The organism is Devosia sp. XK-2, from assembly GCF_037113415.1.
GTDB lineage: Bacteria > Pseudomonadota > Alphaproteobacteria > Rhizobiales > Devosiaceae > Devosia.
The window spans coordinates 1,188,394-1,246,064 of sequence record NZ_CP146608.1 but is presented as its reverse complement, the minus strand read 5'-3'; the positions used below and the strand labels follow the sequence as shown (position 1 = coordinate 1,246,064).

At 61.1% G+C, this 57,671-nt stretch carries 52 protein-coding genes, 1 tRNA gene and 1 pseudogene (2 of these 54 only partly in view); 26 read left to right on the top strand and 28 right to left on the bottom strand.

The window, feature by feature from the left end:
• The 4 genes from der to guaA form a co-directional block, all read right to left on the bottom strand.
• Positions 1–762: the 5' portion of a ribosome biogenesis GTPase Der gene (gene der / locus V8Z65_RS05950; RefSeq protein WP_338723166.1), read on the bottom strand. Its footprint begins 690 nt before the window's first position; 762 of the gene's 1,452 nt are visible here — the first part of the coding sequence; it begins with the start codon at positions 760–762; its stop codon lies off the left edge, out of view.
• A gap of 27 nt (positions 763–789) precedes the next feature.
• Positions 790–1,554 (bottom strand): tetratricopeptide repeat protein, encoded by a 765-nt coding sequence (locus V8Z65_RS05945; RefSeq protein WP_338723165.1) that lies wholly within the window; start codon positions 1,552–1,554, stop codon positions 790–792.
• Between the two features lie 88 nt (positions 1,555–1,642).
• On the bottom strand, positions 1,643–2,233 hold the full coding sequence (locus tag V8Z65_RS05940; protein WP_338723164.1) for a 2'-5' RNA ligase family protein: 591 nt from the start codon (positions 2,231–2,233) through the stop codon (positions 1,643–1,645).
• Positions 2,234–2,467: 234 nt separating this feature from the next.
• Positions 2,468–4,039 (bottom strand): glutamine-hydrolyzing GMP synthase, encoded by a 1,572-nt coding sequence (guaA, locus tag V8Z65_RS05935; protein ID WP_338723163.1) that lies wholly within the window; start codon positions 4,037–4,039, stop codon positions 2,468–2,470.
• Between the two features lie 76 nt (positions 4,040–4,115).
• Between guaA and V8Z65_RS05930 the strand changes: the two genes are divergently transcribed.
• Complete coding sequence (locus tag V8Z65_RS05930; RefSeq protein WP_338723162.1) at positions 4,116–5,336, top strand: acyltransferase; 1,221 nt, start codon at positions 4,116–4,118, stop codon at positions 5,334–5,336.
• Here the strand turns inward: V8Z65_RS05930 and V8Z65_RS05925 are convergent.
• The 4 genes from V8Z65_RS05925 to guaB form a co-directional block, all read right to left on the bottom strand.
• The gene (locus V8Z65_RS05925) at positions 5,333–5,815 is read right to left on the bottom strand and encodes a TspO/MBR family protein (RefSeq protein ID WP_338723161.1); all 483 of its coding nucleotides are present in this window, start codon (positions 5,813–5,815) and stop codon (positions 5,333–5,335) included. The genes V8Z65_RS05930 and V8Z65_RS05925 overlap by 4 nt on opposite strands.
• A gap of 55 nt (positions 5,816–5,870) precedes the next feature.
• Positions 5,871–7,166, bottom strand: coding sequence for an RsmB/NOP family class I SAM-dependent RNA methyltransferase (locus V8Z65_RS05920; protein WP_338723160.1), 1,296 nt, complete (start codon positions 7,164–7,166; stop codon positions 5,871–5,873).
• Between the two features lie 3 nt (positions 7,167–7,169).
• A complete protein-coding gene (locus V8Z65_RS05915; RefSeq protein WP_338723159.1) occupies positions 7,170–7,604 on the bottom strand; it encodes an MAPEG family protein in 435 nt (144 codons plus the stop codon).
• Positions 7,605–7,813: 209 nt separating this feature from the next.
• The gene (gene guaB / locus V8Z65_RS05910; protein WP_338723157.1) at positions 7,814–9,316 is read right to left on the bottom strand and encodes an IMP dehydrogenase; all 1,503 of its coding nucleotides are present in this window, start codon (positions 9,314–9,316) and stop codon (positions 7,814–7,816) included.
• A gap of 230 nt (positions 9,317–9,546) precedes the next feature.
• Between guaB and V8Z65_RS05905 the strand changes: the two genes are divergently transcribed.
• The 3 genes from V8Z65_RS05905 to V8Z65_RS05895 all read left to right on the top strand — a co-directional run bounded on the left by V8Z65_RS05905 (position 9,547) and on the right by V8Z65_RS05895 (position 12,824).
• Entirely contained in the window at positions 9,547–9,912 is a 366-nt protein-coding gene (locus V8Z65_RS05905) for a hypothetical protein (RefSeq protein ID WP_338723156.1), read from the top strand.
• Between the two features lie 109 nt (positions 9,913–10,021).
• Positions 10,022–11,407 (top strand): MFS transporter, encoded by a 1,386-nt coding sequence (locus V8Z65_RS05900; protein WP_338723155.1) that lies wholly within the window; start codon positions 10,022–10,024, stop codon positions 11,405–11,407.
• Positions 11,408–11,438: 31 nt separating this feature from the next.
• The gene (locus V8Z65_RS05895) at positions 11,439–12,824 is read left to right on the top strand and encodes an MFS transporter (RefSeq protein WP_338723153.1); all 1,386 of its coding nucleotides are present in this window, start codon (positions 11,439–11,441) and stop codon (positions 12,822–12,824) included.
• A 6-nt stretch (positions 12,825–12,830) separates the two neighbouring features.
• On the opposite strand, the gene V8Z65_RS05890 is transcribed toward V8Z65_RS05895, so the two are convergent.
• Positions 12,831–13,175 carry a helix-turn-helix domain-containing protein gene (locus tag V8Z65_RS05890; RefSeq protein ID WP_338723152.1) on the bottom strand — a complete coding sequence of 115 codons (345 nt, stop codon included), beginning with the start codon at positions 13,173–13,175 and terminating at the stop codon, positions 12,831–12,833.
• Between the two features lie 110 nt (positions 13,176–13,285).
• On the opposite strand from V8Z65_RS05890, the gene V8Z65_RS05885 reads away from it, so the two are divergent.
• Positions 13,286–13,999, top strand: a complete 714-nt coding sequence (locus V8Z65_RS05885; RefSeq protein ID WP_338723151.1) for a glutathione S-transferase family protein — start codon at positions 13,286–13,288, stop codon at positions 13,997–13,999.
• Positions 14,000–14,081: 82 nt separating this feature from the next.
• Here V8Z65_RS05885 and V8Z65_RS05880 read toward each other — a convergent pair whose 3' ends face one another.
• The gene (locus V8Z65_RS05880; RefSeq protein WP_338723150.1) at positions 14,082–14,822 is read right to left on the bottom strand and encodes an RlmE family RNA methyltransferase; all 741 of its coding nucleotides are present in this window, start codon (positions 14,820–14,822) and stop codon (positions 14,082–14,084) included.
• On the bottom strand, positions 14,812–15,993 hold the full coding sequence (locus V8Z65_RS05875) for a Ppx/GppA phosphatase family protein (RefSeq protein WP_338723149.1): 1,182 nt from the start codon (positions 15,991–15,993) through the stop codon (positions 14,812–14,814). Before V8Z65_RS05875 ends, V8Z65_RS05880 begins: the two co-directional genes overlap by 11 nt.
• Before the next feature lie 429 nt (positions 15,994–16,422).
• On the opposite strand from V8Z65_RS05875, the gene V8Z65_RS05870 reads away from it, so the two are divergent.
• A tRNA-Gln gene (locus V8Z65_RS05870) sits at positions 16,423–16,496 on the top strand.
• 762 nt (positions 16,497–17,258) lie between these two features.
• On the opposite strand, the gene V8Z65_RS05865 is transcribed toward V8Z65_RS05870, so the two are convergent.
• Entirely contained in the window at positions 17,259–17,972 is a 714-nt protein-coding gene (locus V8Z65_RS05865) for a YafY family protein (protein WP_338723148.1), read from the bottom strand.
• A 104-nt stretch (positions 17,973–18,076) separates the two neighbouring features.
• Here V8Z65_RS05865 and V8Z65_RS05860 point away from each other — a divergent pair, with 104 nt between their 5' ends.
• Positions 18,077–18,475: a VOC family protein gene (locus V8Z65_RS05860; protein WP_338723147.1), complete on the top strand. Its 399-nt coding sequence runs from the start codon at positions 18,077–18,079 to the stop codon at positions 18,473–18,475.
• Between the two features lie 399 nt (positions 18,476–18,874).
• Here the strand turns inward: V8Z65_RS05860 and V8Z65_RS05855 are convergent, their stop codons facing one another.
• On the bottom strand, positions 18,875–19,699 hold the full coding sequence (locus V8Z65_RS05855) for an SDR family oxidoreductase (protein ID WP_338723146.1): 825 nt from the start codon (positions 19,697–19,699) through the stop codon (positions 18,875–18,877).
• 94 nt (positions 19,700–19,793) lie between these two features.
• Here V8Z65_RS05855 and V8Z65_RS05850 point away from each other — a divergent pair, with 94 nt between their 5' ends.
• Positions 19,794–20,717: a LysR family transcriptional regulator gene (locus tag V8Z65_RS05850; RefSeq protein ID WP_338723145.1), complete on the top strand. Its 924-nt coding sequence runs from the start codon at positions 19,794–19,796 to the stop codon at positions 20,715–20,717.
• Positions 20,718–20,875: 158 nt separating this feature from the next.
• On the opposite strand, the gene V8Z65_RS05845 is transcribed toward V8Z65_RS05850, so the two are convergent.
• Complete coding sequence (locus V8Z65_RS05845; protein WP_338723144.1) at positions 20,876–21,439, bottom strand: helix-turn-helix domain-containing protein; 564 nt, start codon at positions 21,437–21,439, stop codon at positions 20,876–20,878.
• A 220-nt stretch (positions 21,440–21,659) separates the two neighbouring features.
• Between V8Z65_RS05845 and V8Z65_RS05840 the strand changes: the two genes are divergently transcribed.
• Together V8Z65_RS05840 and V8Z65_RS05835 are read left to right on the top strand one after the other, a co-directional pair.
• Positions 21,660–22,448, top strand: coding sequence for an SDR family oxidoreductase (locus V8Z65_RS05840; RefSeq protein ID WP_338723143.1), 789 nt, complete (start codon positions 21,660–21,662; stop codon positions 22,446–22,448).
• 59 nt (positions 22,449–22,507) lie between these two features.
• Positions 22,508–23,506 carry an NADP-dependent oxidoreductase gene (locus tag V8Z65_RS05835; protein WP_338723141.1) on the top strand — a complete coding sequence of 333 codons (999 nt, stop codon included), beginning with the start codon at positions 22,508–22,510 and terminating at the stop codon, positions 23,504–23,506.
• Positions 23,507–23,622: 116 nt separating this feature from the next.
• Here V8Z65_RS05835 and V8Z65_RS05830 read toward each other — a convergent pair whose 3' ends face one another.
• The 7 genes from V8Z65_RS05830 to V8Z65_RS05800 form a co-directional block, all read right to left on the bottom strand.
• Positions 23,623–24,075, bottom strand: coding sequence for a hypothetical protein (locus tag V8Z65_RS05830; RefSeq protein WP_338723140.1), 453 nt, complete (start codon positions 24,073–24,075; stop codon positions 23,623–23,625).
• 3 nt (positions 24,076–24,078) lie between these two features.
• Entirely contained in the window at positions 24,079–24,861 is a 783-nt protein-coding gene (locus V8Z65_RS05825) for a TIM barrel protein (RefSeq protein ID WP_338723139.1), read from the bottom strand.
• A gap of 37 nt (positions 24,862–24,898) precedes the next feature.
• Positions 24,899–25,819: a myo-inosose-2 dehydratase gene (iolE, locus tag V8Z65_RS05820; RefSeq protein WP_338723138.1), complete on the bottom strand. Its 921-nt coding sequence runs from the start codon at positions 25,817–25,819 to the stop codon at positions 24,899–24,901.
• 30 nt (positions 25,820–25,849) lie between these two features.
• Complete coding sequence (locus V8Z65_RS05815) at positions 25,850–26,866, bottom strand: Gfo/Idh/MocA family oxidoreductase (protein WP_338723137.1); 1,017 nt, start codon at positions 26,864–26,866, stop codon at positions 25,850–25,852.
• Between the two features lie 65 nt (positions 26,867–26,931).
• The gene (locus tag V8Z65_RS05810; protein ID WP_338723135.1) at positions 26,932–27,720 is read right to left on the bottom strand and encodes an ATP-binding cassette domain-containing protein; all 789 of its coding nucleotides are present in this window, start codon (positions 27,718–27,720) and stop codon (positions 26,932–26,934) included.
• Entirely contained in the window at positions 27,720–28,844 is a 1,125-nt protein-coding gene (locus V8Z65_RS05805) for an ABC transporter permease (protein ID WP_338723133.1), read from the bottom strand. The genes V8Z65_RS05810 and V8Z65_RS05805 overlap by 1 nt, the downstream gene beginning before the upstream one ends.
• A gap of 110 nt (positions 28,845–28,954) precedes the next feature.
• Positions 28,955–29,908: a sugar ABC transporter substrate-binding protein gene (locus V8Z65_RS05800; RefSeq protein ID WP_338723132.1), complete on the bottom strand. Its 954-nt coding sequence runs from the start codon at positions 29,906–29,908 to the stop codon at positions 28,955–28,957.
• 176 nt (positions 29,909–30,084) lie between these two features.
• Between V8Z65_RS05800 and V8Z65_RS05795 the strand changes: the two genes are divergently transcribed.
• Positions 30,085–31,083, top strand: a complete 999-nt coding sequence (locus tag V8Z65_RS05795; protein WP_338723131.1) for a LacI family DNA-binding transcriptional regulator — start codon at positions 30,085–30,087, stop codon at positions 31,081–31,083.
• A 142-nt stretch (positions 31,084–31,225) separates the two neighbouring features.
• Here V8Z65_RS05795 and V8Z65_RS05790 read toward each other — a convergent pair whose 3' ends face one another.
• Positions 31,226–32,308 (bottom strand): LacI family DNA-binding transcriptional regulator, encoded by a 1,083-nt coding sequence (locus V8Z65_RS05790; RefSeq protein WP_338723130.1) that lies wholly within the window; start codon positions 32,306–32,308, stop codon positions 31,226–31,228.
• 151 nt (positions 32,309–32,459) lie between these two features.
• Here V8Z65_RS05790 and V8Z65_RS05785 point away from each other — a divergent pair, with 151 nt between their 5' ends.
• The 13 genes and pseudogenes from V8Z65_RS05785 to V8Z65_RS05725 all read left to right on the top strand — a co-directional run bounded on the left by V8Z65_RS05785 (position 32,460) and on the right by V8Z65_RS05725 (position 50,350).
• Entirely contained in the window at positions 32,460–33,485 is a 1,026-nt protein-coding gene (locus V8Z65_RS05785; RefSeq protein WP_338723129.1) for a sugar ABC transporter substrate-binding protein, read from the top strand.
• Between the two features lie 154 nt (positions 33,486–33,639).
• Positions 33,640–34,605, top strand: a complete 966-nt coding sequence (locus V8Z65_RS05780) for an ABC transporter permease (protein WP_338723128.1) — start codon at positions 33,640–33,642, stop codon at positions 34,603–34,605.
• Between the two features lie 45 nt (positions 34,606–34,650).
• Entirely contained in the window at positions 34,651–35,397 is a 747-nt protein-coding gene (locus tag V8Z65_RS05775; protein WP_338723127.1) for an ATP-binding cassette domain-containing protein, read from the top strand.
• Entirely contained in the window at positions 35,394–36,392 is a 999-nt protein-coding gene (locus V8Z65_RS05770; protein WP_338723126.1) for an ABC transporter permease, read from the top strand. Before V8Z65_RS05775 ends, V8Z65_RS05770 begins: the two co-directional genes overlap by 4 nt.
• Positions 36,393–36,404: 12 nt before the next feature.
• Entirely contained in the window at positions 36,405–37,430 is a 1,026-nt protein-coding gene (locus tag V8Z65_RS05765) for a Gfo/Idh/MocA family oxidoreductase (protein ID WP_338723124.1), read from the top strand.
• The gene (locus V8Z65_RS05760) at positions 37,427–38,386 is read left to right on the top strand and encodes a sugar phosphate isomerase/epimerase (RefSeq protein ID WP_338723123.1); all 960 of its coding nucleotides are present in this window, start codon (positions 37,427–37,429) and stop codon (positions 38,384–38,386) included. Before V8Z65_RS05765 ends, V8Z65_RS05760 begins: the two co-directional genes overlap by 4 nt.
• Before the next feature lie 306 nt (positions 38,387–38,692).
• Positions 38,693–39,325 (top strand): annotated as a pseudogene (locus V8Z65_RS05755) (tyrosine-type recombinase/integrase).
• 562 nt (positions 39,326–39,887) lie between these two features.
• Positions 39,888–40,094, top strand: a complete 207-nt coding sequence (locus tag V8Z65_RS05750) for a cold-shock protein (RefSeq protein ID WP_338723122.1) — start codon at positions 39,888–39,890, stop codon at positions 40,092–40,094.
• A 103-nt stretch (positions 40,095–40,197) separates the two neighbouring features.
• The gene (locus tag V8Z65_RS05745; protein ID WP_338723121.1) at positions 40,198–40,446 is read left to right on the top strand and encodes a hypothetical protein; all 249 of its coding nucleotides are present in this window, start codon (positions 40,198–40,200) and stop codon (positions 40,444–40,446) included.
• On the top strand, positions 40,443–40,691 hold the full coding sequence (locus V8Z65_RS05740) for a hypothetical protein (RefSeq protein WP_338723120.1): 249 nt from the start codon (positions 40,443–40,445) through the stop codon (positions 40,689–40,691). Before V8Z65_RS05745 ends, V8Z65_RS05740 begins: the two co-directional genes overlap by 4 nt.
• A 133-nt stretch (positions 40,692–40,824) precedes the next feature.
• Positions 40,825–40,959 (top strand): hypothetical protein, encoded by a 135-nt coding sequence (locus tag V8Z65_RS05735; protein ID WP_338723119.1) that lies wholly within the window; start codon positions 40,825–40,827, stop codon positions 40,957–40,959.
• Positions 40,960–41,067: 108 nt separating this feature from the next.
• Positions 41,068–49,551: a glucoamylase family protein gene (locus tag V8Z65_RS05730; RefSeq protein WP_338723118.1), complete on the top strand. Its 8,484-nt coding sequence runs from the start codon at positions 41,068–41,070 to the stop codon at positions 49,549–49,551.
• A gap of 364 nt (positions 49,552–49,915) precedes the next feature.
• Positions 49,916–50,350 carry a phage integrase N-terminal SAM-like domain-containing protein gene (locus V8Z65_RS05725; RefSeq protein WP_338723117.1) on the top strand — a complete coding sequence of 145 codons (435 nt, stop codon included), beginning with the start codon at positions 49,916–49,918 and terminating at the stop codon, positions 50,348–50,350.
• 129 nt (positions 50,351–50,479) lie between these two features.
• Here V8Z65_RS05725 and V8Z65_RS05720 read toward each other — a convergent pair whose 3' ends face one another.
• The 6 genes from V8Z65_RS05720 to V8Z65_RS05695 form a co-directional block, all read right to left on the bottom strand.
• Positions 50,480–50,824, bottom strand: a complete 345-nt coding sequence (locus tag V8Z65_RS05720; protein WP_338723116.1) for a hypothetical protein — start codon at positions 50,822–50,824, stop codon at positions 50,480–50,482.
• Between the two features lie 419 nt (positions 50,825–51,243).
• A complete protein-coding gene (locus tag V8Z65_RS05715; RefSeq protein WP_338723114.1) occupies positions 51,244–51,537 on the bottom strand; it encodes a hypothetical protein in 294 nt (97 codons plus the stop codon).
• A gap of 333 nt (positions 51,538–51,870) precedes the next feature.
• Positions 51,871–52,143 (bottom strand): hypothetical protein, encoded by a 273-nt coding sequence (locus V8Z65_RS05710; protein WP_338723112.1) that lies wholly within the window; start codon positions 52,141–52,143, stop codon positions 51,871–51,873.
• Positions 52,144–52,402: 259 nt separating this feature from the next.
• Positions 52,403–53,434, bottom strand: a complete 1,032-nt coding sequence (locus V8Z65_RS05705) for a histidine kinase dimerization/phosphoacceptor domain -containing protein (RefSeq protein ID WP_338723111.1) — start codon at positions 53,432–53,434, stop codon at positions 52,403–52,405.
• Positions 53,435–53,754: 320 nt separating this feature from the next.
• Positions 53,755–54,003 (bottom strand): hypothetical protein, encoded by a 249-nt coding sequence (locus V8Z65_RS05700; protein ID WP_338723110.1) that lies wholly within the window; start codon positions 54,001–54,003, stop codon positions 53,755–53,757.
• A gap of 1,375 nt (positions 54,004–55,378) precedes the next feature.
• Positions 55,379–56,317, bottom strand: a complete 939-nt coding sequence (locus V8Z65_RS05695; protein WP_338723109.1) for a LysR substrate-binding domain-containing protein — start codon at positions 56,315–56,317, stop codon at positions 55,379–55,381.
• 102 nt (positions 56,318–56,419) lie between these two features.
• Here V8Z65_RS05695 and V8Z65_RS05690 point away from each other — a divergent pair, with 102 nt between their 5' ends.
• Together V8Z65_RS05690 and V8Z65_RS05685 are read left to right on the top strand one after the other, a co-directional pair.
• Positions 56,420–57,160 (top strand): isochorismatase family protein, encoded by a 741-nt coding sequence (locus tag V8Z65_RS05690; RefSeq protein ID WP_338723108.1) that lies wholly within the window; start codon positions 56,420–56,422, stop codon positions 57,158–57,160.
• 73 nt (positions 57,161–57,233) lie between these two features.
• On the top strand, positions 57,234–57,671 hold the start of the coding sequence (locus tag V8Z65_RS05685; RefSeq protein WP_338723107.1) for an ABC transporter substrate-binding protein. It continues 1,104 nt past the right edge of the window; 438 of the gene's 1,542 nt are visible here — the first part of the coding sequence; the start codon lies at positions 57,234–57,236; its stop codon lies off the right edge, out of view.

Genomic DNA, 57,671 nt, shown 5'->3' with positions numbered 1-57,671 from the left:
GATGCTGTCGCGGGTAATACCGGCTTCGGGTCCCACCAGCACGCGGTCCTCGCCCACCATGCGGTTGACCAGAGTCGACTTTCCGGCATTGGGACGGCCAACAATGGCCACGTTCAGGTGACGACGGGGATTCCAGCGCAGGGTGGCGTCGTCCCCTTCGCCTTCGAGCATGTCCGGCGTGATATCGACATCAACCTCCGGCATGAGGTCGAGATCGGCCTGATCGCCCTTCCCCTCGAGCGCCTCCGCGGCTCTTTTTTCCTCGGCCTTGTCGATCGCGGCCGAGACGATGGAATAAAGTTCCGACAGCCCCAGGCCATGCTCGGCGGAAAGCGGAATGGGTTCACCGAAGCCGAGCTTGAAGGCCTCGACAAGACCTGCTTCCGCCGAGCTCGATTCCGCCTTGTTGCCGACCAGATGAACCTGTTTGCCGGCCTTGCGCAGAACCTGTGCAAAGCGCTGATCGAGTGGCACGACGCCGGCCCGGGCATCGATCATGAACAGGATGACATCGGCCTCGCGGATGGCCAGCTCGGTCTGCTGGCGCATGCGGTCTTCGAGGCTGCCGTCCTTGACATCCTCATAGCCGGCCGTGTCTAGCACCTTGAAGCTGAGATCAGCAATGCGCCCGTCGGCCTCGCGGCGGTCGCGCGTCACGCCGGGCGTGTCGTCCACCAGGGCGATCTTGCGTCCGACCAGACGGTTGAACAGCGTGGATTTGCCGACATTGGGACGGCCGACAATGGCAACAGTGACCGTCATGACGGTTTCCCCCGCTAGGCGCTGGTCTTATTCGGCTGCCGGTTCTTCGGCCGGCGCGGCCTGACCCTGGACAGCATCTTCCGCATTGTCCGCGCCATCCGGCCCGGCTGCTGCCTCGGCGGGCTCCTCCGCGGCAACGGTGCCCTCGGCCAGCATCTGGGCCAGGTAATAGGCCATGCGATTGCGGGCACCCGACTGGGCGAGCGGATCGTCGATCACCGCCTGAAAGCTTTCCTCCGCCGCGGCATAGTCCCCGGCCTTGTACTGCGCCAGACCCAGCAGTTCGCGCGCCACGCGGCGCATATGGTTGTCGTCCGTGGCCAGCGTGGCAATGCGGGCCTCGACGTCGGCGAGGGTGCCGTGGTCGACCAGGATATTGGCGGCCAGCAGCAATGCCAATTCGCGCAGACGCGGATTGGATCGGTTATTGGCGAGCGTGTCATAGGCCGCCACCGCACCGGCTGCGTCGCCCTCGTCGCTCAGCAGCGCCGCTTTGCGGAATTCGGCCAGCACCGGATATCCGCCGGAGCCATTGGCTGCCAGCGTGTCGAGCTGGGCCAGCGCCTCATCGAGATTGCCGGCCTCGGCCGCATTCAGCGCGCCATAGAATTCCTCCGAGGCCGCCGCCGACTGGCTCTTGGTATACCAGGACCAGCCCTCATTGACGGCCACCAGCGCAACGATGGCGATGGCTCCGCCAATGACGAAAGGCGCAAAGCGCCGCCACAGCGCCCGCATGCGATCGGTGCGCAACTCCTCGTCGATTTCGCGGAAAATGTTCTCGTTGGACATGGCGAGCCTAGGGCAAGAAAGAAAGCGTGGTGCAGCATGTATCACGCGCCCCCACGAATGCAAACCAGATGCGTCCCGGCATAGGCGCTCAGAATTTCAGCGGCCAGGAGGCCAGATGTTCGGCCCGGCCGGCACCGGCAATCGAATGGACGAGGCAGAAGCGGTTCACCCGGATATGCACTGGATACCGGAGCGCAAGCGCGGGCAGCCGGGCGGGCGCATACCATAGCGTGATATGGGGATTGAACTGGTGTCCGCCGACCCTGAGGCCAGCCTGCCGAATTTGCCGCCGCAAGTCCTCATAAAGCGCCAGGGCCTCGCGCGGCGGTGCCGAACAGTTCAGGACGGTCGGCACCGAGCCCCGTCGCCCCGACCGGCCGTTGTCCCAGGTCTGAATGCGATCCAGGATCAGGTCGAATGCCGGTCGGCGGATGGCGTCGCCTGCCAGCAGCGCCTCTTCGAGCTGGTGCGGCTCCAGTTCCGGCCCGCGTTGCAGTCCATTGAGCGACAGATGCAGGCGTCCGGCGGGCACGACGCGCCGCACATTGTGCTGCCGGCCCAGCACCCTTGCCTCATGCTCGATCCGCTGCGCAATGGCCGGTTCGGGATAGATCGCGAAATAGCTTCTATGTTCCACCGGTGATGGCCGGTGGCCGAACATATCCGGTTCAATGTCCATGATCGCCGTCCGTAATGTTCACTATTTGTTCTAGCAAATATCGTCCGTGCCACAGAGTCAAGATGGCCGAAGCAACAGTTGATCGACCGGACATGCAGGTACGGGTACTTTCCACGTGTCCGGCACGACATCGCGCCCATTGCGGAGCTGGGCCCTGCGCGCATGGCCATTCGGGCGTAGCCACCTAAAATCAGTCCACCGGACTGATTTTGCAGCGCTTCGCGCTGCCGGTGGCTACTCCCACTCAATCGTCCCTGGCGGTTTGGACGTCACGTCGTAGACCACCCGGTTGATGCCGCGCACTTCGTTGATGATGCGGGTTGCCGTCTTGCCCAGGAAGTTCATGTCGAACTGATAGAAATCGGCAGTCATGCCATCGACCGAGGTCACCGCCCGGAGGGCGCATACAAATTCATAGGTGCGGCCATCACCCATGACGCCAACAGTCTGTACCGGCAAGAGCACGGCAAAGGCTTGCCAAATCTTGTCATACTGGCCGGACTTGCGGATTTCATCGAGATAGATCGCGTCGGCCTGCCTGAGGATGCCGAGCTTTTCGCGGGTAATGCCGCCAGGGCAGCGAATGGCCAGGCCCGGTCCCGGGAAGGGATGGCGGCCGATGAAGCTTTCGGGAATGCCCAGCTCACGGCCCAGGGCACGCACTTCGTCCTTGAACAATTCGCGCAGTGGCTCGACAAGCTTCATATTCATGCGCTCGGGCAGGCCACCCACATTGTGGTGCGACTTGATGGTGACCGATGGCCCGCCGGTGAAGGAGACGCTTTCGATCACGTCCGGATAAAGCGTGCCCTGGGCCAGGAAATCGGCGCCGCCGAGCTTCTTGGCCTCTTCCTCGAACACTTCGATGAACAGCCGACCGATGATCTTGCGCTTGGTTTCGGGGTCCGACTGGCCTTCCAGTTCGCCGACGAACAGATCTTCGGCATCGACATGAACCAGCGGAATGTTGAACTGGTCGCGGAACATGGTGACGACCTGCTCGCTCTCGTTCAGCCGCATCAGGCCGTGATCGACATAGATGCAGGTGAGCTGGTCGCCGATCGCTTCATGGATGAGCACAGCCGCGACCGAGGAATCGACACCGCCCGAAAGGCCGCAAATAACCTTGCCGCCGCCGACCTGCTCTCGGATTTTCTCGATCATCTTCTGGCGGTAGGCCGCCATGGTCCAATTGCTGGCGATGCCGCAAATGTTGTGCACAAAATTGGCGTAGAGCTTGGCGCCGTCGGGCGTGTGCACCACTTCGGGGTGGAACTGCACCGCCCAGATGCGGCGCTCTTCATTGGCAATCATGGCAAAGGGCGCATTGGGCGAGGTGCCCACCACCTCGAACCCTTCAGGCAATGCCACCACGCGGTCGCCGTGGCTCATCCAGACTTGATGGTGCGAATCGAGGTCCCAGACGCCATCCGAAAGGCTGTTGGCCTTGTGCACGGTCACCTCGGCACGGCCGAATTCGCGATGATGCCCGGCCTCGACCTTGCCTCCCAGCGCCATGCAAAGCGCCTGCTGGCCATAACATATGCCCAGGATCGGCACCCCGGCTTCGAGAATGACCGGATCGATGGTGGGGGCGTTCTCGTCCAGCGTCGAGGCCGGGCTGCCCGACAGCACCACGCCTTTCGGGTTGAGTTCGGCCATGGCCGCGCCTGCGGACTGGAATGGATGGATTTCGCAATAGACCCCGGTCTCGCGAATGCGGCGCGCAATCAACTGCGTGACTTGCGAACCGAAGTCGACAATGAGAATGGTGTCGTTACGGGAGACGGTATCTGGGTGCTGCATGGCGAGCCTTTAGCCAGAGGATGCGGATTCCGCAAGCGGGGCGTTGGAGGAACGCCCATGCAATATTGGGGGAACAATGGGGAATCAAGACGCTCGCCTGCTTGGTGCGGACTTTGTGCGGGCCTCCGCCTGCCTCATTGTGCTGTTTCATCATCTGGCGCAGCGCATCGACTTTCGCACCCCGCTCGGCTCGGAGCCCATGCAGGTTTTGAGCAATGGCGGCGGCCTGGGCGTGGGCCTGTTCTTCGTGCTCAGCGGGTTCCTGCTGTCCATTCCGTTCTGGCGGGCGCTGGATGCCGGCGGCGATCTCCCCTCGCTGCGCGTCTACTGGCTTCGCCGCGCGGCGCGTATTTTGCCCTGTTTCTGGCTGGCGCTCATCGTCACCTTTATTCTCAGCGTGGCCCTGTTCGACGTCAAACTGGATCAATGGCTATGGCTTCGCCTCGTGGCGGGCTTTGCATTGGTCAGCGACTGGCACTGGCTGACCCTGTTTCCCGTCGAGGTGAACAGCCCTCTCTGGTCAATCGGCTTTGAGGCCAGCTCCTACTTTTTCCTGCCCCTGGGTTTTGCCGTTCTGGTGGCCTATGGCCGCGCGCTGCCGCCATGGGGCAAACGCCTGGCCTGGTTCGGCGTCATCGGCGCGGCTCTGCTCGCGCATATGACCTTCTATAATCTGGTCACGGTCGATCCCATAAACCGTGGCTGGGAATACGGCCTGCAGGGCGGCGCCAAGGTCTGGATGCCCTGGTTCAATCCGTTCAGCTTTTTTGCCATGTTTGCGCTGGGCGCGCTGGCAGGCGGACTGCAGACACTTCTTGCCGGCAAACGGAATTGGGCCGCCGATATGGTCTTTCTCGCCGCGATGATCGGGGCGGGCATCTTCATGTATCTCACGGCTCGTTTTGAGGGCGGCGAACTCTATGGCCTGCTCCAGGTCCCCTACCGCTTCCCCATCATGCACGCCATGGTTGCCCTGGCACTGGCTCTTGGCCCATCGACCCTGCTGGCCGGTCGCCTGCTCGACAATCCCTTGGTCGGCTATGTCGCGCGGGTGTCATTCGGCATCTATGTCTGGCACTACCTGCTCATCGAACTGGTGCGCAGGTTCTGGTTGCCCGACATGGCCCTTGGGACGATGACCGATGCCACCGCGTTCTGGAGCGCCTCGGCCGCCGTGGTGCTGGCGTCGCTTGTTGTCGCAACGGCATCCTACCGCTGGCTGGAGGCGCCCGTGGTCGGCTGGGCGCGCATGCTCGAGCCGGAACGCCCGGCGAAAGTGACCATTCGGCCCGCCTAGTTCAGCAGCGCGATGGACAGATTGAGATAGCCGGCAAAGCTCACCCAGGCGATATAGGGGACAAAAAGCCAGGCTGCGATGGGATCGTGCCGGCGTGCGGCGAGGATGAAGCCGGCAATGGCCAACCACATCGCGACGAGAATGATGAAGGCCAACCAGGGCATCTGCGCCAAAAACCACACCGGCGACCAGGCCCAGTTCAGCAGCATTTGCGCGCCCCAGAATTTCATCGCCGCTGATCGTGGCGCCGCCATCCACACGCGCCAGCCGGCAATGGCGATCATGACATAGAGCGTGAACCAGACTGGGCCGAAGACCCAATTGGGCGGATTGAGCGGCGGCTTGACGAGATTTTCGTACCAGACGCCGGGCTGCGACTGCGTACCGATCAAAGCGCCAATGCCCAGAACGGCAACCAGAAAGGCGGCCAGGGCGATCCATGGTTGCGGCGTACGATAGTCTATAGTGGCGGACTGCATCTCGTTCTCCCCTTTGGGTCTTCAGAGAGCAGAACGGCTCATCGGCGCCAGCGGTTCACTTGGCCCACGCCTTGCGCAGCAGATGGCAGTAAAAGCCGTCCGTATTGGTGCGGCGCGGCGTCAGGCAGACACCGCCCCTCGGCGTCACCAGGCCATCGGGAATTTCGGTGATCAGCGCCTGCCGCCAGGCCACCGCCATATCCATGGTGGAAAAGTCGGCATTGGCCGCCAGGAAAGCTGCGACCTGATCGTCATTTTCCTCGGGCAGAATGGAGCATGTAATATAGACCAGCACGCCGCCGGACTTGAGGTAGCGCGCGGCTTCGATCAGAAGCGCGGCCTGTTCGGACTGGCGCTGGGCAAGCAGTTCGGGCGTCAGCTTCCATTTGGTATCGGGACGACGGCGCCAGGTGCCGGTGCCGGTGCAGGGTGCATCGACGACCACGCGGTCCATTTTGCCAATAAGATCGTCCAGCGCGCCGTCCTGCGGGGCACGCACCTGCGCATTGCGGACGGCATTGCGCTTCAGGCGCTCATAGATGGGCGCCAGGCGCGCACGGTCGGCGTCATAGGCAAATATCTGGCCCTTATTGCCCATGAGCGCGGCAAGGGCCAGGGTCTTGCCCCCTGCCCCCGCGCAGAGATCGAGCACCTGCTCGCCCTGCTGGGCTCCCGCCAAGGCCGCCACGATCTGGCTGCCCTGGTCCTGCACTTCGAACCAGCCCTTCTGATAGCCTTCGTCCGTGGTGACATTGGGTGTGCGTGCATCGCGCGGGCCGGCCGGCATGGTGATGCCGAAAGGGGCGATAGTGGTTGGCTGAGGCGAAAATCGCGCCAGCGATTTGATGACCTTTTCCGGCGAGGCCTTGAGTGCGTTGGCACGCAGGTCGAGCGAGGGTCTGCCGGCCATGGCCTGGCCTTCGGCAATCCAGTCATCGCCAAAGGCGCGTTGCAGCGACGGCGCCAGCCATTGCGGAAAATCGGCCCGATCGGCCGCCGCCGCCCCGGACAGGTCGGCATCGGCGCCAGCAGCTTCATCGGCATTCAGAGCCTGGGGGGCATGGGCATCGCCGGCAAAGGCCTCGTTCAGGCTCTCTGGCGTTTCCCCCCAATCGCGCATGGCCACGGCCAGCACAAGGGCACGCGGGCTGTCGCTGCCCATGGCAGCGGCGTGGGAAGCGCGTTTGCGCAAGGCGTCATAGACGAGATTGCCAATAGCGGCGCGGTCGCCTGCCCCGGCAAAGCGATTGTTGATGCCCCAGGCCTTGAGCGCTTCGGAAACGGGCCGATGGCGCGTTTCGACATCGGTCAGAACGTCAATGGCGGCGGCGAGACGGCCGGGGAAGCGCATGGGTCAGGCACTCGGAAGCAGGAGAATACGAAGGACCAGCCATAGCCAGAACAGGGACAGCACGGCAAGTCCGGCAGTGTAGATGACAAAGCGGCGATAGACGCGATTGGTGGTGACGTGGATGGCCGCGTGGACGTAGCGCAAGGCCACGAACAGAAAGGCCAGGATCACGCTGAACCAGTCGGCAAGATCGGCCTGCAGCAACAGAACTGCGCCCACAAAGAACAGGATCGGAAGCTGAAACTGATTGTCGACGCTGTTCGAAAGTAGCCGCGCCTTGAGGGGATAGGCGCTTCTGTCCACGGCAATGTCAGCCACCCGAATTTCCCCACGCATGACCCGCGGCACACGCTCCAAACCGAGCCAAAGGATCAAGCTGATGGCCAGAAAGGCCTGCAAGGCCACGGCGAGGACCAGCAGTTTTTCAACGAGGATCATAGTTCAGGCTCCGCCAGAGAGTCGGGTTTTGTCAGTAACGGCTTGGAACTGAATCGGTTTTCGGCCGGCACGCCGCAACCTGTGGTCCCGATGTCGAAACGCAATTCCGGCCGCCCTCGCGCCTGATGCGAGGACCTGTCACGGGCCCGGCTTCGTGGTCGTGCCGAGTGGCCCTCGGATCAGTCCGAGGGCCACACGTGGAGGGCTGATCAGCGCCCGCTACGATAGTTCGGGGCTTCGCGGGTGATGGTAACGTCGTGCACGTGGCTTTCGCTGAGCGCTGCGCCCGAGATTTTGACGAAAACCGAATTCTCGCGGAAATCCTTGAGCGTGTGGGCGCCGGTATAGCCCATGGAGGCACGCAGGCCGCCGGCGAGCTGATGCAGCACAGCATTGACCGGGCCCTTATAGGGCACCTGGCCCTCGATGCCTTCGGGCACGAGCTTCATCTGGTCGCGCACGTCCTGCTGGAAATAGCGGTCGGCCGAGCCGGCGCCCATGGCGCCCACTGAGCCCATGCCGCGATAGGATTTATAGGAACGGCCCTGATAGAGGAAAACCTCGCCCGGGGCCTCATCCGTGCCCGCCAGCAGCGAGCCGACCATGACGCAGGAGGCGCCACCAGCCAGGGCCTTGGCCATGTCGCCGGAGAATTTGATGCCGCCATCAGCGATGACAGGTACGCCGGACTTGCTGGCTTCCTCCGCGCAGCCCATGACGGCCGCCAATTGCGGCACACCGACACCGGCGACAATGCGGGTGGTGCAGATGGAACCGGGGCCAATGCCGACCTTGATGGCATCGGCGCCGGCATCGATCAGCGCACGCGTCGCCTCGGGTGTGGCGACATTGCCCGCCACGATGCGGGTGGAATTGCTTTCGCGCTTGACCCGCTCGACAGCCTCGGCGACCCGCACCGAATGGCCATGCGCCGTGTCGATGACAAGAAGGTCGACGCCGGCATCGATGAGCTGCAGCGACCGCTCGAAGCCATTGTCGCCTACGGTGGAGGCAGCGGCAACGCGCAGACGCCCCTGTTCGTCCTTGACCGCATTGGGGTGCAGCTGGGCCTTTTCGATGTCCTTGACGGTGATCAGGCCAATGCAGCGATAGTCGGGATCGACCACCAGCAGCTTTTCAATGCGGTTGCGGTGCAGCAGCACCTTGGCCTCTTCCTTGGACACGCCCTCACCCACGGTGATGAGGTTGTCCCGGGTCATCAGCTCGGCAATGGGCTGGTTGGGGTTGGAGGCGAAGCGCACGTCGCGATTGGTGAGAATACCCACCAGCCGGCCGATGGCGCGGCCGCCCTTACCACCATTCTCGACCACCGGAATGCCCGAGATCCGGCTTTGCTGCATCAGCGCCAGCGCGTCGGAAAGCGTGGCTTCGGGGCCGATGGTGATGGGGTTCACCACCATGCCGCTTTCGAAGCTCTTGACCATGCGCACCTGCTCGGCCTGCTGCTCGGCGGTAAGGTTCTTGTGAATGACCCCCATGCCGCCGGCCTGGGCCATGGCAATAGCCATATTGGCCTCGGTCACCGTGTCCATGGCCGAGGACAGGATTGGCAGCTTGAGCGCGATATCCTTGGTGACATAGGTGGAAATGTCGGTTTCGGTAGGCAGGATGTCGGAACGCGCCGGCTGGAGCAGCACGTCATCGAATGTCAGCGCCGCTTCGCCGGTGATGGTGGTAATAATCTTCGCCAAGGCCAGACCCTTCCTGCCTTCTGATGAAATCCAGAACTGTTGGAATGTGAACCGGCGGAGAGGACTCGCGGGTTCAGGTTGGCGAGGGTCAATAGCACCCGGGGCTGGTTTTGCCTAGTGTCCCCATGGCGCTTTGTGGCGGCCGGCCAGCGCCGCGGCTTGATCCATGGCAAAATCGAGCCAGCGAAGGCATGATAGTCTTCGTGCCAGGAACGCTGTCAGGTGCTGCAATGAACGATTGGCGACTTTACCTTCAATACGGGGTCGGCTGGGGACTGCTGCTCTGGTTCTTCGGCTATGCTATGGGCATTGCCCTGTTCCCCTTCGTGCCGACCGAATATCTTGGCTGGTATGTCAGCCCGCTCGGCCTTGCCGCCACGATATTCGTGCTCTTGCGGTGGGCCCATATCAGAACGATCACCCAGGGGCTCGCGGTAGGGTTGATCTGGGCCGCAATTGCCATGGTGATGGATTATGTTTTCATCGTGCTGCTGCTGCAGCCGGCGGACGGCTATTACAAGCTCGATGTCTACGTCTATTATGCCAGCGCCTTTATTCTTCCCGTGCTGGCCGGGTGGCTGCGCAGCCGGCGCTAGCTGGAGCGCCTGAGGCTGCGTTTTTTGACTAGGCGTATGCGACGGATCAGCCCATAGTGCGCGGGTCGCATTCGCGATTGTTCCTGCTTGTCCCTAGACAATTAGTACCTTGATCCGCGTTACCCCGCTCATCCTGGCGGTCGCCCTGTTCATGGAACAGATGGACTCGACCGTCATTGCCACGTCGCTGCCCGCCATCGCGACCGATATCGGCTCCGAGCCGATTGCGCTTAAACTCGCCCTCACGGCCTATTTCGTCGCCCTGGCCATTTTTATCCCGATCAGCGGCTGGATGGCGGACCGGTTCGGCGCCAAGAACATCTTCCGGCTGGCCATTTTCGTGTTCATGCTGGGCTCGCTGGCCTGTTCCTTCGCCTATTCGCTGGAAACCTTTGTAGCGTCACGCTTTTTTCAAGGAATCGGGTCATCTATGATGACGCCGGTGGGGCGCCTTTTGCTGGTACGCTCGACGCCGCGCAATGAACTGGTGTCGGCCATGGCTTGGCTGACCGTACCGGCCCTGGTGGCGCCGGTGACCGGGCCGCTGATCGGCGGGTTTCTCACCACCTATCTCAGTTGGCACTGGATTTTCTGGATCAATATTCCCATCGGAGTTGCGGGCATCATCCTCTCTGGCATCTATCTCAACGTGCCCGATGAACGCACGCCCCGCTCAGTGGATATTGTGGGCTTTTTCATCGCCGCGGTGGCGTTTGCCGGCTCGGTCTTCGGACTTTCGGTCATCAGCCTGCCGGCGCTGCCGATCATCTATGGCTATATGACCCTGGCCGTGGGCGCCACAGCGGCCCTGCTCTATCTGCTGCATGCGCGAAAAACCAAATATCCACTGCTCGATCCCAGGCTGTTCCGCCACAAGCTGTTCCGGTCCTCGATCACTGGCGGCTCGCTGTTCCGCATCGGCGTTGGCGCCATGCCGTTCCTCCTGCCGCTGATGCTGCAATTGGGTTTCGGGCTCAATCCGTTCCAATCGGGTGCGATTACCTTCATCTCGGCCATCGGCGCGATCATCAGCAAGTTCATGGTCGAAAAGATCTTCGCCCGTTTCGGCTTTCCCCGCGTGCTCGGCTTTGCGGCCGTGCTGGGCGGCGTCCTGCTAGCGGCGCAGGGCCTCTTCACCGCCGACACACCGCCGGCCCTGATGATGGCCATCCTGCTCGCAGGTGGTGTCCTGCGCTCGATCTTTTTCACCGGCTCCAACGCCATCGGCTACGCCGATATTTCAGACGAGGAAGCCAGCCAGGCCACCGCCATCGTCGCCGTGGCCCAGCAATTGTCGGTGGCCTTCGGGGTGGCGGTGGCCGGCGCCATACTTGAGGTCACGAGCACGCTGAGCGGCGGGCATCTGACGCTGCTCAATTTCCAGATCGCCTTTTTCACCGTTGGGGGGCTCAGCGCCCTGGCGGGCCTTGTTTATTTCCGCCTGCCGCATGACGCGGGCAACAATGTTTCGGGCCATAAGGCCGCCAGGGAGTGAGCGGACCCGGATCGCCGGGCCGTGAAAACACATGTCGCGCGTAACACCACTGATCCTCGCCACCGCGCTGTTCATGGAAAACATGGACTCGACGGTGATTGCCACTTCACTGGCGGCCATTGCCGCCGATATCGGCACCGATCCGATTTCGCTCAAACTGGCGCTGACGGCCTATCTGGTGGCCCTCGCCATTTTCATCCCCATATCGAGCTGGATGGCCGACCGGTTCGGCGCGCGGCGGGTGTTCCGAACCGCCATGCTGGTGTTCATGATCGGCTCGATTGCCTGCGCCTTTTCCGGCTCCCTGGCCCAGTTCGTAGGTGCGCGTTTCATCCAGGGCATGGGCGGAGCGATGATGGGTCCGGTCGCCCGGCTGGTGCTGGTGCGGATGACACCGCGCCATCAATTGGTCGATGCCATGGCCTGGCTGACCATCCCCGCCTTGATCGGGCCGATTGTCGGCCCGCCCTTTGGCGGGTTCCTCACCACCTATTTCTCCTGGCACTGGATCTTCATCATCAATGTGCCCATTGGCCTATTGGGCATGGCGCTGGTCGGCTTTGCCCTGCCCAATGATCAGCGCAACAAGCCGCGCAATATCGATGGTAAGGGCTTCGTGCTGGCCGGCCTGGCCTTTGCCCTGTTCGCCTTTGGCTGTTCGGTGATCAGCCTGCCCGCCCTGCCCCCGATCTATGGCGTCGTCGCCGCGGTGCTGGGTATTGGCCTTGGCTATTTCTACACGCGCCATGCCCTGGTCGCCGAGTATCCATTGCTCGATCTGCGCCTTTTGCGCCTGCCGATCTTCCGTGTGTCGGTGGTGGCTGGCAGCTTCTTCCGTCTTGGTCAAGGCGCCGTACCCTTTCTCTTTCCACTCATGCTGCAATTGAGCTTCGGGCTGACGCCGTTTGAAAGCGGCATGGTCACCTTTGTCGCCGCTATCGGTGCGCTGGCGGCCAAATTCGTCGCCAATTGGATGTTCAAAACCTGGGGGTTCAAATATCCGCTGGTGGTGTCAACACTGGTGTCGACCCTGGGCATCCTGGTCATGGGCTTTTATGCGCCCGGCACGCCCTTCCCGCTGATTCTGGGCATTCTGGTCTTCACCGGCTTCTGGCAATCCATGTTCTGGACCGGCTCAAATGCCTTCGTTTTCGCCGATGTGGAGGACAAGGATGCCGGCCAGGCCAATGTGATGAGCCAGGTCTGGGGTCAGCTGATGTTCGCCATGGGCGTGGCGCTGGGCGGCGGCACGCTGGAACTGGCGCACCGTCTACGCGGCGGCGACGAGCTGGCGCTGGCCGATTTCCACATGGCCTTTTATGTGGTTTCCGCCGTCAGCGCGATTGCCGTGGTGATGTTCCTGCGCATTCCGCGCAATGCCGGCCACCAGCTCATGGGCGGCCCGCATATGCATTAAGGCCTGTCAGGCCTCGGCGGGAACGGCGTGGCGGGCGCGCAGCCGGGCACTTGTCGACCACCAATCGGCCAGGGAATCGATGAGTGGCATCAATTGGGTGCCGGCGGGCGTCAGGTCATATTCCACCCGCAGCGGATAGCCGGGAAAGGCTGTGCGCGCCACCAGGCCAGCCTGTTCGAGCTTGCGCAATTCGAGCGACAGGATGCGGTGGGAAACGCTGGGATTGTCGCGCTGAAGGTCGCTAAAGCGCTTGGTGCCATCCTTGAGATAATAGAGCAGCAGGCTGGGCCAGCGGCCCGAGAGAACCCGCATCACATCCTCGATGGGGCAGGCGGAAACGAGGGTCTGCATTAGGCTCTCCAGCGCTGGTTACAAAATTGTCCGTAATTTACTTAGGCATCGCATTGGCTAGGTTCCACCAGCTGCGCAGCGCCAGATGAACTTATTCAAGGACAAATATCGTGGAACCAATTCTCGTTTACGGCCATCCGGCCGGCAGCTCGATGGGCCTCGTCGCGGCGCTGGAATGGCTCGGGCAACCCTATCGCCTGTGCCGCGTGGACATGCTGGGCGAAATGCGTGAGCCCACCTATGCCCGCATCAATGGCCGGCATGAAACCCCTGCCCTGATCACGCCAGACGGCAGGCCCGTCAGCGAGACCATGGCCATCGCCCAATGGCTCGCTGCGCAGGATACCGAGCACCGGGTCAGCTTCACTCCCGGTTCGCCCGAAGCGAACCGCATGTGGCAGATGCTCGGCTTCATCAATACCGGCTTTACCGGATCCTTCAGCCCGCTCTGGATAGCGCTGGAGATGGAAGAGCCCGATCCGGGCACAATCTCGGTGCTGCACAAGATCGGCAAGGAGGGGGTGATCGGCCGCCATGACAAGCTCGAAGCCCTTGTCGGCGACGGGCCTTATCTGGTGGGCGAGCGGCCGAGCCTGGCCGATGGCGTATTGATCGGGGTGGCGCGCTGGCTCGATTTCCATGGTGTCGCCGCGCCGGAGCGCTGGCCGCGTCTTGCTGCCATAAGGCGGCGGCTGGAGGCCGACCCCGCCGTCGTCTTCGCCACCGCCATCGAGAACGGCGACACACCCCGCGGCTCGGGCGCCTGTCTCGGTCATGTCGGGCTGGCGGATGTCATCGCGCGCTATGGCCGCGACGCGGCCTGATCGTCAGCAAAGGCGGGCGGCCTGTTCGTCGCCCGCTTCGCCCGCCACTCGACCGCAGGTCTCGTGGCCTCGACACCTGAAATCACTCCACCGGAGTGATTTCGCCGTCGGCCGGTGTCGAGCCCTTAAACCCCTTCGCAACGAGGTACGCCTCCGCCGAGTCCTTGCGGCTCGAGGGCGGCTTGATATGGAAGGTCGAGGAGAAGTGGCGTTTGAGCATGTGCAACAGCTCATGCTCGGTGCCGCCTTGAAACACTTTGGCGACGAAGGATCCGCCCGGCGCCAGTACCTGGATGGCGAAATCGGCGGCGATCTCTACGAGATGCACGATACGCAGGTGATCGGTGGCGCGGTGGCCGGTCGTGGGCCAGGCCATGTCGCTCATGACCACATCGGCCTTGTGGTCGCCCAGGGCCTCGATCAGCAAGGCCGGCGCATCGTCCTCGGTGAAATCCTTCTTGAAGAGGATAACGCCGGGAATAGGGTCCATATCGAGATAGTCGATGCCGACCACCAGCGGATTTTCGACGGTCGAGCCGACGGCCTTGGCCGCTACCTGCGACCAGCCGCCCGGCGCCGCGCCCAGATCGACGACGCGCATGCCCTTTTTGAAAAAGCGCTGCTTTTCGTCCATTTCCTTGATCTTGAAGGCCGCGCGGGAGCGATAGCCTTCGGCGCGCGCGCGCGCCACATAGGGATCGTTGAGCTGGCGCTCGAGCCATTTGGTCGAGGCGACCTTGCGGCCCTTGGCGGTCTTCACCCGGATCTTAAGGTCCTTGTCGGACTTCCGGCCGCCCGTGCCCAGAGCCTTGTTATTGGCCATTGCCCTGCCTCCTGGGGTAACGATTGGGCCGCTTATGCGAGCGGTCGGCATCCATCAACGAGATCAAGATCCCCTCGCGCAACCCCCTGTCGGCCACGCGCACGCGCTCGGTCGGCCATTCGCGGCGGATAGCCTCGAAAATAGCGCAGCCGGGCAGCACCAGATCGGCGCGATCCTTGCCGATACAGGGGTGGGCGACGCGGCGGTCAAAGGGCATGCCGAGCAGCGCGCGCATCGTCTGGTCCACCTGGTCGCGCCGCATCCAGAGCCCATCGACCTTTTGCCGCTCATAGCGTTCCAGGCCCAGATGCAGCCCCGCCAGCGTGGTGACCGTACCCGAGGTGCCGATCAGGTGTACCGGATGGGTGCCGATCATCTGCTTGAGCTTTTCGCGGCCCCGGAACTGCCTCAGATGCGAGCCGACATAGTCGACCATGGCCTCGAAAACCTCAGGGGTCACATCGACGCCACCGAATTTTTCGGCGATCGAGACCACGCCCACCGGCAGCGACTGCCAGGAGCGAATCGAGGCCGACATGCGCCCCTGGGCGCGCGGCCTGCCGCCGCGGAAATCGAGCCATGCCAGTTCGGATGAGCCGCCGCCAATATCGAACATCAAGGCGCCCTGCGCCGCGCTGTCGATCAGGTCGGCGCATCCAGTGACGGCCAGTTCGGCCTCGGTACGGCGGTCGACGATTTCGAGATCAAGCCCGATTTCATTGCGGACGCGATCGAGAAAGGCGGGGCCGTTCTCGGCGGCGCGGCAGGCCTCGGTGGCGATCAGCCGCATGCGGGTGGGCTGGTGGTCGCGCAACTTGTTGCGGCATTGGCGCAAAGCATCGAGCGTGCGCTCCATGGCCGCGTCGGACAGCCGCCCAGTCACCGACACGCCCTCGCCCAGCCGCACGATGCGCGTAAAGCCGTCCAGCACGCGGAAGCCGCGATCATGCGGGCGGGCGATGAGCAGGCGGCAATTATTGGTTCCCAGATCCAGCGCCGCGTAAAGCGGCCCGCGACCGCGCCTGGGATGGGGGGCGTTTGGGGTCCGTTGATCCGGCGTGCGAGGCGGCGAAGCGCGCCCCCTGCCCTCCCGGTCTGTGCCGGAAGAGACGCCGGCTCCGGCCTCGTCCACAAGGGCCGAGACCAGGGCGGACCGAACAGGTTCGGTCACTTTTGGCTCCTTGGTGCGCGGTCGCAGGACCGTTTGAACCGGCCGCGCCCGAACGCACCTTATGTTGCGTTGTCGGAAATGACGGTAGAGCAAGGCAGCCCCAAGCGCAACGCAAAGCGTTACTTCAGCGCCATCGCGTCAGGCATGCCCACCCGGCATGGCTCGCGCCCCCTCGCCCTCCAGGCTTTTCCGCGTCGCGACGCGGCCGCCGGCGCCCCGATGCCGGACAAGGTCGGCCACCCGGCCGACGCTCCTGCCCCATAACCATGGTCCACCGCGCCCCGATAGCGGCAAAACAAGGAATTTTCCCCAGCGCGGCATAATCCCGCCGCGTCCCGCTTGCATTCGGTGCCAGCTTTGTCTAATGAGACCCCCGTCGCGCTTCGCCGCCCCAAGGGCCGCCGCGCCGACCTGCCAGCAGGCATCTGCTGGGGAATAGTTCAATGGTAGAACAGCGGACTCTGACTCCGTCGATCTTGGTTCGAATCCAGGTTCCCCAGCCAAACTTTCAATCAAGCCGCTGTAATTAGAAGCTGAAAGCGAAATTCTCGCTGCGGCTCCGTCGTACACAAGGCCTCACACAAAGGGCCCCAACATGTGCAGAGCAGTCCAGTTTTGCAGCCTCCGTAACCAAGCCTATTATTGACGCCGACGCATCCCAGGCTCTGACGCATATGTGGATTTCAGTCTCGGCACACGAGACTGGCGGGTCGCCCGACAGCTATCTTGTGTCCTAACGCTCGAAAGCGAGCGCTCGCTTGATGGTTTGCGTGAGGGCAGTATGACCGAGGAGCAGGTGAAGGCCTTCACCAAGCTTTGCCTCAAAAAGTACCAAGAAAAGCTCCGCGGCCTTACCATGCTCGCCCTGGATTCGGGTATATCTCTCGCTTGCAACGTGTGCCGGTGCGTCGCGGCAACGAATGAATCCAATTTCGATCCGCAAGTGTCGGGTAGGAATCGATTGAAGGATGGTGTGGCGCAAAAGTGGGTGAGACGGGGTCGAAAAGCCAGGGCCTCCTACTGTTTCGTGGACGCTGCGGATGATATGGATAGGGTACGCGAAATCCAATACGGGGTCGCAGCCTCTGGTGCTGCACCAGACGCCGGACTGATGGCACGTCGAACCTCGCGATAAACCCTCAAGGCACCGCTTGCATCCTGCAGGACGACACATGGATAGCCGTCAGCCTGTTTGTGAGAGGGCCTTCGTCGACGCCGCCGGAGCAAGTAGTTGTCCAATGATCAGGTTCTGTCAGCTCTGTTGATCACCTCGGTGTTGACCCTATGCCCTGTGCAAGTTCCGCAGTCCGCCAAGCCTCCCAACGTCGAGCCAGCGCGCTACGGGTTGCTGGGATGGGTAGGTCGAGTATCTCGGCGGCCACTATCCTGTCGGTGCGGAAATGCCGAAAGGCCTGCCGTAGCTCACACCATGCGATCAGGACGCATTGCGTGTCCGAATAGCCGAGCACAACTGGCCAGACTGTGCGCTCCGTCCGCTTGTCGTCCTCAGCCGCGTAGGCCACGAACATCTTCATCCGCCTGCGAATTGCTTCCCGCATCATCGCTGTATCTGCTTGCTCCGCCAACGCATTCAGAGGCGTTCTCGCCGCAGTGCTCGGCTCGGCAACGAAGGGTCTGAGGTGAGCGGGAACAGCCATAACAATCTTGGCAAGAACATCCAGAGCAGCAGGTGAGAGCTGCGGATCGCCGCGCATCGCGACCCATTGCGCGCCAAGCACCATAGCCTCGAGCTCCGCCGGGGTAAGCATCAAGGGTGGCATGTCGTATTCGTCCGCCAGGAGATAGCCGAACCCTGCCTCGCCCTGAATCGGCACCCGTTGCGCCATAAGCGCGGCGACGTCCCGATAAACCGTGCGCGGGGACACTTCCAACTCGGCCGCCAACGCAGCGCCCGTCACGGGGCGGTTCGAGCGGCGCAATATCTGAATGATCTGAAAAAGGCGGTCTGCGCGCCGCACGGCCTCATGACTCCTGCTGACATAACGGTGGCAGCAGCAATGCGCTACATGCCTGTTCTGCGCAAGCCGTCGTTGGACAACCGCACAGAACCAAAGGAAATGTCATGAAGTTCGCATCCGTCCGCCTCATTGCCGACGATATCAAATCCATGGTGGCGTTCTATGAGATGGTGACAGAAAAAGCCGCCGCCTGGCTGGCGCCGCAATTCGCCGAAATCGTCACCTCAGCCGGCACACTTGCCATCGGAAGTGCGGAAACAGTCGCCTTGTTCAGTGCGGGGAGTTCGAAGCCACGCGCCAACCGCACTGCAATCCTTGAATTTATGGTCGATGACATCGACGCTGCGTTTGAAAGGCTCAAAGACAAAGCAGAAATAGTACATGAGCCCAAGCTGTTGCCTTGGGGCAATCGGACGTTCCAGATTCGAGACCCTGAAGGCTCTGCCGTCAGCTTGTTCATGCCCTTTACCGATGCGGCCAAGGCGCGCTTCGGACAGCGCTAGGACAGCAAGAGCGATCGTATGCGACGGATACTTACTTCGCCCTGCCTATAAACACCCATCGTCGCAAACGGCCTAGGCGTGTCGGTAAGGCGAATGCACTTGCTCAGTTTGCCATTCAGTAGCGTCCAATTGCTTAACCTAGGGGCGCATACCAGTGGACCGCACAGTCGGGCGATCCGGCACTGAACAGGCATGAGCCTGGACGCACGATGTGTCCAATCGCCCTCGCGGCCTTTGCCCTGACAGAAGCTTTTTTGATCGCCTTAACAGGATAGCATTGAAGAGGAGAGCGTCCGGCCTGGCAGTCAACTGTCATCGGCCGGACGTGTGTTGGTCTATTCTTTTGGCAGAATTGTCCGCCCCAGCCGCCGCACCACGCATCCAGGGGCCAGGATCAGATCAATCAGCTGCCACGGAGTAGCTCCTTACGGCGCGCATGTCCTCCAAGCGCTTCTGAAGGGTCTGTTCTATAAAATCGGCGGTCTGTACGCCGAGTGGCAAACGCAGTGCGGGGTCGCCACTATCTATGAACTCGATGATCGTGGAACACATCTTCTCGGGATTTCCGAAGTCGTCGAACGCGCCACTCGCGATCAGTTCGCGCCATTTCCCCGACGGAGTGTCCTTGTAGACGTCCATTGCCGGGGTGGAGTCCAGACTCCGCAGAAAATTGGTCGCGGCGGCGCCCGGCTCGACTATGGTGCACTGAATGCCGAAGGTTGCGACTTCCTGGGCCACAGCTTCCACAAACCCTTCGATGCCCCACTTGGTGGCATGATAGACGCTGTAGTTGGGCAAAGTGACCTGACCGCCTCCCGAGGAAATCTGCACAATGCGGCCACCGCCCTGTTCTCGCAAATGCGGCAATGCGGCCCGGATAACGTCGATTGAACCGATAAGGTTAGTATCAATCTGATGACGGATTTGGGCGCCCGTCACCTCCTCGGCAGCACCATACAACCCGTACCCTGCATTGCTGACGACGACGTCAATCTGTCCGAACCGATCGAAGGCTCGGTCCACGGACAGGCGCGCGGCGCCGTTCTCCGACACGTCGAGGTGATCGACAATCAGCTGTTCGCCAAATTCCTCCTGCAACGTATCAAGCGGGCCTGCCCGCCGGACAGTGGCGAAAACGCGATCGCCGCGCCGCAGCAGCTTTTCGGTCAGGATCAGGCCAAGGCCCGACGAGGTGCCCGTAATGTACCACGTCTGCGTAGTCATAGTGTTCTCCTTGCTGAGAACAATGACGTAGCTCGTGGCTACCATTGCCAAAAGATACTGAATGCGACATGAAGTGTGAACCAGGGGTGCATAATTGACGTTTGACAAGAGCCTTTTTGACCATGTATCGCCGTTTCTTGCGGTTGCCGAAAATGGCAGTTTCACCCAGGCCGCCAAGGCATTGGGCGTTACCACCACGGCAATAAGCAAAGCCGTCCGAGCCTTGGAAGCCCGAGCAGGCACGGCCCTCCTTCAGCGAACGACGCGGCGGGTTGCATTAACGGAAGCTGGACGTGTACTCGCCGATCACCTCCTATCCGCAGCAGCACAGGCAAAAGAAGGCTTCCAGTCCGTCGCGGCTTTAGGGGAAACGCCGACCGGAACACTGCGACTGACTGTGCCGACACTGGCAATTGAGCCGCTGCTTCGTCCCGTGATCAAACAATACAGCGCTCAATATCCCGCCGTAGCCCTCGAGATCTCCGTAAACGACGCCTTGGTCGACCTCATAGGGTCGGGGTTTGACGCAGGCATTCGACTTGGGGAGTCTGTGGCCAAGGACATGGTGGCAGTCAGAATATCGCCGCCAATCAAATGGGCGATCGTGGGCAGCCCCGACTACGTCGCACAGCACGGCGCGCCACAGCAACTAGAGGACCTGCTCGACCACGACGCCATTCTTTACCGGTTTCGGAGCGCCAACAGCGTTCATCGCTGGAGTTTCGTGCGAGATGGCCAGGAGTTGTCCATCCAGCCTCGCCGGCACATCATTGTGGACGATCTCAGGGCCATAACGAGCCTTGCCATCGATGGTCACGGCCTCGCCTTCCTGCCGGTTGCTACCGTAGCGCAGCACGTTCACAGCGGTACGCTCAAGAGCTACTTCGAAAGTCAGCTACCGTCAGACAGCGGCTACTTTCTCTACTTTCCGACCAAGAGCCAGTTGCAGCCCAAGCTTCGGGCTTTCATCGACTGCGCGACGAGCGTGTTCAAACATCATAAACGAACAGAGAAATGACCGCAGCTTAAAAGCAGTTCGGCCGTCCGATCAGTAGCAGCGTTCGGTTCTCATTGTTCAGAGGCGCGACCGACCGCAACGCGCCCCATTCCTGCCGTTTGATCAGCCTTCGCGAATGCCCGAAAGCGGACATCGTGCCGTATTGTGAAGGCGGTCGTTCAATTGCCTTGGACACCCTCGCCGATTGCGTCATCGATCCAGGTCCGGGTCTCCGATAGCAGCTCGTTAGACAGTGCCTGATCTTCAATCCCGCGCGCGATGGTCATGGCGCCGACCATTGCGGCCCAACTGACGATTGCCAGCCGGCGGCGCTCGGCCGGGTCGCCTTTGATCCCCGAGGCAATTCTGTCGATCTGCGCGCGCGTGCCATCACTCATGGCATGGCGGGCAGCTGCGCTCTGATGGCGCGTCCCCGCCGCCATGCCTGCTGTGGGGCAACCCTTGCCTGGATTGTCGCGGTGGAGCGGTGAAAGGTAGCGCTCGACGTAACTCGACAGGTTGAACGGCGCGCTGGAATCGACCTTGAACACATGGTCGATGGTTTTGGCGACCAGGTCTTCCTTGGAGTCGAAATGGCCATAGAAGCCGCCATGGGTTAGCCCGGCGGCGTTCATGACCTCGGAGACGGTTACCGCATCGAAGCCTTTCTCGCGAAAGAGCTCGCTGGCGGCGTCCAGAATCCGGATGCGGTTTTGCGCCATCTGCTCGCGTGTGACTCTCATTGCCTGCCTCAGTGGACGTGACAGCTCCGCGTTGCGGCACCATCAGCATATATGATGAATGTCATCAATATAGGAGTTTTGGCCGTTTGGGACAAGGCGGCAGCGGCACGTGCTCCGGCTCTGGGATAATTCCGTCAGCGAGCCGTTGACATTTTCATGACGCTTATCATATTTATCCACAATGATGATGATCATCATGTAAAAACCAAAGAGATCCGTTATGACCAAGCTGCCATCTGTCCTCATCACCGGCGCCTCATCGGGCATTGGTGCAACCTATGCCGATCGCCTGGCCCGGCGCGGCCACGATCTGGTTCTGGTCGCCCGCGATGGCGCGAGAATGGAAGCGTTGGCCGCCAAGCTCAGGCAGGATACCGGGGTCGCCATTGATATTCTTCGCGCCGATCTGACCAACCGCGACGATCTGGCCAACGTCGAAGGCCGCCTACGCGATGACGAGAAGATCGGCATTCTGATCAACAATGCCGGCGCCGCTCTCAGTGGTGCATTCGACCAACAGTCGCTCGACGATATCGAACGTCTGGTTGCGCTCAACACGACCTCGGTGCTGCGGCTTGCCAATGTCGCCGCCAGTCGCTTCGCAAAAGCGGGCGCCGGCTCGATCATCAATATTTCTTCGGTCGTCGGCCTCGTTCCCGAGTTCGGCCAGACCGTCTACGGCGCCACAAAGGCCTTCGTCACCTTCCTGTCCCAAGGCATGAACCACGAACTGGCACCCAAGGGCGTCTATGTGCAAGCCGTGCTGCCATCCGCCACAGCCACCGAAATCTGGCAGCGCGCCGGTGCCGATACCAGTGCCATGCCGACCATGATGACGGTGGACGAGCTGGTTGATGCGGCCCTAGTGGGCTTTGACCGCCGCGAGACGATCACCATTCCTCCGCTGCCCGAGGCGGCCCAGTGGGACAACTACCAAGCCGCTCGACACGCCATGCTTCCCGGCTTTGGGAATATGCATCCCGCGGAGCGCTACCGCATCTCCAACTGATCGCTGTCGACCCTGCCGCACCACCTCGCCGCATTTGTCGGTCAACTGGAAGTTACATCATGAAAGCCTATCTCCTCGATCACTACAAACAGGACGCATTACGCTTGGGCGATATTCCAATGCCAGAGACGGGCGATGGTGACGTCCTGATTGAGGTCCATGCGGCGGGGCTCAACGTGCTCGATTCCAAGATCCGCAGTGGCGAGTTCAAGGCCATCCTGCCGTATAAGCTGCCGTTCGTCCTGGGGCATGACGTTGCTGGCGTTGTGGCTGAAGTGGGTCGAAATGTGCGGGATTTCAAGCCCGGCGACGCGGTCTATTCGCGTGTCCCCGATGGCCGCATCGGCACGCTGGCCGAGTTCATTGCCGTGAAGGCGGACGACGTCGCACTGAAGCCTTCCAACCTGACCATGATCGAAGCTGCATCCATCCCCCTGGTGGGCCTGACGGCCTGGCAGTCCCTGGTCGAGCGCGCAGACATCCGGAAAGGCCAGAAGGTACTGATCCACGCCGGTTCAGGCGGCGTCGGTACCATTGCCATTCAGTTGGCGAGGCACCTCGGTGCCACTGTCGCAACGACGGCAAGCGCGGCCAACAAGGACCTCGTCACGACATTGGGCGCCGATGTGGTCATCGACTATCACAAGGAAGCCTTCGAGAAAGCGCTTTCGGGTTATGACGTCGTCCTCCACAGCCTTGACGCCGAAACGCTCGAAAAATCGCTGGACGTCCTCAAACCCGGCGGCCAGCTCATCTCCATTTCGGGTCCCCCCGACCCTGCCTTCGCCAGGCAGCAGGGCTTCCATTGGGTGCTTCAGTTTGGTGTACGCCTAATGAGCTCCAGCATCCGCAGGAAAGCTAGGGCCCGGAAGGTCAACTACTCGTTCCTGCTCATGAAAGCAGATGGCGCGCAACTGCGTCAGATCACCAATCTACTCGAAGCGGGGACGATCAAACCGGTGATCGACCGTGTTTTTCCGTTCGGCGCCGCCAACGAGGCGTTGGCCTATATCGAGACAGGCCGCGCCAAAGGCAAGGTCGTCGTGCAGATCAAGTAGGGCTACCAGGATACGCCGGGCATCTCACCCGGCGCAGATCGACGGCTGGCGCCGGGTAGCCCTCTCGCCAAGCGCTGGACAGTATCGAGCATAACCCGGGTTTCCCCGTGCGTCCCTCAGTTTTCAGCGACCCGCCAGTTTACTGCGACCCGCCAGTTTGCAGCCCGTTGAAAGAGCTGCTGCATAGGCATGGGTTCATCAAGGGCAGGCCCCCCCTCATGCTTGTAAACTAAAGCCTGACGTAACGAGATTATGGTGAAAACGCCCGAGTTCGGGAAGCCAAACGAATTGAAGGGTTCAGCGCCCCACCGACTAACCGTCGGCCAGTTTTCCGTTGCGCCGCTCTCGTATAGAACCGCGAGTATCATGTCCCATTTGCCGGACAGACCCCATTTTCGCGCGTTGCGATAAGCGGAAGTACCGCCGTCGACCGTGCTCCAAATGCTATCCTGCTGCAGCACTTGAGCGATGACGTCGACGTGGCCAAGACACTTCAGACAAAGCTGCCTAGGATAGCCTGCAAAGACATCTGGGAGAACGGTCGGCCACCATCGCTGCAGGGCAGACAAGGCTCAGTCGTCCAAGGTGAAGGCTTCGCGGAAGGCGACAAGTGCCGCATCGGCGTCCCCGATTGCCCATGCTTCCATGCCGATGGGGCCGTCATAACCCATCTTGGCGAGTGCCTTGGCAATACCACGCCAGTTCACTTCGCCCGTGCCGGGTTCAAACCGGCCGGGTACGTCCGCAACTTGGATTTCCCCAATCCAGGGCAGCGACTTTCGGCACAGCTCGATCAGATTACCCTCACCGATCTGGGCGTGATAAAGGTCGAGGTTGAGGCGCAGCCTTGGGTGATTGATCGCCGAAACCAAAGCCAGTGTATCCTCGGCGCGGCCAAACGGGACGCCCGGATGGTCAACTGGTAGATTGAGATTCTCGAGTGTGAAGGTGACGTTCTCATCGTCGGCCAGATCGCATATCCTGCGCAGGGTATCCTCGGCTTTGAGCCACATCGCGCCGGTGACGACCTCGATGGGGCTAACGGGCAGGCCCCGATCGCCCAGCCCCGTGCCATGAAGGTTGAGCCGCTTCACTCCCAGGCGTTTGCCGATGCGGGCGGTTTCGCGCGCAGTGGTCAGCAGCTCCACGGCGCCTTCGTCATCGGTGAGGCGACCACGCAGATAGCCATTCATGATGGTGAAGTCGGCGCCAGTCTGCTCTAGCTTGGCGATATCGTGCTCCGGCCAGTTCCAAAGGCCGACTCCGAAGCCCAGCTCCTTGAGGCGTGTGGCCCGCCATTCGATGGGCTTGTCGCGCCACAGCATCTCTGCGCAGGCTGCCAATAGGAATGCCATTCCGATCTCCAAGTAGCTGTGCCGGCAGAAGCGGGCTTCAGGTGTTGTGGGGTGCCGGCAGCACGTGCTGGCGGACAAACTGATTGGCGCGCGTCACGGTCGCCAGCGGCGGGAAAAGCTCGGGATTTTGTTCGGCCTCAACGACGAGCCAACCGGAATAGGCGCTATCGACCAGGAAACGCGACAAGGGCGCAAAGTCGATGACGCCGTCACCGGGTACGGTGAACATGCCTGCGCGGACGGCGTCGTTGAACGTGAGGTCGTTGCGCCGGACATGATCGAGCACCTGCTGCCTGACATCCTTGAGGTGGACGTGGTCGATACGGGCACCGAACTCGACGATGAGGTGGTTGTAATCGAAGCCAGCTGCATAGGCGTGGCCGGTATCGAGCAAGAGCCGCACATCAGGCGAGGTTGACCGCATCAGGTTGCGGACTTCCTCAAGCGTCTCGGCCACCATCATAAGATGGTAGTGGTAGACGATCTTGAGACCGAAGCGGCTCTCGATGTGGGCGGCAAAGCGCGAAAGGCGCTCGCAATAGGCGGGCCACTCGCCTTGTTCAAGGCGAAGGCGCCCCGACATTGGAATATCCAGGGCATTCTCGGCCATCCGGCCGCATTCGCCATAGACCAGCACGCTAGCGCCCAATGTCTGGAGCAGGGTGGCATGATTGACAACCGCTTCGCATTCTTCCTCGAAGGAGCGATCCGCCAGGAAACCCGAATACCAGCCAGACGCCAGTTGCAGGCCGTGCTGGTTCAGCAGACGTCCCAGTTGAGCGGCATCCGAGGGGAAAGCGCGGCTCAGTTCAACACCTTGGAAGCCGGCGACCGATGCCTCGCTGAGCACTTGGGAGGCCGTCGTGTTTGCGCCGAATTCCTGCAGCACCTCGTTGACCCAGCTAAGCGGGCTAACGCCGATCCGAATTTGCCCAGGTTGGTTGTTCAGTTCGGGCATGGTCTCTCCCCTGCCAGGCCGATGCCGACGTCAGGCGACGACGACCGGCCCCTTGGCTTCGACGGACCGGATAGCGGCCAGAGCAATGGCAAGCGCGTTGCGGGCGTCGCTGCCGGTGGGCCCCTCGATGAGCTTGCCCGCCCGAACCGACCGGACGAAAGAACCGAGCTGAGCGGTATAGCCATGGATGAAGTGATCGGTATCGCGGCGCCAGGTGTCGTTGGAGACACCGTTGGCATCGAACAGGGTCATGCTCGAACGGCGCACATCGCCCATGGCCACCATGCCGGCGGAACCAAACACTTCGCCGCGGATGTCGTAGCCGTAAAGGGCCGAGAAGTTGGCCTCGGCGACAGCGACGGACCCATTGTCGAAGCGGATGGTCACGACCGCGGTATCAAGGAAGCCGTCGCCCTTGGCGTCGGGGCGGACCAGGGCTTCGCCGATCGCATAGACTTCTACCGGCTTGGCACCGGGATTGAGCCAGAGGAGCGTGTCGAAATCGTGGATCAGGGTTTCATAGAAGATGGTCCAGAGCGGAACGCGCGCGGGATCAGCGCCAAACGGACCGGGGTCGCGGGTCAGCGAACGAATGAGTTGCGGCGTGCCGATTTTGCCAGCGTCGATCGCGGCGCGGCCCTCTGCAAAAGACGAATCCCATCGGCGGTTGAAACCGACCTGTAGGGGAACGCCTGCCTTCTTGGCGGCGGTGATTGCCCGATCGGCATCATCTAGCGTCAAAGCCATCGGCTTCTCGCAGAAGATGGCCTTTCCGGCTTCAGCGGCCTGCACCAGCAGGTTGGTGTGGAAGCGGGCCGGAGTGGTGATAATCACTGCGTCTACGCCGGGATGAGTGAGAAGGGTTGCCACATCGTTATACGCGTTGGCGACGTCGAGTGAGTTAGCCAGTTTGGCGGCGGCGCCTGGCGCCGGATCGGCGATGGCTACAAGTTCGGCGTCCTTTAGGCGGCGGGCGACAGTCTCGCCGTGAAATGAGCCAATGCGACCAGCGCCGATGAGGCCGAAATTAATCTTCTTGGTGGACATGAAAGTCTGTTCCGAGGGTAGTCATAATGGGAAGGCCGCTACGGATGGTGCGGCCAGTTCGTTGGTCAAATCGTGCCGCCAAGCTCTGCGGAAAGCGACTGCATTTCCTTGCCGCCCGCCATCAGGTTCTGCAGTTCGTCGATCCCGATCTGATCCTTGGTGAAAGTGCCGAGCGTCCGTCCGCGATTGAGCACTGTGAAGCGGTTCCCGACGGCAAAGGCGTGTCGGACATTATGGGTGATGAAGATCACACCCAGGCCCTTGTCGCGGACCTGGCCGATATATTTGAGCACCATCGACGTCTGCGCGACGCCCAGTGCTGAGGTCGGCTCGTCCAGGATCAGCACCTTGGCGCCGAAATAGACCGCACGCGCGATGGCGACACACTGGCGCTCGCCGCCCGACAACGTGCCAACGGCCTGCTGCGGGTCGCGCACGTCGATGCCGATGCGCTTCATCTCGTTGCGCGTCACATCATCGGCCATGGCCATATTCATCTGTCGGAACGGCCCCCACCCCGTCATCGGCTCGCGGCCCATGAAGAAGTTGCGGGTGACCGACATCAGCGGGATCATCGCTAGATCCTGATAAACGGTGGCGATACCGGCATCGAGCGCGTCACGCGGACTGCCGAATGTCCGCGGCGTTCCGTCCACGAGAAAGTCGCCACCTGTAGGCCTGTGAACGCCGGCCAGGGTGTTGATGAGCGTCGATTTGCCGGCGCCGTTATCGCCAAGTAAGCAGTGGACTTCACCTGCCTTGATACTGAGCGAAACGCCGTTCAGGGCGATAATCGAACCGAAGTGTTTGACGAGGTCTTTGACTTCAACGAGCGGAGCTTGCACCTGGGACACTAGCGTTCTCCCGTAACGCGCTTGCGGATGACATTGTTGAAGATGACCGCGATCAGCAGCATGGCGCCCAGGAAAACCAGGTACCAATCCTGGTCGATCGACGTGTAGGTGAGCCCGATCAGGACCATGCCGAAAACGATCGATCCGAGAAACGCGCCGATTGCCGAACCGTAGCCGCCGGTGAGCAGGCAGCCGCCAATGACCGCAGCGATAATCGCCTCAAATTCCTTCTGAAAACCTCGACGAGCATCCGTGGAACCGGCGTCAAGTACCGTCAGGATGGCGACAAGGGTCGCGCAGAGTGCAGTGAGAATGAAGAGGGTTGTCTTGACGTGAGAGACCGGCACACCAGACTTGCGGGCGGCCTTGGCATCCCCGCCGGATGCGAAGATCCAGTTGCCGAAGCGCGTACGCAAAAGAACCCAGGTGGCGACGAGCGCGAAACCGATGAACCACAGGATTTCGACCGGAATGCCGGGCACAGTGGGCGTGCCGTTCGCAAAGGTCTCAATCATGCCGCGTTCAGCAAGCCACGTGAACAATCCAGGAAAGGCGTCGCCCGAAAAGACCGATGCCAACGGATCGCCGGCGACCGCCTCTTTCATGCCTCGCAACTGCGTCGCGCCGCCGCTGGCCCACTTCAGGCCAACCAGCGTGAGGCCGCGCAGAACAAAGAGAAAGGCCAATGTGACAATGAAGGAGGAAAGACCGGTCTTCATAGTCACCTGAGCATTGACCACGCCCACGCCAACCGCGAATGCGGCGGTGAAGAGTATGGCAACACCCAGAGGCAGGTGCCAGACAACCAGCGCCGTTCCAAACACCAAACCCGCGAATGCGACCATGGAGCCGATGGACAGATCGAACTCGCCTCCGATCATCAAAAGGGAAGCGCCGATGGCAAGGATGCCGAGCTGCGCAGCTGGGGCCATGAAGTTCATGATGCCCGCAAGCGTGAACATCGCAGGATTAGCGGTCAGCAGGAAGAATGCTGTTACCAGGACCAAACCTGCTAGCGCGCCCAGTTCCGGGCGGCGCAACAGTGAGGTAACCAGCGACACCTTCTTGATGCGCTCGTCAGGTGGCATGAGATCAGGGCCCGACGTTTTGGAGATGCCGTTCATTTAGGGGTCCTCGTCTTCGAGACGGGCGCGGCGATCGAGCATCTAACCGCGCTACCAATCCAATTTGTGTGGCGGCCCCCGTGTGGAGCGCGGGAGCCGCCTTCCGCAGCTTAGCGAATGCCTTCGGAGGAAAGGGCGATCACCTGAGCGGCTGTATCCTGCGTCACGAAACTCGGTCCCGATGCGACGTTGCCGGCCGGAATGGTGCCGTAGCGAGCATTGAGGGCGAGGAACGTGACCGGCAGATATCCCTGCAGATATGGCTGCTGGTCGACGGCGAACAACGCTTTGCCATCAGCCACTGACTGCAGGAAGCTCGCCGAGAGGTCGTAGGAAGCGACCTTGACCTTGTCACCGACACCGAGCTTCTCAACAACGGCCACGGCCCGTTCACCAACGAGCGGAGCCGACAGGCCAAGGATCAGGTCGATGGAGGGATCGGACGTGATAGCCGCCTGAATCTTGGCTTCGATCTCGGCTGGATCCGCGCTCGTTGGCAGGGTCGTCACCTTGCCCCCCTCGAAACCCTGGGTCACGCCTTGGCAACGCTGATCCAGAGCGGCATTGCCCACCTCCTGGTTGACGCATAGAACGTGGGTCAAACCGAGTCCCCTGAGCTTCTCGCCGACGGTGACACCAGCGGGCAACTCGTCCTGGCCAACGTGGAGCCGAATGCCCAGGCCCGCCGCCGCGGCGATACCCGAGTTCATCGAGATCACCGGGATGCCCGCGGCGACCGCGCGATCGATGGACGCCCCAAGGGCGTCAGGATCCGGATTTGAAATTATGATGCCGGCGGGTTTCTGGTTCACAGCAGCGTCGATGAGCTGCGACATGGCGACCATGTCGAACGTTTCCGGAGCGCGGTAGTCGACGGTCACGCCGCTATCGGTCGCGCCTTGGGTCATACCGTTCTTAACGATGGACCAGAAGGGGTCCGACGCCTGGCCGTGAGTAACGGCGATGATGCTGATGTTGTCCTGGGCCTGGACAGTCATGGCAGTATTGACGGCGAGGCCGACGGCAAGCGCACCAATGGCGAGCTTTTTGACGATGGATTTCACGATGTTCCTCCCCTTTTGCTGCTCGACGCTCGAGCGGCTTCTAGGCATTGCTACCGGGTGCAAATGTTTTTGCTACCGGGTGCAAGTTCCTTTACGTTAGGGTAGATCGTAAAAAACGCAAGTGCCTATTCCAAAAAAAATTGGTATGGAACGATTGTTCTATTTAGTGAGGGAACATGACGCAAAAAAGAGCCACGGCGCGGGACGTCGCGCAGGCCGCTGGAGTCTCGAAATGGACGGTTATGCGGGCCTTTACGCCTGGTGCCTCCATAGCGGACGACAAAAAGGAGCGCATCCTGGAGGCTGCCGCGACGCTAAACTACACACCGAATCTGTTGGCCCGAAGCCTCGCGAAGAACCTTACCCATCAGGTCGCAGTGTTCGTTGATGACTTTGCAAACCCGCAAAAGCTTCCCTATCTCGAGGCTCTGACCACGCGCTTGCAGGCCGAGGGCATCGTGACGATGTTGATCAACATCAACAAGCATTTTGACCATGTCGGCGCGGTGATCAATGCCGATCAACGACAGGTCGATGCGATCGTTCTATTCGGCACCGCGTTCCGCAACGAAACTCTCATGGACAAGCGCTTGGGGCGAATTACCCTGCCGCTCTATGTCTTGGCGCGAGACAGTCAGATTGACGGCGTTCCAGCCGTAGTTTGCGACGCCCAGCTCGCCCTCACCGAGATCGTGAACCATCTTCACCAGCGCGGCTATAGGAGGCCGGGGTTTATGTCAGGTGCGCACGTCCTGTCCACCGCCCTAAGACGCCAACATTATTTTCGGGAATTTTGGACCCAGCACGGGGTCTCGGAGATCGCCGAGATGTCAGCCGATCGCTATAGCCATGAGGCCGGAGCGTACGCCATACGGGCTTATCTTGACGTCACCCCCGCTGAGGAGCGGATCGACGTTCTGATGTGTGAGAACGACATTTTAGCGCTTGGCGCGATGGACGCGATAAGAGGCACGTATGGCCTAAGGGTGCCCGAAGACATCGCTGTTGTCGGCTTCGACAACTTCGAGCTTGGTGGAACGCCTGCATATGGGCTGACCACTTACGAGCAACCGATCGACCGTATGGTTGACGAAGTGGTAGGAATGGTGATGGGGAGGCGCACGGCCGAAAGCATAATGCTGCCGGGAAGGTTGATTGTCCGCACCTCGGCGTAAAGGTCACCTCGTCGCTGACGACAACCGGGCTACTCAGCGGCACCAGAAGTGTCCGTTCTAACAGCGTTTGCGAGTTCCCAAAAGCAGCCGGATCGCTCAGGGCACCGCAACGGCCCCAGGGGCGAACACCCAAGCAGCCCGGCTACAACTCGCAGTTATAACGCGTATGCACTAGAATGGGTGACGTCCAAGGCCTGGACTCGATGCCCCTGCGCTTTTCACCGATCCATCTGACGGCAGCCGCGAGTTCCGCGGAAAAGTCGTGTGAGATTACATAGTCCATCGTGCCGTCTTCGAGCAGCTTCTTGGAGCGTTGCGTAAGTTCATGGCCCACGAACGTCGTGTCCTGCGCAACCCCGGCCCTTTCTAGAGCCATCGCTATGCCTCGGTTTGCGCCGGCTACGTTGTAAACCGCAGCCGGTGCGCCGTTGCTTTCGATATAGCGCATGATGTGCTCGAAAGTCGTCCCAGGGACGTCGTCTGAGACCACACGATCATCTATTCTTAGATGCGGAAACTCAGTGCGCAGAACCCTGCGGAACCCCATTTCGCGTTCCTGTTGGCACCGAAAAGGAACGCTGGTGGCCAGCAGGACACGGTGTCGCTCCTTTGGCACCGCCTTGCCGATCAGTTGACCGGCCACACTCCCGGCCGCATACTGGTCGTTGCCAATGTAGGCGCTGCGCCGTGAACTGGGCAGATCGGTGGTCAGGCACACGACGGGGATACCGATGCTTTCCAGCCTTCTGATCGCGCCGTTGAACGCTGGGTGTTCGCGAGCAATCACAACCACCCCGTCTGCCAATGCCCCTTCGCCAAGCATGGAGGCGGCGAATGTCGCCGCCTCCATGGCGCTGGTCATCACGTAAGAACCCGTCACCGTTGCGCCCCGCACCGATCGGTTCACGTGTTCTACGGCGCTCGCCATGGCCGCGTTGAATGTCTCGCCGGACTCGCAGAGCAGCCGAATATTGAGTGTTGTGGCTTCTTTCCCATGATCGCTGGTCAACTTGCCCAGCGCTTCATTAACCCTTCTCCGGGTCCTTTCCCGCACGCCCTGCCGGTTGTTTAAAACCCTGTCCACGGTCGCGGGGCCGACCCCAGCGACTTCCGCGATCTCTCGGATCGTCGGCCCCCGCCAACTTGAAGCCTCTTCGTCGTCTCGCATGGGCTCCTCAATGAGGTCATTCGCATCAAAAAAACTTGTCACAAGCGCGAACTTCAAACAAGTGACGAATTGCTGCTTGCTTTGATCACAATGATGGAAATCAAATCAGAAAATGCCAGATGTGGCGCTTTTCTGATGTGATTAGCGACAATATGTTCACCCGGCCGTGCTTCAGCAAATGCACGGACTGCAATAGAGGGAGGAACTCATGCAGATCGCCAAGAATATCGCCGTTGCGGCGCTTTTGGTCACCACGGCCTTGAGCGGGGCCGCTTCGGCCCAGGAGGAGAGCTATCGCTTCGTGATGGTCTCGCACATCGGCTCGAACGACGCGAATATGGGATGGCTCACCGAGTCGCTGAAAACTTTCGAAGAGAAGTACCCAAACGTCAAAACGGAATACATCTCGACCAACAACTATTCGGTGCAGGAGCACGTGCGCCTTCTGGAACAGGCCATTTCGACCAATCCGGACGGAATTGCCGTTCCCATCGTGGACTCGGACGCCTTCGAAGGGCCGCTGCGTCGCGCCATCGAAGCGGGCATTCCGGTTGTTGCCTTCAATATTCCTGACAGCCGTCCGGAAGGCGAACGCATCCCCTACCTGACCTATGTCGGGGGCGATGAGTACCTCACCGGTCTGCATCTCGGGCAGTACGCGCTGGAACAGGCCAATGCCGGCACCATTCCGATGCCGACAGGCGTGGTTTGCGCCAGCCACGACGCCGCCCATCAGGGTCTCAAGGCGCGTTGCGCCGGCATGAAAGCGGCATTGGAAGGTACAGGAGCCAAGTTTGAAGAGCTGTTCATCGGCGCGGAGCCGTCGGCAGCTCGCAACACACTCCAGTCCTTCATGCAGGCCAATTCTGACATCAACTACATCTTCACTGTCGCCGGTTGGTCCTCCCCCTGGGCGTGGGGTGTCGCCAACGATATGGGCCTTAAGCCCGACGTGGACAATGAAGGCGTTACCGTTCTGACCGTGGACGAAGCTCCAGTCTCAATCGAGGGTATTCGGGCGGGCCACCTTCTGGCAGCCAACAGTCAGGGGTTCTGGCTGCAGGGCTATGCGCCGATGGAATGGCTCTACTGGAACAAGACCTTGGGCTATGAGCCCAAGTCGGATATTCTGACCGGTCCGGTGATCATCAACGCCGACAACGCGGACAAGTGGGCCGAACTGGTTCGCAGTGTCTTCGGCGATGAAGAGTACGACAACCAGAATACTTGGTAGTTCGGCTCCTCCCAAGGGGCGGGTGGCGCGAGGTCGCCGCTCGCCCTCAGTGTTTCTTACGTCCAGCTCGCGCTGATCGCCAGCGCAGTCGTGAACCTTTTCGCGTGCGCCGTGCGAGGGCGCCGGCGGTAAATCTGCGAGAAAGTCGAACTCGATGACCATTCTGAGACAACTTGCCAATAGCGCCGGGTTCGGATCGGTTATCGGCGTGACTGTCATGCTGGCCGTGTTCACCCTGATCGACTTCTCAGGCTGGTGGACCCCCCGGACGCTATTCAACGTCATCCACTACACCTCAATTCTTGGCCTCCTCGCTATGGGGCAGGCTTTGGTCATCATCTCCAAGGAGATCGACCTGTCAGTCGGTTCGGTCTACGGCCTGGCGGGCATCGCCTTCATTACCCTCGAGCCTTCGCTTGGCGTGCCCGGATCAATGGTGGCTGCGCTTGCCATCGCGGCGCTCTGCGGGTTGGCACAGGGTATTGTGGTCGTGTGGGGCGGTCTCCCATCAATGATTGTCACGCTTGGTGGCCTCTTTAGTTTCCGCGGCATCATTTACGTCTGGACCGGCGGCTCGGTACGCAACTTCTCGCCAGACGCCCGCGAACATTGGTTGACGCAACTTTTCGGCGGGGAACATCTCGGTTTCGAAAACGCATTGCTCTGGATGGTTCTCATCCTCGTCGTCCTGAGCGGTGTTCTCAAGCTGACCCCGTTCGGGAACCACCTTTTGGCCACCGGCGGGGCGGCCGAAAGCGCCGCGTCCCGCGGTGTGCGGACCGACCGGGTCAAGATCGCAACCTTTGTGATCTGTTCGGTGCTGGCGGGCCTGGCGGGCGTTGTGACGCTCGCCGACCAGCCGCAGACGCACGTAACGATCGGCGAGCTCCTTGAACTTGAAGCCATTTCGGCCGCCGTGGTCGGCGGCTGCTTGCTATCCGGCGGCCGCGGCTCGCTGATCGGCGCCGTCCTCGGGGCCTTCATCGTCACCAGCTTCCGTTACGAGCTGATCGCGCTGGGCGCGCCTTCTTCGTGGTTCATCACGTTCGTCGGCATCGTTTTGATCGCAGCCGTGATCTTCAATCAGAAACTCGCCCGCCGGGCTGGTCAAAACGTATAACACGGGAGGAGCAAAGCGATGTCTGACGCAAAGCCCCTGATACAGGTGAAGAACCTGAACCTCTACTTCGGTAGCTTTCATGCGCTGAAGGACGTCTCCGTCGATTTTCATGCGGGCGAGCTGGTCGGCCTGGTCGGCGACAACGGGGCCGGCAAGACGACGCTGATCCGCGTCCTTTGCGGCATCCACAAGCCCACGGAAGGCGAAGTCTATTTCGACGGCAAACTCGTCAAGGAGTTTCATCCCAAGCTGGCCATCGACCAAGGTATCGAGACGATCCAGCAGTCCGTCGGGCTGTGCGACAATCTCTCCATAGCCCGGAACTTCTATCTCGGCCGGGAACCCACGAGGAAAGTGCTCGGCATTCCGCTCCTCGACTTTGCCAAGATGCGCGGCGAAGCCACAAAAGTCATCCGGGCGTTCGGGCTGCGCGACAACGTCTCGGTCGATGACGAGGTCGAGCGACTTTCCGGCGGCGAACGTCAGTCGGTCAAAATTGGACGCGCGGTGGAGTTCAAGAATCGCGTCGTCATCATGGACGAACCGACCAACCATCTATCGGTGCGCGAACGGGAGCATGTCAACGAACTGGCCCTGCAACTGCGCAACCAGGGCCTTCTGGTGATTTACATCACCCACGACATCTTCCAGGTCCATAAGCTTGCTGACCGGATCGTCATCATGGAGAACGGCGAAAAGATCGAAGACGCCTCGACCGACAAGATGTCCGCCGAGGACCTCGAGGAAGTCATCCGCCAAGGCGGCCGCGTCGTTAAGACGGTGGAGCCGTGACTTTGTCTCTAGCCGCCCTGAAACCCCTCATTCGCAAGCACTCGGAGATCGGGATCCTGCTGGTCGCCCTTCTTCTGGTCTTGCTCTTCATCGCAACATCAGGTGGGCGTTGGAACAACGCCTACAATATCAGCACGATCCTCCAGGTCACGGCCACCCTAGGCCTGATGACCCTTGGCATTGCGCTGGTTATCGGTACCGGGGAGATCGACATCTCGGTCGGCTCGACCTTCGGCATGGCCGCATTGATCTACCTGTTTTTAGCCGTCCGGATCGATCCAGCGCTGGCCGCGCTCGTTGCCGTAGCCGCGGGAGGCGCGATCGGCGCGTTCAACGGGTTACTCGTCACCAGGACGGGTACGCCATCGTTGATTGTCACGCTGGGGTCCCTGATGATCTTTCGCGGCCTTGCTATCGCGCTGACGAGCGGCTTTGCGTTTTCTGTGCCCTACAAGGACCGTGGCGCGCTCTCCTACTTCGTTCTCGGCGGCGACAATGTTTTCCGCTTCGGCTCGTTCTCCGGGGTCAACACCGGTTTCCTCTGGTTGATTGTCGGACTGGTCGTCCTCACCATCGCCCTGAAATTTGCTCGCTTCGGCAATCATTTGCTTGCCGTGGGCGGCTCGGCTGCCAGTGCCCATTCGCGTGGCGTCCGTGTGGATCGCGTAAAGCTCAACGCGTTCATCATCTGTGGTCTTCTAGCCGGGCTGGGCGGCGTGCTCGAGGCCGGCAAGCTGGGATCCGCCGACGGGTCCATGGGCCGCCTGATGGAATTGCAGGCAATTGCGTCCTGCGTGCTCGGCGGCTGCCTGTTGGCAGGCGGCCGCATCTCGCTCCTCGGGGCGCTCGTGGGTACCTTCGTTCTGTCCTCGATCCAGTCCTACCTGGTCGTGATGGCCATAGCCCCACAATGGTTCATGGTCCTCCTGGGCATCATCGTTGTGCTTGCCGCCCTCAGTGACCGTGGATTGAGGCAATGGGCGCTCAAGCGGTAATGGAGTGATCTTATGAGTGTTCGAATAGCGGTCATTGGCGCGGGGCTCATGGGGGCCGACCACGCAAGAATTGTCGCCGATGATCTGCCTGGCGCCACCTTGCAAGTGGTCTGTGACATGGATGGCGCCCGCGCGAAATCGGTCGCCGATGCCTGCGGTGCGTTGGATATCTCCTCCGACGCCGAGGGCACCATTGCTCGCAAAGACGTCGATGCGGTGATTGTGGCAAGCCCGGATTTTACCCACGCACCACTCAGCCTGGCCGGCATAGGCGCCGGCAAGCCAGTCCTGTGTGAAAAGCCTCTATCGCAGTCGTCGTCCGAATGCCTTTCGGTGATCGACGCTGAGATGAAGACGGGACGGCGCTGGATCCAACTTGGCTTCATGCGCCGATATGACCAGTCATACGTGGAAATGAAGACCGCACTTGCTGACGGGGTGCTGGGGCGCGCCCTGATGATGCACAATTTCCATCGCAATGCGGAGACTCCGGCGGCAGATTTCACCGCCGCAATGGCAATTACCAATTCGGCTCCACACGAATTCGACGTGGTGCGTCACGTCCTCGATACTGAGTTCACCGCGATCTCGGCTTTCCAGCCAATCCGATCGGACGGTTTGGTCGCGCCGGTATTTCTGGTGCTTGAGACCCGCGACGGGCAAATCGTCAACATCGAGATCAACAACAATGCTTCCTATGGCTACGACGTGCGGGGTGAGCTGGTGGGCGAAAGGGGCTCCATTGCCCTAAACGCCCCGGTCTATTCGCGCCTTGATGCGGGATTGCGCCAGACCACGGAATACGCGCCGGATTGGCGTCCCCGCTTTGGCCAGGCGTACCGCCGCCAGAACAGGTCCTTCCTTACCTTGGTAAACACCGGCGTGTTCCCCGACATCGCGTCAGACAGTTGGGATGGCTACGCGGCCGCAACGGTCGCGGAAGCAGGCGCGCGCGCATTGCGCGAAGGCCGGAAAGTGCCCATCGAAATGATTGAGAAGCCGGCTTTTTACGCCCGCTACAGGGACGCTGCAGCATGAAACTGGGGTTCGTATCGGACAGCCTTGGCGGCACTTCCTTTGAAGAAATGCTCGACAATGCCAAGCGCTTGGGCGTTAGCGGGGTTGAGGTCAACACTGGAGGATGGTCCACCGCGCCCCATTTTGATCTTTCCGCGATGAAATCGAGCGTCAAGGAACGCAAGGCGTTCATCAAGGCCTTCGCTGATCGTGGGTTGGACATCATCAGCCTGAACGCCAACGGAAACCCGTTACACCCGACCGACTTGGCGCAGGGCGAATGTCTCAAAGACACGATCCGTGTCGCAGGCGAGATGGGCATCAAGACGGTTTGCGCGATGTCCGGCCTCCCGGCGGGGAGCGCGAATGACATCATGCCCAATTGGGTCGTCTCATCCTGGCCGCCTGAAACGCAGCAGATCCTGCGCTATCAGTGGGAAGACAGGCTCTTGCCCTTCTGGACGGAAATCGTGACCTTGGCCAAAGAAGCCGGCGTCGAGAAAATCGCGTTGGAACTGCATGGCAACCAGTGCGTCTACAACGTCCCCTCCTTACTGCGGCTGCGCGAGGCAGTAGGCTCCATCGTCGGGGCGAACCTCGATCCTTCGCACCTTTTCTGGATGGGCGCCGATCCGCTGGCGGCGGCCGAGGCTCTCGGCGGCTCCGTCTACCACGTGCACGCCAAGGACACGCTGCTGAACGCCCGGGTGCAAGCCACAGCCGGTCTGCTCGAAAACGGCAGCCTCATGGACATCCCGGCCCGAAGCTGGAGCTACATCACCCTCGGGTTCGGCCACGGCGAAGAATGGTGGCGACAGTTCTGCTATAGGCTGAAAATGGCCGGCTACGATGGCTGGCTGTCCATCGAGCATGAGGACGTCCTGCTAAACTCGCTGGAAGGGCTCGAAAAGTCCGTAGCGCTTCTCAAGGGCGTGATGCCGGTTGCGGCGCCCGACTTCCAGCCGCAGGACATCTGAGCCAAAGGTGCACTTATACTAGGGCGCCCCTTGGCGCGCGTGGGACCCGGGATGCCCCGCTCCGATCTAGCACCGTGGCCCTGGATGGCATTCCCCAAGTTCTGCGACATGCAAGCGTGGGCAGAATGGCGGCTTTTGCTCGTCGGATGCCAGAAGCTGCTTGTCCGCAACCGGCCCCGCTGGAGGCGCTACCGAGGAGAATTGTGCGGCAGGGGGAAGTTCTCCCGAGGCTGCATGGCGCTGGCTGACGAACTGTTCGCCTTAATCGTTCTCCGATTGGCCGATGTTGGCCAAAGGAGAATGAAAATGGGTATCTCACAATATGACCCCGCCGCCAGAGGTCGGCCGGCGTGGAACGCCGGTCGGCAAGTCGGAGCCAAGCGGGCACTCAGGGTGCGTCAGATCTGGGCAATCCGGTTCTTTCTGGATCGGGAGGGGCGAATGCGCGACCGAGCGCTATTCGACCTGGCCATCGATAGCAAGCTGCGCGGCTGCGATCTGGTCAAGCTAAAGATCGGCACACTGGTGACCGGTCACGACATTCGTGCCCGGGCGATGGTCATTCAACAGAAGACCGGCCGGCCGGTGCAGTTCGAGATCACGACCGATGCCAGAACAAGCTTGCTGGCATGGCTCGAAAGGCGAGGTGGCTCGGTAGAGGATTTTACCTTTCCCAGCCGAGCTGATCCAAACGACCACCTGAGCACCAGGCAATATGCTCGACTGGTGGACGAGTAGGTGACCGCCATCGGTCTTCGCAAGGAGGAATACGGTACGCATTCGCTCCGGCGCACCAAGGCCTCGCTCATCTACAAGGCAACCGGCAATCTCCGCGCCGTGCAAATCCTTCTTGGCCATACCAAGTTCGAGAACACCGTCCGCTACCTGGGCGTCGATGTTGAGGACGCACTGGAACTGGCGGAGCACACCGAAGTCTGATGATCAGCGGCCCCACCACAGGTGAGGCCGCATGAGGGGACACCGAGGGAACATCTTGTCCGGTTCGATCGCCGGAACCGGCCGGTCAGCAATCACACGATCGCGCCCTGTTCAAGAAGAACTCCGGACCATCGCTGATGCGCCCCATTTCAGCCATTCATGATCTCAGAACCGATGCCTAGAAGCTGCCCGTCCGCTTGAAAGCGCACCATACTCGATCGGCATCGCTGAGGCGGCCAATCCTTCTTTGCAGTTGCGAACAGGCTTTCCAGGACTCCAGGCCCCCTACTTGCTCCTTCCCGGTAGACCCGGCGGTATTGCGAACTTTACGGCACTTCGAGGTTCAGCGCTCCAGAAGACTCGATGCGGCGCAGCGGCCTTGAAATCAACGCATTGTACACCCATCTATAACAGACGTTCTCAGCCTCTAAGGCCACTGATCCTCCCACCCCAGCCGGACGCTTGGCGAACCCTGAATTTGCGAACGTTTATCCCCCTGCCGCATTTCGCGGTGGGGCAATTCACATTCGCCATTTGGCGAAGGGTTTGGAAAGTCAATTTAATGACCAGCGGCACAGTAAAGTTCTACAATTCCACCAAGGGCTTCGGTTTCATCACCCCGGATGAAGGCGGCAAGGACGCTTTCGTCCATGTCAGCGCAGTCGAGCGCGCCGGCATGTCGTCCCTCAACGATGGCCAGAAGCTTTCCTACGACGTAGAATCCGGGCGGGATGGCCGTGAATCGGCAGTCAATTTGCAGCTGTCCTGATGGATCGGCCGCCTTCGGGCGGCCAATTCTCTACAAGACCATTTTGCCCAGGCGGGTCGTCCGGCCATGCCCTGCACCCAGCTCAATGATCGAAGGAATGGATATGACCACGCTTGACTATTCCGCTACCGCTGAGCTGTTTCCCGACAAGAACAGCAGGCGCTCCTCCCGTGAACGATACAGGCGTTTCTCCACCGCCGCCGAAGCCGTACGCTACACCATTGAAACCTTGCCGGCCGAACTGGTCGGCGGCTCCGTTCTGGAGGTCGAGGAACAGCGCTTCAACGGCGGCCAGATACGCGACCTCTACAATGCATCGGCGTTTCCGCTGAAGCGCCTGGCGCACGCGTGAGTCAACGCGAACAGCAAGCACCTTCGACTAGGCAGGCGTCGCGCCCGCCGAACGGTTCGGCGCTGACCTATGGCTTTGTTGGATTTTCCCTGGCTGCCGCCATCCTGCTGGCGGTCGCGCGCTTTTACGATATCAGCCTGCCGCGTCATGGGCTGGCGTTCGCAGGCGTCACCGGCCTCGCCTTTGTCGGCGGCATCGCCGCGCATGCCATCCGCACCGTCCGGCACAGGGCGCTCCTGTCCTGAGCCCGGGGTCCTACGACGAACCACGCGTGCTCGTGAAGCTGGGCAGCTTGCCGCCGGGATTGATGGAATAACTGAATCACGTTGCCGGCTTGTCCGGTCGGCAGCCCAGCCGTATCCGGGCCGAGGAAATGTCATGGCTAAGGGACAGATGCGCGGTAACCGCGAGTTGAAGAAACCTAAGATGGTCAAGGCGGCGCCGGTCACCACCACAGCACCTGCTGCCAAGGCCGTGCTCGATCGTATCGCCGTACCCAAGAAGAAAAACTGACTTCTTCTTGCCGGATCATTTTCCCGATCCGGCAGGCCCTTTGCATGCCCTGCGACAGAAGCCACTGGCCGGGGACAGATAACCCAGGCTCTTCGAGGTTTAACGCAGATGACAGTCCTCGATATCCCCGCCCGGCCCGAACGCCGTCGCCCGGCCACGCCGTGGAATGATACGGCTCCGGTGCGCGAAGAGCTGTTTGGCGTCGAACGGCTCGAACAGCATGCGCGGACCCTCGCCGCCGCTCAGCTCATAACGGGACGGCCGCCGGCCGTCCTGTCTTTACACAGGCGATTAAAAAGCAATGCAGCCGTGCTGCTGGCCGCCTATCGCGCCAGCGCCGTAGAGGTCGAGAGCGCGCGCGAAGTTGTCCCAGCGGCCGAGTGGCTGCTGGACAACTATCACCTTGTCGAAGAGCAGATCCGTGAAATCCATGACGATTTGCCACCCAATTACTACCGGCAATTGCCAAAGCTCGCCGAAGGGCCGTTTGCCGGCTATCCACGCGTGTTTGGACTGGCCTGGGGCTTTATCGCCCATACCGACAGTCACTTCGATCCAGAAACGCTGACGCGTTTCATCGCGGCCTATCAGCAGGTTCAGCCCCTGACCATCGGGGAGTTGTGGGCCGTGGCAATCACCCTGCGCATCGTGCTGGTGGAAAATATGCGCCGGCTCGCCGACCAGATTACGGCTGGACGCAAGGACCGGGCCGAAGCTGATGCACTGGCCGATCTCGTGCTCACCGGCGACAGCGTCAATGCGGTGATCGGGCGAATGCCTGACAAGCCACTGCCCGAATTGTTCGCGGCGCAACTGGCCAAGCGCCTGCGCGACCACGACCCCAGCACCACGCCTGCGCATGGCTGGCTCGAGGCGCGGCTGGCCAGCCAGAAAAATTCCATCGAAAACGTTGTCCAAAACGCCCAGCTGCGTCAGGGCGCGTCCAATGTCACCGTGCGCAATATCATTACCAGCATGCGCCTGATTTCCGACATCGACTGGGCCGATCTGTTCGAGCGCGTCAGCCTTGTAGATGCCGCGCTGAACCAGAACGGCCACTTCCCCGCGATGGATTTCGCGACGCGCGATCTCTATCGCAGCGCCATCGAACATCTGGCGCGCGGCTCGGAGCTGTCCGAACTTGAGATTGCCCGAGCGGCTGTCGAAGCGGCAGAAGCCGCCGGAGGCGTGGACGCCTCGGCAATCGAGGCCGAACGGCTGAGTGATCCCGGATATCACCTGGTGGCCCAAGGCCGCCCTGCCTTCGAGCGCACCATAAAATTTCGCCAACCCGTGCGCCTGCATCTTGCCCGGCTGATGGGCCATATGGGCATTGGTGGCTATGGTGCCGCCATTGCCGCGGCGACCCTGGCTTTGGTGGGCATCCTCCTCTGGCCGGTCTGGGGCATGTCTCCCGCCGCCGGCTTGCTTTACCCGCTTCTGGCCCTGGCGCTCCTTCCCGCCAGCGAGGCGGCCATGGCCATCGTCAACCGGGCCGTCAGCTGGGGCGCTGGAGCATCGAGCCTGCCGGGCCTCGAACTGGCCGGCGGCGTATCCGAACAATTCCGAACCCTGGTCGTCGTGCCGACCTTGCTCGTCAGCAGGGCCGAACTGATCGAGGACATCGAGCGGCTAGAGGTTCATTATCTCTCCGGAACTGGTGGCGACATCAGCTTCGCCTTGCTGACCGATGGGCTCGACGCCGACGCCGAGACCCTGGAAGGCGACGATGACCTGCTCGCTCTCGGCCTTGAGACCATTGCGGAACTGAACCGACGCCATGGACCGGGTCCAGCGGGCGACCGCTTCATGCTGCTCAACCGCAAGCGCCGTTTCAATGCCGGCGAAGGCGTCTGGATGGGCTGGGAGCGCAAGCGTGGCAAGCTGAGCGAACTCAACCGCCTGCTGCGCGGCGCCACCGATACCAGCTTCGCCACTCCGGATGGCCAGGTACCCACCGTGCCCGCCAATGTCCGCTTCGTCATTACGCTTGATTCCGACACGCGATTGCCACGCGATGCGGCGCTGCGTCTCGTGGGCAAGATGGCCCATCCGCTCAATCGGCCGCGCCTTGGTGACGCGGACCAGCGTGTGGTCGATGGATATGCCATCATCCAGCCCCGCGTCACCCCATCGCTTCCCGTTGGCGCCGACGGATCGCTCTATCAGCGGGTGTTTTCGGCTCCCGGCGGCATCGACCCCTACGCGGCGGCGGTTTCGGACGTCTATCAGGATCTGTTTGGGGAAGGCTCCTACACCGGCAAGGGCATCTACGATGTGGATGCCTTTGAAGCAGCGCTGGATGGGCGCATCCCCGAAAATGCCCTTCTGAGCCATGATCTGTTCGAAGGCACCTTTGCGCGGGCTGGTCTGGCCTCTGACGTCGAGGTGGTCGACGATTTCCCCTCCCGCTACGACGTGGCCGCCCGTCGGCAACATCGTTGGACGCGTGGTGACTGGCAATTGCTGCCCTGGATCGCGGCGAGTTCGGCGCTTCCGGCGCTTGGGCGGTGGAAGATGGCAGACAATCTGCGGCGCTCGCTTGTCGCCCCGACGGCGTTCCTGATGCTTGTGTTTGCCTGCCTGATGCCGCTGCACACTGGATTGTTCGTGGCGGGCTGGGTCCTTGCGGCCCTCGCCGTGCCGGCAATTCTTCCCGTGTTGTTCGCCATCCTGCCGCATCGCAGCGGCATGCAGTGGCAAAACCATCTGCGCACGCTTGCGAGCGATGCCAGAACCGCCGTGCTGCAGGTCCTTTTGGGCCTTGCCTTCCTGCCCGATCAGGTCTGGCGCAATGGCGATGCCGTGCTGCGGACCCTGTCTCGGCTCTGGATCACCCGCAAGCATCTGCTCGAATGGACCACCACCGCCAGCGCAGGTGGACGCACAAGGCTGACCTTGACCGGGTTCTATCGCGACATGGCGGGCGGCACGGCCTTGGCTCTGGTGCTGCCCGCGCCGGTTCTGCTAGTGTCGCCCTCGTCATGGCCACTGGCATTAGCCCTGGCCTTGCTCTGGCTAGGCGCACCCGCAGTTGCGCTCTGGGTCAGCCGCCCGCCCCCAAGACCGACCGGCAAGCCGCTGAACGGCGCCGATGCCGACTATTTGCGGCTGATCGCTCGCAGCACTTGGCGCTACTTTGAAACCTTCGTCACGGCGCGCGAAAACATGCTGCCGCCCGACAATTTTCAGGAAACGCCGACCCCGGCGATCGCGCATCGCACCTCGCCGACCAATATCGGGCTTTACTTCCTCTCCATCGTCGCGGCGCGGGACTTCGGCTGGACCGGCAGGCTCGACACCGTGGAGCGGCTCGAAGCGAGCTTTGCCACGCTCGCCAGGCTGGCCCGCTTCAAGGGGCATTTCTTCAATTGGTACGACACGCGTGACTTGCGGGCGCTCGATCCGGCGTATGTGTCTTCGGTGGATAGCGGCAATCTGGCCGGACATCTGATCACGCTGGCCAATGCCTGTGAGGACTGGGCGGAGACGGCTCATGCCGAAACCCTCAGCGGTTTTGCCGATGCTCTCGCGCTGGCGCGCATGGCTCTGGTTGACCACCCTGCCGAGGTGGTCGAGGCCATTACCCCGGTCCTTGATGAGATCGCGGCCCTCCTTGCCGGTCCGCAATCGCTTTATGCAATGACGCCGACGCTATCGAGACTGTCGGACAAGGCATCCAGACTCTCCCGTTCGTCACAAACAGGTGGCCCTGACACCGACCTGTCCTATTGGACAGCGGCCCTCCGCACTCTGCTCGACGAAAAGGCCCGCGACCGCGACCTCCTGCACCGCGATCCCGATGCGCTTGTTGTGCGCCTGCGGGCACTGGCCGGCGTCGCCCGAAAGACGGCGCTGGACATGGACTTTGCTTTCCTGCTCGACCCGGACAGGAAACTCCTGTCCATCGGCTATTCGCTGACGGACAATGGGCTCGACACCAATTGCTACGATTTGCTGGCGTCCGAAGCCCGGCTTGCCAGTCTGTTCGCCATTGCCAAGGGCGATGTCACGACACGGCACTGGTTCCGGCTGGGACGCGCCGCGACCCCTCTCGGGAATGGATCGGCGCTGATCTCCTGGTCGGGCTCCATGTTCGAATATCTTATGCCCTCGCTGGTCATGCGCGCACCGGCGGGAAGTCTTCTGGACGACACCAACCGCCTCGTCGTCGCCCGCCAGGAAGCCTATGGCCGGGCCCGCAACGTACCATGGGGCGTCTCGGAATCCGCCTATAGCGCCCGCGACTACGAGTTCACCTATCAATATTCCAATTTCGGGGTCCCGGGGCTGGGTCTCAAGCGCGGGCTTTCCGCCAATATGGTGGTCGCTCCCTACGCCACAGGCCTTGCTGCCATGGTCGATCCCGCGAGCGCAGCGACAAATTTCCGGCGCTTCGACGATATGGACGGGCGCGGTGTTCACGGCTTCTACGAAGCGCTCGACTTCACCCGTTCCCGCCTCCAGGAAGACGAAGGCTATGCCGTCGTGCGCAACTATATGGCGCACCATCAGGGGATGACCATCGTGGCCATTGCCAATGTGCTGCATCATGGACGCATGCGGGCCCGCTTCCACCGCGAGCCCATGATCAAGGCGAGCGAATTGCTGCTCTCCGAGCGCATGCCGCGTGGTGTCGCCACCGGACATCCGCGCGCCGAGGAGGTCAGGGCCTCCGCCCGTCTGGCGCTCAGTCCAGCCCCTGTCGGACGCCGGTTGATGCTGCCGCGCGGCGGTGCTCCGGTGACCAATTTGCTGTCAAATGGCCGTTATGCGGTCATGTTGACGGCCTCGGGCGGCGGCTACAGCCGCTGGCGCGACATTGCCGTCACCCGCTGGCGCGAGGATGCGACACGCGATGACAGTGGCGCTTTCGTCTTTCTCAAGGATACCCAGAGCGGGGCAATCTTCTCGCCAACCACCCAGCCGCTGAATGAAGCTGCCGCAGCCTCGGTGATCTTTGCCGAGGACCACGCCCAATATCTCCGCCGCGACGGCTCGCTGTCCACGGAAATGGATGTCCTGGTTTCAGGTGAAGATGACGGAGAGGTGCGCAGGATTTCCCTCGCCAATAGCGGTCGGCGCGCTCGTGAGGTCGAGGTGACCTCCTATGCCGAACTGGTGCTAACGACACCCGCGATCGACAATGCCCATCCCGCCTTCGCCAAGATGTTTGTGCAGACCGAATATCTGCCTGAGTTTGGAGCGCTGATCGCCACCCGACGCCGGCGTGCACCCAGCGAGCCCGAAATCTGGGCGGCTCATTTCGCTGTCGTCGAAGGCGAGGTCATCGACGACCCTCAATACGAATCCGACCGGGCCAAATTCCTGGGCCGCAATCGGTCCATCAGCAACGCTTCTGCTATTCATGGCGGACGGAAATTATCCGGGACCGTGGGTACTGTGCTCGACCCGGTCTTCTCGCTGCGACGGCACTTGCGCATACAGCCCGGCAAGGTCGCGCGCGTGGCCTTCTGGACACTGGTTGCGTCTTCGCGGGCGGAACTGCTCGAACTGGTCGACAAGCACCATGATCGCAGTGCCTTTGAGCGCGCCAAGACCCTGGCCTGGACCCAGGCACAGGTTCAGTTGCATCATCTCGATGTCACGCTGGATGAGGCCGCAGATTTCCAGCGACTGGCGGCGCCGATCCTTTACGCCGATCCGCGCTTCCGACCCCCCTCCGATGTCATCGCAGCCGGCGCCGGCCCGCAATCGGGATTGTGGCCCAATGCCATCTCTGGCGACCTGCCCATCGTGCTGTTTCGCATCGATGCGGTCGAGGACATGCCGCAACTGCGCCAGATCCTGCGTGCCCACGAATATTGGCGGATCAAGCGCCTGGCCGTCGATCTCGTGATCCTCAACGAGCGTGGCTCCTCCTATGTGCAGGATCTGCAGAACGCCATTGAGGCCGCCCTGCGCTCCAGCCAGTCACGCCCGCGCTTTGATGACAAACCCGCCCAGGGCTCGGTGCATGTGCTCCGGACGGACCTGATTACTCTGGAGACCCGCACCCTGCTGAATGCGACGGCCCGGGTAGTGCTTGCCGCCCGTCGGGGCTCCATTGCTGACCAGTTGGCCATGCTCACCGAAGCCAGTGAGCAGCCGCTACTGAACCTGCCGCCTGCCGTCGCAGAACCTGCCGGCGAGACAGTCGAGCATCCCGGCGACCTTGAATTCTTCAACGGGCTCGGCGGATTTGCCCGGAACGGCACAGAATATGTCACCGTGCTCGATAATGGCGCCACGACGCCCGCCCCCTGGATCAACGTCATTGCCAATGACGGTTTTGGTTTCCAGGTGTCGGCAGAGGGCAGCTTTCATACCTGGGCGGGCAATAGCCGCGAGAACCAGATTACCCCCTGGTCGAACGATCCCGTCACCGATCCGGTGGGCGAGGCGATCTATCTCAAGGACGACGAAAGCGGGGCCTTATGGAGCCCCACCGCGCAACCGATCCGCAATACAGGGCGCTATGTCGCCGCCCATGGCTTCGGCTATTCCCGCTTTGCCCATCAGGCGTATGGCATCGAGAGTGAACTGGTCTGCTGCGTCCCGCTGTCCGATCCGGTGCGGATTTCGCGACTGACATTGACCAACCGTTCCGGCCGTGCGCGGCGGCTCTCGGTCACCAGCTATGCCGAGTTCGTGCTTGGTATCCAGCGCGGTGCAACCGCCCCCTTCATCATCACCACTATCGATCCGCAAACCGGCGCCATGATGGCCCGCAACAAATGGGCCATGACGTTCCCCGGTCGTGTCGCCTTTGCCGATATGGGGGGGCGCCAGACCGCCTGGACCGCCGACCGCACGGCATTTCTCGGGCGCAATGGCAGCGCCTCCGCCCCCGCGGGGTTGGCCGGTGACGCGGCTCTCAATGGAAAGACCGGCGCCGGCTTCGATCCCTGCGCGGCGTTGCAGACGGGAATCGAACTGGCAGCGGGCGAAAGCGTGGAAATCGTCTGCCTGCTCGGGGAGGCGCAGTCCGAAGAGGCAGCGCAGGCGCTGGTCGAGTACTATCGCACGACCGATCTCGACCCGGTGCTTGCCGATGTGAAGGCGCATTGGCAATCCGTGCTCGGCGCCATCCAGATCAAGACACCCGACCGGGCCATGGACATCATGCTCAACGGCTGGCTGCTCTATCAGACGCTGGCCTGTCGCGTCACCGCGCGTTCGGCCTTCTACCAGGCTAGCGGGGCCTACGGCTTCCGCGATCAGCTTCAGGATGGTATGGCGCTGACCCTGACCCGTCCGGAGGACACCCGCCACCACATCCTGCGTGCAGCAGGGCGGCAGTTCATCGAGGGCGATGTCCAGCACTGGTGGCTCCCCCATTCGGGCCTGGGGGTGAGAACGCGCATTTCCGACGACCGCGTCTGGCTGGCCTTCGCCGCCGCGACCTATGTCACCACCACCGGGGACGCGGCGATCTTCGATGAGACCGTTCCGTTCCTGGATGGCCCGAAACTGGCCAAGGGCGAGCACGACGCCTTTTTCCAGCCCATGCCGTCAGAGCACGCCGCCTCGCTGTTCGAGCATTGCGCGCTGGGTCTCGATCAGGCGTTCAAGCTTTCCGGCAGCCATGGCCTACCCCTTATGGGCACTGGCGACTGGAACGATGGCATGAACCGGGTCGGTGAAGGCGGGCAGGGCGAAAGTGTGTGGCTGGGCTGGTTGCTGCTCCGCTCCGTGGATCTCATCCTGCCCTTTGCCGATGTCCGCGATCCCAAGCGCGCGAAGCGCTGGAGGGGGCAGGCGGTCCGGCTCAAGGCATCGCTCGAGCGGGACGCCTGGGATGGTGCATGGTATCGGCGCGCCACCTTCGACGACGGTTCATGGTTGGGGTCTAAGGACAATGACGAATGCCGGATCGACTCCATCGCGCAGACATGGGCGGTTCTATCTGGCGGCGCCGATCCGATCCGCGCCGGCGTCGCCATGGCTTCGCTGGAGCAGCATCTAATCCGCAAGGACGACGGGCTGGCCCTGCTGTTCACACCGCCCTTCGATACGACCGAGCGAGACCCCGGTTACATCAAGGGTTATCCGCCGGGTCTGCGCGAGAATGGCGGCCAATATTCCCACGCCGCCATGTGGGCAATTCTCGCTTTCGCCCGGTTGGGGCAGGCCGAGAAAGCCCACGACCTCTTCGCCCTCGTCAACCCCATCAACCATGCTTCGACGCCCGCCGCTGCGGCAGTCTACAAGGTCGAGCCCTATGTCGTGGCCGCCGACGTCTATGCCGTCGCCCCGCACACCGGACGTGGCGGCTGGACCTGGTACACCGGCTCAGCCGGATGGATGTATCGCGTCGGCCTGGAAGGCATTCTCGGACTGCGCCGCGAAGGAGACATGCTCATCATCGAGCCTTGCCTGCCTGCTCCCTGGCCGGAGTATTCCGCGACGCTCAACGTGGCCGGCACCCGATACGAGGTTACGGTGCGCAATCATGCCCTCTACCCAGCTTCGTGGGGCACAATGATGTTGGATGGTGTCGACGTACCGCTTAAGCCTGGGCCAGTGCGTGTGCCTCTTGATGGTGGGGATCATGCTCTTGGCATCAATCTGGTACCAAAGCGGCGCTAGGAAGCCTCTGAGGCAGACGTCCTGACTTATCGGTTGTTGCGTCCGAGCGTCAGCATGATGGCTGGCGGTCCGCAATGGGAGCATCCATAGATTGCGATCTGATGGACGTCCGGCGGCCTATGGTCCGCTGTCGACTCCTTCAACGCTGGAACCGCACAGGCCGGAGACGGCCTTCACTCATCATGAGCGAGTCCGGCGGGAAGTGCAGGGGCTTCCAAAAATCTGCTAGGCATCAAGGCGCCCCATGCACTGACCCGCTCCGCGGGAGGGGTGCGCGCGGTCAGTTCAGCGTGATCGTTTAGGTCTTTGAGCGGCTGAGGTCGCAGTCGGACCATGGAGTTTCTTTCGACGAGAGGAACTCCCCATGGCTACGTTGCCGACCGCTGCTCCCGCCACGCCGCTCCGCCAACGCATGCAACAGGACATGCTGATGCGCGGCCTTGGTGTCCACACCCAGCACGATTACGTGCGTCACGTCCGGCGCTTTGCCGTCTTTCTGGGGCAGAGCCCTGATGTGGCCACGGCAGACGATCTCCGTCGCTACCAGCTTTTTCAGTATGAGAGCGGCGTCAGCCCCTCCGCGATCAATGGCGCGGTCTCGGCCCTGCGCTTCCTGTTCGATGTGACGCTGAAGCGGCGGGATCGGTCGCGGGCCCTGGTATTCACCCGCTATCAGCGCCAGCTGCCTGACGTGCTCAGCATCGAGGAGGCTGCCCGGCATCAAGTACAAAGCTGCGCTCGGGGTCGCTTATGGCGCGGGCCTGCGCGTCTCCAAGGTGGCCCATCTCAAGATCGATGATATCGACAGCGCCCGCATGCTGACGGGTCTCGCTAGGTCCGGTAAGTGATCGTCGATGGCAGGTCTGCTCGGCCGTGAGGCAGACCCTACGAACTAGACTGATCGCAGCCATCAGCCCGGCACAGGCGATTATTTACGCGGAAGGCCCCAGTTCTTGCGGCCTTCCTTAGCATTTGTATCAAGTCCCAGGCCTTTTCCGGCAGTGATATCGCCGGTCGAACCGCCGAGGTCAAACCCTGGACGATCGACCTTCTTTTGGTTCTTGTCTGACTCTGGCTTGTCAGCCTGATCTTGCTCGGGCCTCTGATTGGATGGAATGTCCTTATATTCGTCGACCTGAACGCCAGTGCTGTCTAAGCTTTGTCCGGGTGGCCTCTGGGCCTTGTCGCGGTTGCTGAGGATGTCGTTCTTGCGAACTTTCGCATCATCAAGCTCCGACATTGCTCCCGAACCGCTTTTCTGACCTGCTGTCATTACGTCATCCCTTCGGCGCCGTGGCGCGGTTTACAATAGGATGTAACGGCTGGATGGCTAAAGGGATGCATTGCCAATGAGAGAAATGCCTTCTAGCCCCTTGCTCGTTCCGGCCAGATGGTGTGTTGAGGGACTGGGCTGCGCAAATCGTGATCGCCTCTGGCTCGCACACGCTGGCCAAATTTATACTTCCGCCAAAACAGGACCGTCCGCAGTCGGCTCCACATAGGCCTGGAGGATTGTAGGGCAGTGGGCTTCCGGTGACCCGCCGGGCAGATGCGCGCCCTCCATAAGTTGCTTAAGCGGCATTGTGTTGCATCCAAAAGCTGAGCCTCGCGATGCAGTAGGGCACTCCATGCATTGCCAGTGTGGAAGCTGATTGGCTTGATGGCGCTATCGGCCCAGCGAGTGGAAATAACTTACTCGACCGGGCCAAGGTCATCCTGCCTTGCAACCTCTTGATCGACGGCTTTGATGTGCTGCCGTCTCCGGCGATGTCGCACCAGAACGCCCAAGGCGAACACCGGCACAAGGGCGACGCCAAGCACCATCGGATAAGCCAGTACCCTGAGGCTATAGAACATGCCGAAAGACACGACCCCGATGAAGGCCAAAGTCACTGCGACAACACCATAGGTCAGCGCAGTTCCTTCGGGATGAGGGGCATATTTGTTGGCGGCAGCTGTTGCCTGGGCTCGTCTGCGGTGCTCCATCCGGCAATGTCTCCAAGGTTATCCAGATCGGGGCAGGTCAAAAGTCCGCCGCTTGAAAGCGGCGCCCACTTCTCGATGCAGTCCGGGAAAAATCTGCGCTCTTGTCATGCCGACCGAGGTTCAAGACGGCCCCTTCGAGCTCGGCGATCGAGGGGGCTTCGGCACTTTTTTCCTCAACGCACCTACATCAAACGGGGTTGCGACATGGCCCCCACGGCACGGCCAATAGCATCGCTTCAGACAGCGGGCCTAACAATCTTGGCAAATGTGTTGGGGCATACCCGACATCGCGAACAGATGTTGAAGTCTGTCGGGCGTATCGAGAGCTTTTTCTCACTCGGGCGTACCCACCCCAGTTGAGATGTTCCGGGTAAACGCCCGGCGCAAGGGATAGTCCTCGGAGAAATAGAGATTGCGGATGGCATCGCCGGCATATCGAATTTCGTCGGATTCGATAAGCGAACTGGCCTGCAGGCCTAATGGAAGAACTTCGACCGCAAATTGGATGGCTTCAGCCAACGAGGGGAACCGCTGATATCGAGCTACGCGCGGCGTGCGATGGTTTCGTCCAGGAAAGAGTTCGGCTGGTTCATCATAATTGATCATTTTCGGTTTCCTTGCGAAGTCGTCTCATTCGGCGCTGGGCAGCAACGACTATGATATGGGGAAGTGTGGAGCCACGGGCCAAAGGGGTCCGTATCGATTGCGCGAAGCTGACTGGCGATAGCCGACATTGTAAGGCGTAGGGACAGCGGTGCTCTAATTCTGGAGCCAGACCACTTGTTTGACTCCGAGATTGCCTCGCCGGATGAGTAGGGGCTCGGAAATTGGAGGCCACCTAGGCCGGATGGGTGCGCGGAGCGGTCTAAATCGTGTCGGCGATTTCTCGGTGACTGATAACCACAGAGGTGCCAGGGTGGGCGTCACTAAGCTGTATGTCCGCTTGAAGATTCTTAGCCAACGCTTCGACGATACCTGTGCCAAGGCCCGGCTTGGATGCATCGATCCCTGTTGGCATACCGATTCCATTGTCGGTGACCGAAAGGGTCCAGTCCTCGCCTGTCGCGTAATACTCGATCAGAATCTTTCCCTCGCGCTCATCGGGGAAGGCGTGTTTGAGGGCGTTGATGACCAGTTCGGTTACGATAAGGCCCAGGCTGACCGAGACGTCCGCGTCCACAGCGCTGCCATCAACATTGACCTGAATCGAGAGCCGCTCGGGTTCAGCAATCATGGACGCGCCAAGGCTCTGAGATAGTTGCGTTAGATAGGCATGGAGTTCGACGTCTCCGCCCGTAGATGATGAAAGGTGCCGCTGCAGGGCAGCAATCGACATCACCCTGTGGTGGGCATTCTGGATGTGCCCGCGGGCTTCCTCCGACTGAACGCGGCGCGCGCTCTGCATGAGCACACTGGCGATAATCTGCAGGCTGTTGGCGACCCGATGTTGGATCTCCTGCAACAATATAGCCTTGTCACGGACTAGGTTATCCTTTTGACGGGCCTCCGCGCGGGCGTCTGTGACGTCGGCTATCGCCAGCAGAAGGCGGAGGTGATCCTGATCGCCGTCATCGAGCGTGCGCGCATTGACGACGAGCTGTCGCACCTTCTGGTTCGGCCGTTTGAGCTCGATTTCGTAGGCCTCAATTTTTGCGCTTCCTGAGGCAGTGGCCCTCAGCAACGAGACGAGCCTGGGCAAGGCCCATTCACCGTTTCCAAGCTCGACAAGGAGCTTGCCTGACACGGTTCCAGGATCAACGTCGAAGGTCCTGCAGAATGAGGAGCTCGCTGCGATGACCTCCAGGTCTTCGGACAGGAACAGCAGCGGTTCATTCGATGAGACCACCACGGCAAGTGTACTCGCGGCCTCGAAATGAGCAGTTGGACTTTTTGACATGTTGAGGCCCCATGGGCCGGAGACTCGCGGCGCGGGTCATTACTCGGCAGCTTTGGTCTGGACGTTAGATTGAGGCAGCCTCGACAAGCGTATCACAGCATAGTCAGCGCTTTTGGTTCAGTTGAGGGTGCCGTTGACATCCCGCTGGTCGATTTGGGCGGACGCCAAATCAGCGATGAAGTTGAGCCAAATCTATTTGGCTACAACGACGCTGCTTTGCGGGATATTGCCCGTTATTCGATTGACGCCGCCGACACTCAACAAAACCAAACACAGGAACATCGAGATCAGCAATGGGGCCCTGTCTCGGAACAGCTTTTTCATAGATCATCAATGAAAAGGGACAGGACGCCGCCTTGGCTCATCGAGACGGCCACCACATCGTCTGTGGTCAGCCCTGCTGCCTTCAGCACGGTCTGAAAAGTCGGGTTCTTGTCGATCTGTCTATGAAGGCTGGCCAGAGCCTCTAGTTCGTCTGCGCTTGGTACGGGACCCGGCGCGCCCTTCGACAGATAATGGAGGTCCGAGAAGCGGACGACGCGAGCAGCGTTGGCAGTTGCAATTGCCACACTCATCCTCGTCTCTACTTGGGCGGGAGGACCTTGAGCTGCTGCTGGGTACGTAGGCAAAATGACCAAGGCACATAAAATGATCAACTTCACCAAGCTTGCCTGAGCTTTTCTTGCTCGGGCGCTAATTGGTGCACAACGGCCGCGCTCACCGACTGTGGTGTGCTGTCTGATTTCTGGTGATAACATAATGCGTCCTTTCAAGACGCGCTCTATCGAGAACCTCCATAGGTCCTCGGCGGCGCAGGCACGTTGGCTGCCCACTTTAATGCAGACACTATTTCAGGGCCCTCGGCAGCGTGGTGAATTCACGAAATTCGCTCGCCAACAAAGTCACTTAGTGTTCAGGAGTGACCATCTTTCTCGTCATGTGCCTTGTCACCTTTCTCGTCATGTGCCTTGTCACGAGCGAGAGCTGCGGTCAGCTGTTCATGCGTCACGAGCCACGCAGAGACACTTCCCCCATCCGTGATCATAATGGTCGTCGTGGTGCGGTACGCCTCCCAGGAAACATCCAGAGGCACCCGTTCAGTGCGAAGCGCGTAGGTTCCTGCGCGACAATGGCCATCCATCCCTGGCAACTTGAACGCGTGCCTAAAAGTTATGGTCGTCGAGGTTTCGTGGGGCGGCATTTTGGTGCTCCCTGATCTCTGCTGCACGCCAACAAATCTGCAACTCACTGGCGAACCGACGGCGAATGCACGGGGCAGACGCCAGCGAAGCCTGTTCCGTTAGTTTGTGGATTTGTCGACAAACCCTTCGAGTGCACCGCCTTCATTCTCCCACCGGGATACTGGACGGCGCGCTTGACAACCTGTTCCCACATCTGGGCGCATATTTTGACGCTGCATCCAGCGCCGGACGTCCACGGTCGCGTCCTCGCTGGTCCGGCCAGTGCGCTCAATGACGAGAGCACAAAGCTGACCTTCTGTCGTTATGGAGGCCAAGTCGGCTCGTGTCAGCGAGGGCCATTCACGGTGCGCAGCGGCCCGCAAGTGGATCTTATGTGACGACGAGCCAACATGCTCTCCCTTATGGAAGCTAAACATTGCATTCTCCGGAAGAACGTTGAGTGCCGAAAGGCGGAGCCAAGAAGGGCCAACTCGCGACGTCTGACTACTCAAATGGACCTTGCATGCCCATAGTACAAGGCAGCAGCACTGACGTGCTTCTACCTTTGAGTGCTCGGATTTCGGTTCATGGTCGCAACTCTCAACATCAGAACTAACCTGAACGGCTGCTAACCCGTCATTAATTCCGGAAAGCCGCCAGTCCGCAATCGGCCCCTACCCTGCCCTTCCGCCAGCTTGGCCAATGACCGAAATGGGCCGTTGGCGGACTGGCCGCTATGCGCGCCTAATGTTGGAAAGCGGACCTAGTCTGGACTTGTAGTCATGCCGAGCCCGCGCCTTTCAGAAAGTAGGGATGTCGTTGTGCTCATTTCCTGCTGCAACCAGTGAATAAAGGCGTTCACTATGGGCTTTCGCGCCCTATGGTCAGGCTCCAACAGATAGTAGCCCCGGCCCGACGCCACCCGGGCCGAGTGAACCTCGACAAGCGCGCCTTCCACCAACTGATCGGCAATCATCGCCTCTTCTGCGATGACAATTCCCATGCCTTTCTCAGCGGCACCGTAGGACAGGGCCGAGTTGAAGAGAATCGTCCCGCGATCGAGCTGGAAATTGGGCACCCCGGCACCCGCGCACCATAAGGTCCAGTCGTCCAGGCGCCGCATGGTGTGAATGATCATATCGGTATTGCCCGCAAGAAACCTTCCCAGGTCTGTCCTGCGCGCCACTTCCGGGGACGCGACGGCGATCAAGTCGATATCGAATAGCTTTGTCGTCAGATATCCGTGCCATTGGTCCTGGCCTGTGGTGATGGATACATCTCCCACACCATCGAACTGGCCGCCCGGCTGTTCCACGGCGGTGACAGTCAGGCTCGCCGAAGGCCAGGCGCGCTGAAAGGACGACAAGCGGGGCAGCAGCCAATAGGACGCAAATGTCGGCGTAGTCTTGACCACAAGCGCATCCGGCCGCGCCAGGGCGCGAACCGTTTCAAACGCACTTTCCATCTCTCGGAGCGCGTCCACGGTAAGACTGCGATAGAGGCGACCCAGCTCTGTTAATTTCACATGCCTCGCCTCACGACGGAACAATTCCCCGCCAACCCTGTCCTCGAGCAGGCGAACTTGCTGGCTGATCGCGGCCTGCGTCAGGTTAAGTTCTTGAGCCGCCTTGGAAAAGCTTTCGAGTCGAGCGCTGGCCTCAAAAGAACGCAGGCTGGCAAGTGAGGGAAGGGGCTGAGGCATCTATTAGTCCGGCTTATGAAGGAGCGTAGTTAGTTTTGCTTGAACCGGATCAAATTGCCAATACGCTAATCAACGTGAACTTTAGCCTAATAAATAGGCAAATTGGCGCTGACAAGGAGAATGGCAATGTACGGTTGGGAGAATTTTCTCAGCGAGCGGGACAAACTGCATGACCAGCAATGGGGCAAGAAGGAGCTGTCGGGATTTGGCAGCAAACCCGCGCTGGTATTGATCGACATGTACTACAGCGTCGTGGGCCTCACGCGCGAACCGATCTTTGAATCGATGAAGACTTGGCCAGGCAGCATGGGCTTGGAGGGGTGGGCGGCCGTGGACAAGACCGCCGAGCTGCTCGCCGTCGCGCGTGAAACCGGCGTTCCGGTCGTGCACGTCAAGGGCCTCGACAATGGCATGAAGCCCTGGGTGCACCGCAAACCACGGACCTCAACGATGAGTGCCGAGATGAAGCGCAAAGGGCAGCAGATCTGTGACGAGGTTGCCCCCATTGCCGGCGAGGTCGTGATCGAAAAGACGGCACCGAGCGGCTTTCAGGGGACGCCGCTGGCTTTCCACCTGATTTCGATGGGCATCGACACGGTCATCCTGTGCGGCGAATCCACCAGCGGCTGCCTGCGCGCCAGCGCTGTCGACGCCGCCACCCATCGCTTCAAGGTCGGTGTGCCGATGGACTGCGCCTATGACCGCACCGAGGCATCGCATTGGATGAACCTCTACGACATGCATCAGAAATACGCCGATGTGGTCGATGCGGAAATGGCCAAGGCTTACTTCCGCAAGCTTGCGGCCAGCACGGAGCCCGCGCTCACCCGCATGGCTAGCTGACCAGTCCTACGCTCCCGCCGCTCCCTCGACGGGGGCGGCGCTGCCGCCCCATCCACCTCTTCGAGGAACGACAATGATTGGCAACATCCGCAAACTGCTTGCCGCGAGCCTGGCCCTGTTGGCATCGATAATGCTGGTTCTCAGCGCTTCATCGCCGGCCCTGGCCCAGGGCAAGACACTGACCGTCCGCTTCTATGACGATCCGGCTGGGTTCGATCCGGCTAACATCTTCCGCATCGAGAACGAGAACCTGGCCTTCAATATCTTCAGCGGGCTGACAACGTATGATGGCGAAACCGGCGAGATCATTCCCGATCTGGCGACCTCCTGGGAAACGACGGACAACAAGACCTGGACGTTCAAGTTGCGCGAGGGTGTCACCTTCCACAAGGATTATGGTGACTTCACCGCTGCCGACGTCATCTACAGTTTCAATCGCGTCAAGGACCCCGCAACGGCCTCGCCCTACGCGTCGGAGTTGTCCGGCATTGCCAGCATGGAGGCACCCGAC

What these genes read in the sequence shown, in the direction of transcription:
- V8Z65_RS05945 (WP_338723165.1), bottom strand. Translation starts at nt 1,554, where the DNA reads ATGTCCAACGAGAACATTTTCCGCGAAATCGACGAGGAGTTGCGCACC.
- V8Z65_RS05940 (WP_338723164.1), bottom strand. Translation starts at nt 2,233, where the DNA reads ATGGACATTGAACCGGATATGTTCGGCCACCGGCCATCACCGGTGGAA.
- guaA (WP_338723163.1), bottom strand. Translation starts at nt 4,039, where the DNA reads ATGCAGCACCCAGATACCGTCTCCCGTAACGACACCATTCTCATTGTC.
- V8Z65_RS05930 (WP_338723162.1), top strand. Translation starts at nt 4,116, where the DNA reads ATGGGGAATCAAGACGCTCGCCTGCTTGGTGCGGACTTTGTGCGGGCC.
- V8Z65_RS05925 (WP_338723161.1), bottom strand. Translation starts at nt 5,815, where the DNA reads ATGCAGTCCGCCACTATAGACTATCGTACGCCGCAACCATGGATCGCC.
- V8Z65_RS05920 (WP_338723160.1), bottom strand. Translation starts at nt 7,166, where the DNA reads ATGCGCTTCCCCGGCCGTCTCGCCGCCGCCATTGACGTTCTGACCGAT.
- V8Z65_RS05915 (WP_338723159.1), bottom strand. Translation starts at nt 7,604, where the DNA reads ATGATCCTCGTTGAAAAACTGCTGGTCCTCGCCGTGGCCTTGCAGGCC.
- V8Z65_RS05905 (WP_338723156.1), top strand. Translation starts at nt 9,547, where the DNA reads ATGAACGATTGGCGACTTTACCTTCAATACGGGGTCGGCTGGGGACTG.
- V8Z65_RS05895 (WP_338723153.1), top strand. Translation starts at nt 11,439, where the DNA reads ATGTCGCGCGTAACACCACTGATCCTCGCCACCGCGCTGTTCATGGAA.
- V8Z65_RS05890 (WP_338723152.1), bottom strand. Translation starts at nt 13,175, where the DNA reads ATGCAGACCCTCGTTTCCGCCTGCCCCATCGAGGATGTGATGCGGGTT.
- V8Z65_RS05880 (WP_338723150.1), bottom strand. Translation starts at nt 14,822, where the DNA reads ATGGCCAATAACAAGGCTCTGGGCACGGGCGGCCGGAAGTCCGACAAG.
- V8Z65_RS05860 (WP_338723147.1), top strand. Translation starts at nt 18,077, where the DNA reads ATGAAGTTCGCATCCGTCCGCCTCATTGCCGACGATATCAAATCCATG.
- V8Z65_RS05855 (WP_338723146.1), bottom strand. Translation starts at nt 19,699, where the DNA reads ATGACTACGCAGACGTGGTACATTACGGGCACCTCGTCGGGCCTTGGC.
- V8Z65_RS05845 (WP_338723144.1), bottom strand. Translation starts at nt 21,439, where the DNA reads ATGAGAGTCACACGCGAGCAGATGGCGCAAAACCGCATCCGGATTCTG.
- V8Z65_RS05840 (WP_338723143.1), top strand. Translation starts at nt 21,660, where the DNA reads ATGACCAAGCTGCCATCTGTCCTCATCACCGGCGCCTCATCGGGCATT.
- V8Z65_RS05835 (WP_338723141.1), top strand. Translation starts at nt 22,508, where the DNA reads ATGAAAGCCTATCTCCTCGATCACTACAAACAGGACGCATTACGCTTG.
- V8Z65_RS05825 (WP_338723139.1), bottom strand. Translation starts at nt 24,861, where the DNA reads ATGGCATTCCTATTGGCAGCCTGCGCAGAGATGCTGTGGCGCGACAAG.
- iolE (WP_338723138.1), bottom strand. Translation starts at nt 25,819, where the DNA reads ATGCCCGAACTGAACAACCAACCTGGGCAAATTCGGATCGGCGTTAGC.
- V8Z65_RS05815 (WP_338723137.1), bottom strand. Translation starts at nt 26,866, where the DNA reads ATGTCCACCAAGAAGATTAATTTCGGCCTCATCGGCGCTGGTCGCATT.
- V8Z65_RS05805 (WP_338723133.1), bottom strand. Translation starts at nt 28,844, where the DNA reads ATGAACGGCATCTCCAAAACGTCGGGCCCTGATCTCATGCCACCTGAC.
- V8Z65_RS05795 (WP_338723131.1), top strand. Translation starts at nt 30,085, where the DNA reads ATGACGCAAAAAAGAGCCACGGCGCGGGACGTCGCGCAGGCCGCTGGA.
- V8Z65_RS05785 (WP_338723129.1), top strand. Translation starts at nt 32,460, where the DNA reads ATGCAGATCGCCAAGAATATCGCCGTTGCGGCGCTTTTGGTCACCACG.
- V8Z65_RS05780 (WP_338723128.1), top strand. Translation starts at nt 33,640, where the DNA reads ATGACCATTCTGAGACAACTTGCCAATAGCGCCGGGTTCGGATCGGTT.
- V8Z65_RS05765 (WP_338723124.1), top strand. Translation starts at nt 36,405, where the DNA reads ATGAGTGTTCGAATAGCGGTCATTGGCGCGGGGCTCATGGGGGCCGAC.
- V8Z65_RS05760 (WP_338723123.1), top strand. Translation starts at nt 37,427, where the DNA reads ATGAAACTGGGGTTCGTATCGGACAGCCTTGGCGGCACTTCCTTTGAA.
- V8Z65_RS05750 (WP_338723122.1), top strand. Translation starts at nt 39,888, where the DNA reads ATGACCAGCGGCACAGTAAAGTTCTACAATTCCACCAAGGGCTTCGGT.
- V8Z65_RS05745 (WP_338723121.1), top strand. Translation starts at nt 40,198, where the DNA reads ATGACCACGCTTGACTATTCCGCTACCGCTGAGCTGTTTCCCGACAAG.
- V8Z65_RS05735 (WP_338723119.1), top strand. Translation starts at nt 40,825, where the DNA reads ATGGCTAAGGGACAGATGCGCGGTAACCGCGAGTTGAAGAAACCTAAG.
- V8Z65_RS05730 (WP_338723118.1), top strand. Translation starts at nt 41,068, where the DNA reads ATGACAGTCCTCGATATCCCCGCCCGGCCCGAACGCCGTCGCCCGGCC.
- V8Z65_RS05725 (WP_338723117.1), top strand. Translation starts at nt 49,916, where the DNA reads ATGGCTACGTTGCCGACCGCTGCTCCCGCCACGCCGCTCCGCCAACGC.
- V8Z65_RS05720 (WP_338723116.1), bottom strand. Translation starts at nt 50,824, where the DNA reads ATGACAGCAGGTCAGAAAAGCGGTTCGGGAGCAATGTCGGAGCTTGAT.
- V8Z65_RS05715 (WP_338723114.1), bottom strand. Translation starts at nt 51,537, where the DNA reads ATGGAGCACCGCAGACGAGCCCAGGCAACAGCTGCCGCCAACAAATAT.
- V8Z65_RS05710 (WP_338723112.1), bottom strand. Translation starts at nt 52,143, where the DNA reads ATGATCAATTATGATGAACCAGCCGAACTCTTTCCTGGACGAAACCAT.
- V8Z65_RS05705 (WP_338723111.1), bottom strand. Translation starts at nt 53,434, where the DNA reads ATGTCAAAAAGTCCAACTGCTCATTTCGAGGCCGCGAGTACACTTGCC.
- V8Z65_RS05695 (WP_338723109.1), bottom strand. Translation starts at nt 56,317, where the DNA reads ATGCCTCAGCCCCTTCCCTCACTTGCCAGCCTGCGTTCTTTTGAGGCC.